Raw genomic sequence first — 56027 nt, forward strand, 5'->3', positions numbered from 1 at the left:
CGATCTGGCGGGCGACGGTCCGTTCGAGATCGAGCACCGGATGGGTCATCTGCAGGAATTGGGCGCCGAGCCATTCGGACGGGCGCCGCACCGCCTGCTCGCCGATGCCTGTCTCCACCAGTACCAGACCGGTGTCGTGCTCGATCAGCACGCAGTGGCAGACCATTTCGCCGCGATGCAGCAGACCGCCGGTGCCGCTGATCAGCCGGCCGCCGAAGGGCCGCATCGTTCCGCCGTCGAGGTGATGGATCTTCATCGGGACAACTCCTGGTCCATGAGGGTGCGAAGGTGGTCGGCGACCGTGCGCAGCGGGGCGATATCGCGGCTGGTCTTGGCGAGTAGCAGCGCGCCCTCGAGCATGGCGAGCGCCACGGTGGACAGTTCTTCGGCGCGCTCGGCATCGATGCCCTTGGCGCGCAGGTAATCCGCGATGGTCAGCCGCCAGGATTCGAAACCGCCCGCGCACGCGGCGCGGATCGGTTCGCTGTCGGCGGCATCGAGCGCGACCGAGGCCAGTGGGCAGGCGCGCGCGAAATCGGAGGCGACGAGGTTGGCGGTCAACTGGTCGACGACGCTATCGATGTCGCCGTGTTCGAGTGCGACCGCGAGCCGCTCGCGCAGCAGCTTGCCCGCCTGGTCGACGGCCTCGGCGGCGAGTTGTTCCTTGCCACCGGGGAAATGGAAGTACAGCGAGCCCTTGGGCGCGCCCCCCGCGGTGACCAGCTGGTTGAGTCCGGTGGCGTGATAGCCCTGGGTGTGGAAGAGATCGACGGCGGCGTCGATGAATCGCTGCCGGGAGTCCGTGCGTGTAGTCACGACGGAGACGTTACGTGAATTATGACGACCGGTCTAGTGAGAGATGGAGAAGCGCTCGATCTGTGGTGTGGGCGGCGCGGGGGCGGGCGGCCCGAGGGGCGCGGCGGGACCGCCGCCATGTAGCAGCAGGTAGCTGAACAGGGCGGTGGCCAGGAGGGCGAGCACAGTGGTCACGATGCGGCCGGCGATGGCGGCCAGGCGCTGCCGCGTCGTCGGTGCCCGCATGAGTGCTCGCTTTCGATCGGTCGGCGAAATCGACTACTGCCGTCCTTGTCGTGCGAACTCGTTGAATCATTAGCAATTGAATGGCAAATCACATCGTTACCGCTGGTTGGCACCGCGGGCAGAAGTAGATGCCGCGCTCGCGCCGCGAGATCCGGTCCGCGGGTGGTGCGCTCTCGCCGAGCAGCTCTACCGCGATGGTGGTGCCGCAGCGCTGGCACGGCATCCGGTGCCGGCCGTAGACCAGCGGGCGCCACGGTGGTTGCTGTGCGGCGGTGGTGAGCACCCGGTGCGCCTCGTTGACCAGGGCGAGCAGATCCGGCACGGCGGCGACCGGCGTGGCCGGGTGCACGCGCCGCAGGAAGCACACCTCGCTGCGATAGATATTGCCGATGCCGGCCAGATTGCGCTGATCGAGCAGCGCGATCCCGATGGGTTCGTCGGGCTGCCGGATCAGCCGGTCGACCGCTTCGGCCGGATCCCACTCCGGGCCGAGCAGATCGGGTCCGAGGTGTTCGATGACGCGCTGCTCCTCGGCGCGGCGCAGCACCTCGACCACGCCGAGCGAGAAGCCGACCGCCTCCACCTCGTCGGTGGCCAGCACCAGCCGGGCGGTGACCCGCGGTTTCGTCCAGCGCTGCCCGCAATGGAACACCCGCCAGCTGCCCTCCATTTTCAGGTGGGTGTGGATGCTGACGGTGTCGGTGCGGACGAACAGGTGCTTGCCGTAGCTGCCGACGCTGTCCACGGTCTGTCCGCGCAGGTCGACGGTGGCATAGCGGGGGACGCGGAAATCGCTGCGGGTCAGCACCTGTCCGGCCAGCGCCGCCCGTAGTCGTTGCGCGGTGCGGTAGACGACGTCACCCTCGGGCATCGCCCGCTCCGTCGGCCCGGGTGCTCACGGGCGTCCTCGTAGGCGCAGGCCGCGCGGAGTGGCGGCGAAACCGGCGTCGGTGAGGAAAGCGGCGAAGGTGTTGCCGTGCACCGATTCGCCGTCGACCCGGTCGATCACCAGCGAATCGACCCTGCGCTCGTGTACCAGCGCGGCCAGCGCCCGCGTCGCCCGCTGCCGGGCGGTGGGATCCTCGGTGAAGGTGAGCAGCGTCTTACCGCCGCGTTCCAGATACAGCACCAGCTCACCGCCGACCAGGACCACGAGCGCGCCCGCCTTGCGGCCTGGCCGGTGCCCGGACTCGCCGTCGCCCTTGGGCCAGGGCAGGGCGGCGCCGTACGGGTTGGCCGGATCGCAGGCGGCCAATGCCAGCGCCGCACCGTCGGGCCCGTTCGCACTGCCGCGGCCGCGGTCGCCGTCGAAGGACCGAAGCCGGTCGACCACATCGGTGGTGGAGAACTGGGCGCCGCCGAGGGAGTCGATGAAATAGCCGCGCCGGCAACGGCCACGGTCCTCGAATTCGGTGAGCACCCGGTACATCAGCGCGAAACCACCCGCCACGCCTTCGCTCTGTACCGAGCCCCTGGTGAGCACGCCGTAGCGTTCCAGGAGCAGATCGGCGGTGGCGTGCGCGCGAATCGTGTTGTCGGTCAGCCGGTCCGGGAGCAGTGACCAGCGTCCGGCGACCGTCGGCGGGCCGGAGCGGGTGGGCATGGCCTGGCGCGGAAGGTAGGCCCGGCCGCGCGGGGTGCGGCGTGGTGAGCGGTGCGCGGTCGGCGTCCGGGTGGAACCGGCCAAGCGGGCCCGCACCGGAGCGAAGGTGTCGCCCGAGACGAGTCCGGCCCAGACCAGCTCCCACAGTGCGTCCGCCACCGCGGCATCGTCGAGCAGGCCGGTGGCATCGGAGAGCTGCCGGAAGAAGTAGGCGCCACCGCCATGTAGCTGTGGCGGCACCCGCATCAGCGCCGATTGCTCGGCTGGGCGGGGCGACCCCGCGCCCTCCGATATCGCCCCGTTGGTGGGCGCCGGTGCTCCTGGCCCGTCGGCATTGTCTGCCGTAGCCGCGGCGCGCCCCGACGCAGGGGCGCCGACCTCCACCGTCCCGCTGCCATCGGAGATGTCATCGGGTGGTGAACCCTGTTGTACCGCAGTGGGATCAGGGCTGATGTCGGGCGCGTCCAGGTCGACAAGTGTGGTCGATGGCGTCGGGGAACCCGGTGACCACGCCGGTAGCTGGGCGCCGAGTGCGGTGAGCAGGCGCAGGTGGGTTTCGGTGAGTTCGATATCGTCGGCCGGGGGCAAGGTCACCGGTGCTTGGTCGGCGAGGTGCAGCGCGATCCAGCCGTCCTTGGCGTTGATGGCGCCGTGCCCGGACCAGCGCACTTCACCGGTGGCCATGAGTTCGTCCAGCATGGCGGGGGAGTAGTCGCGCACCCGGGCCGGCAGTACCAGCGATTCCAGGGCGGAGGCCGGGATCGGCACGCCGGCCAGCTGTTCCACCACCGCGGCCACACCGTCGATTCCGCGCAGCTCGCCGGTGCCGAGATGTTGCCAGGCGGGCAGGAAACGCCCGAAGGTCGCGGTGGACACCGGCTCGACCTCATGGCGGGCGGCGGCCAGGCTGCGTCGGCGCAGGCGGCGCAGCACCTGGGCGTCACACCATTCCGAACCTGTCGCAGCCGGCGTGAATTCGCCCTCCACCACTCGTTTCTCGGCTGCCAGCCGATGCAGGGCGCCAGCGGCGACCGCGGTGCCGAGACCGAACCTGGCTGCCACCGCATCCACCCCGAACGGGCCGTGCGTGCGGGCATAGCGCGCCACCAGATCGCCGAGCGGGTCGGCTACCGGTTCGATGAACGCGGCCGGGGTGCCGATCGGCAGCGGAACGCCCAGCGCATCACGTAATCGGGCCGCATCCTCCACCGGCGCCCACCAGGTGCGGCCGGCGAAGGAAACCTCGAGGGCGCGCCGGGCCTGGACCAGCTCGGCGAACCACGGCGCCGGATCCTCGCGGCATCGTTCGGCCGCCTCGGCGGCGGTGAGCGGTCCGAGCAGCCGCAGCAGATCGGCCAGGCCTTCGGCGTCGCGGGCCAGGCGTTCGGGGGTGAGCCGTTGCAGCTCGCGCTCGGTCTGCTCGATGACCGACGCGTCGAGCAGTTCCCGCAGCTCCACCCGCCCCAGCAGTTCGGCCAGCAGGCTCGAATCCAGCGACAACGCCGCCGCTCGGCGTTCGGCCAGCGGGCTGTCGCCGTCGTACATGAATTGACCGATGTAATCGAACAGCAGCGCGTTCGCGAACGGTGACGGCGTCGCTGTCTCCACCTCGATCAGCCGCACCTGCCGCCGCGCCACCCGGCCGAGCAGTTCGCTCAACGCTGGCAGATCGTAGACGTCGCGCAGGCATTCGCGCACCGTCTCCAGCAGGATCGGAAAATCCGGGAACTTGCGCGCCACATCGAGCAGCTGCGCCGAGCGCTGACGTTGCTGCCACAGCGGGGCACGTTTGCCCGGATCGCGGCGCGGCAGCAGCAGGGCACGGGCCGAGCACTCGCGGAAGCGGGAGGCGAACAGGGCCGAGCCGCCGACCTGCTCGGTGACGATGTCGTCGATCTCATCGGGTTCGAAGACGAACAGTTCGGCGCCGGGCGGATCGTCGGTGGTGTCCGGCAGCCGCACCACGATGCCGTCGTCGGAGGCGTTCGGTGCGGCGTCGACCCCGAAGCGTTCCCGCAGCCGCGCGCCCACCGCGAGCGCCCACGGTGCGTGTACCGGCAGGCCGTAGGGGGAGTGCAGCACCAGCCGCCAGTCACCGAGCTCGTCACGGAAACGTTCAACGATCAGCATGCGGTCGGTGGGCAGCCGTCCGGTCGCTGCGCGCTGATCATCCAGCAACGCAAGCAGATTCGAGGCGGCGTTCTCGTCCAGCCCGGCCGCGCCGACCAACTCGGCCAGCCCGTCGTGCGCCGGGGCGGTGGGTGCCGCCGCACGGGTGCGCGAGCCCGTCGCGCCGCGGGAGCCGGCCCCGGCGGTGCCATCCGGTGACGGCACCCCATCCTGATCGGCGAGCTCGGATCGGGGGCGCCGGCTACTGCCGTCCGGCTGCGCGCGCTCGGCTACCTGACCCGCGCGCCGAATGAATTCACCCAGCGCCGCGCCCAATTCGGCCGGGCGCCCGAGCCCGTCGCCGTGCCAGAACGGCAGCCGGCCCGGCAGGCCGAACGCGGGCGTCACCAGCACCCGGTCGAAGGTGATCTCTTCGATCCGCCAGCTCGTGGCGCCGAGGGCGAAGACATCGCCCACGCGCGATTCGTAGACCATCTCCTCGTCCAGTTCACCCACCCGAGAGGCCTTTTCGCCCACCATGTACACCGCGAACATGCCGCGGTCGGGGATCGCGCCACCGGAGGTGACGGCCAATCGCTGGGCGCCGGGCCTGCCGGTCAGCGTGCCCGCGTCGCGATCCCACACCACGCGGGGACGCAGTTCGGCGAACTCGTCGGACGGATACCGCCCGGACAGCAGATCGAGCACCGACTCATAGGCCGAACGCGGCAGCGTCGCATAGCTTCCGGTGCCGCGCACCACCTCGAACCAGGCGTCGACGTCGACCGGCTCCAGCGCGCACACCGCGACCGTCTGCTGGGCGAGGATGTCGAGTGGATGCGCCGGAATCTGGATGGCCTCGATCTGGCCGGTGGTCATGCGCTGGGCGGCGACGGCGCAGTGGATGACGTCGGTGCGGTGCTTGGGAAACAGCACCCCGCGCGAGATCTCGCCGACCTGATGCCCGGCCCGGCCGATCCGTTGCAGCCCGCTGGCCACCGACGGTGGCGCCTCCACCTGCACCACCAGATCCACCGCACCCATATCGATGCCGAGCTCGAGGCTGCTGGTGGCCACCACGCAGCGCAGCCGCCCGCTTTTCAGATCGTCTTCGATGAGCGCGCGCTGCTCTTTACTGACCGAGCCGTGGTGCGCCCGAGCCAGCAGCGGCGCCGCACCGTGCACCACCTCGGTGGACGCGCCGAGTTGCGCGGGTGGTGCGTGCTCGGTCTCGACCGGATCGCCCGCACGCTCGGCGAAGGTCTCGTTCAGCCGGGCGGTGAGCCGTTCGGCCAGCCTGCGGGAGTTGGCGAACACGATCGACGACCGATGGGCGAGCACCAGGTCCACTATCGCCTCGTCCACATGCGGCCAGATCGAGCCGGGCTGATCCGATTCGCCGGGCTCGGTCATATCCGCGATGGGCACCCGCACCGACAGGTCGAAGGTCTTCGGCGCCGGCGGCGAGACGATGGTCAGCGGCGCGCTGCCCACCAGGAATCGGCCCACCTCTTCGGGCGGGCGCACGGTGGCCGACAGGCCGATGCGCTGCACCGGGCGCTCGGTGAGCAGGTCAAGCCGCGCCAGTGACAAGGCCAGATGGGAGCCGCGTTTGGAACCGGCGATGGCGTGCACCTCGTCCACGATCACCGTCCGCACGGTGCGCAGCGTCTCCCTGGCAGCCGAGGTGAGCATGAGGAACAGCGATTCCGGGGTGGTGATGAGGATGTCCGGTGGCGTGCGCTGCATCGAGCGGCGTTCGCTTGCGCTGGTGTCGCCGGAGCGCACACCCACGCTGATGTGCGGCGGGTCGAGTCCGAGTCGCTTCGCCGTCTGGGTGATGCCGACCAGCGGGGCCCGCAGATTGCGTTCCACGTCGACGGCGAGGGCCTTCAACGGCGACACGTACAGCACCGTGGTGCCAGGCTCCTCGGATTTCTCACCGGAGGCCAGCCGATCGATCGCCCACAGGAACGCCGACAGCGTCTTGCCCGAGCCGGTCGGCGCGATGACCAGGGTGTGTTCACCGGCCGCGATCGCACGCCACGCACCGAGCTGGGCGTCGGTCGGCGCCGGGAAGGCGCCGTCGAACCACTCCTGGGTCGCGGGGGAGAACTCGGCCATGAGATCAGTGTGCACCCGGGCACTGACACGTAGGCCCCGACCAGCACCGACGCCGTATCGTTGCCGCTGTGTCCGGCGTGCTGAAACTCGACCTGATCGGCCACGGTGTGACCGAGGCCATGCGTGCCGCGCGCTTCCCCGGCGACGAGCCGCTCACCGACGCCGGGCGCAACGCCCTCGAACCGTTCCGCCCACCCGCTGGCGCGGTGGTGCTGTTCGCCCCCGAACGCCGGGCCCGTGAGACCGGGCAGGCGCTCGGCCTGCCGGGCACGTCCGATCCGGCGCTGCGCGACCTGGACGCGGGCAGCTGGCGAGGCCGCGAACTCGCCGCGCTCGAGCCCGCCGAGGCACATGCCTGGCTCACCGATCCGGGATTTCGCGGACACGGTGGTGAATCCGTCGACGACCTCATCGGCCGCGTCCGCGGCTGGCTCGACAGGGTCGCCGCCGGTGGCCGATCGACGGTCGCCGTCACCCACCCCGCGGTGATCCGCGCCGCCCTGCTGGTCGCGCTCGACGCCCCCGCCGCTTCGTTCTGGCGCCTGGACGTCCCGCCCGGATCCGCGGTCCGGCTGCACCACCGCGGGGCGTGGACGGTGCGGTTCGGCCGCTGACCGGACCGAATCGACCGAGTGGTCACCGATACGCAGGTGTGCGTCCGAGCCGACTCAGCCGAATTCGATCCCCTGCGCCAACGGCAGATCATCGGAGTAGTTGACGGTGTTGGTGGCGCGGCGCATATAGGCCTTCCACGAATCGGACCCGGATTCGCGTCCGCCGCCGGTCTGCTTCTCGCCACCGAACGCGCCGCCGATCTCCGCGCCCGAGGTGCCGATATTGACATTGGCGATGCCGCAGTCGGAGCCGTCGGCGGCCAGGAATCGTTCGGCCTCACGCTGATCGGTGGTGAACACCGACGACGACAGGCCCTGAGGGACCGCATTGTGCAGCTCGATCGCGGTCTCGAAATCGTGGTAGGTCAGCACGTACAGGATCGGGGCGAAGGTCTCCTCCCGCACCACCGCGGTCTGGGCGGGCATCCGGATGATGGCCGGTTGTACGTAATAGGCGTCGTCGCCGAAGCCGTCCACGCGTTCACCGCCGCAGATCAATTCCCCGCTGTCGTCGAGTGCGCGCTCGATCGCCTTGATCATCGACGCATGCGCCCTGGCGTCGATCAGCGGGCCGACCAGCACACCGGGTTCGAGCGGATTGCCCACGCGCAGTTGCAGATACGCGCTCTCCAGCCGGTCGAGCAGCGGGCCGGCCACATCGGCGTGCACGATCAATCGCCGCAATGTCGTGCAGCGCTGGCCGGCGGTGCCCGCCGCCGCGAAGACGATGCCGCGCGCGGCCAGCTCCAGATCCGCCGACGCCGTCACGATGGCGGCATTGTTGCCGCCGAGCTCGAGCAGGCAGCGACCCAGGCGGGCCGCGACCCGCGGTGCGACCGTGCGGCCCATCCGCACCGATCCGGTCGCGCTCAGCAACGCCACCCGTTCGCCGTCCACGAGCCGCTCGCCGGCCTCGGCGCCGCCGAGGATCAGCTGATGGATCTGCGGATCGGCGCCGACGTCGGCGGCGGCCCGGCGCAGCAGCGTATGGCAGGCCAGCCCGGTCAACGGCGTGGTCTCCGAGGGCTTCCACACCACGGTGTCGCCGCACACCAGCGCGATCGCGGTGTTCCAGGCCCATACCGCGACCGGGAAGTTGAACGCCGATATCACTCCGACCACGCCCAGCGGATGCCAGGTCTCCATCAGCCGGTGCCCGGGACGCTCCGAGGGCATCGTGCGCCCGTAGAGCTGACGCGACAACCCGACCGCGAACTCGCAGACGTCGATCATCTCCTGCACCTCGCCGACCGCCTCGGCGCCGATCTTCCCGGCCTCCAGCGTGACCAACTCGCCCAGCTCGTTCTTGTGCGCGCGCAGCAGTTCGGCGAGCCTGCGCACCACCGCACCACGCACCGGCGCGGGAACCGTGCGCCAGTTCCGAAACGCGGTGGCGGCCCGGTCGATCGCGGCCTCGACGTCGGCGGGGGCGTCCGGGCGCAGGGTCGCCAGCTGCCCGCCGGTGATCGGGGTGCGCGCGACCAGCGTGCCGGCCGGGGGAAGTTCGGCCCCGAGCGCGTCGAGCAGTGCTTCGGCGCGGCCCGGCAGCGTGCGGGTGGCGTGCTCGCCGACGATGTGGGTCATCTGGTCCTCCGCTTCGACGTCGGTGACCGGTACCTGATGCGGGTCCGGTCGCGGAATGAACGATTACAAGTTTTCTGCACGGGCCGCGTTGGCTGCGTTAGCCTTCGCTGATGGCGGAAACACCGGCAAAGCCCGTTCTCGACGACATCGATCGGCTATTGATTCGCGAACTGATGGCCGATGGCCGGGCGACCCTGTCGAATCTGGCCGAGAAGGCCAGCCTGTCGGTGTCGGCGGTGCAGTCGCGGGTGCGCAGGCTGGAAGCGCGCGGCGTGATCCGTGGCTACACCGCGAAGGTCGATCCCGAGGCGCTGGGGCATCTGCTGTCGGCATTCGTCGCGATCACTCCTCTCGACCCGTCTCAACCCGATGACGCGCCCGCATTGTTGCAGCAGATCCCCGGCATCGAGGCCTGCCACTCGGTGGCGGGCGACGAGAGTTATGTGCTGCTGGTGCGGGTGGCCTCGCCCCGGCATCTGGAGCAGCTCTTGCAGGAGATCCGCGCGACCGCAAATGTCCGTACGCGAAGCACCATCATCTTGCAGACATTCTACGACAGGTAGGCTTTGACCGGAGTTTCTCCGTTTTGTTGTAGAGATTTCGCTAAATCTTTCGTACCCTGCGGATGTGACCATCGAACTGGAGCGCACCCGCCCGGATGGTGACGAGGTATCGGTCACCACCGCATCCCGAGTCCATGAGATCTTGTCGGCGAGCATCCTCGCCGATGGCTTCGAGCTGGTTCTTGACCTACGACAATCGCAGGGCCGCCAGCTCGTCGACGAACGTGACGGCACCGTCTACCTGGACATGTTCGGCTTCTTCGCCTCCAACGCGCTCGGCATGAATCATCCGGCGCTCGCCGGTGACGAGGCGTTCGTCGCGGAGCTGGCCGGCGCCGCCCTCAACAAACCGAGCAACTCCGACATCTACACCGTCGCCATGGCCCGCTTCGTGGAAACCTTCGTGCGGGTGCTCGGCGATCCCCGGCTGCCGCACCTGTTCTTCATCGATGGCGGCGGTCTCGCCGTGGAGAACGCGCTCAAGGTGGCTTTCGACTGGAAGAGCAGGCATAACGAAAGCCACGGCCGCTCACCGCGTCTCGGCACCCAGGTGATGCACCTGACCGGCGCTTTCCACGGACGCACCGGCTACACGATGTCGCTGACCAATACCGACCCGAACAAGACCGCCCGCTTCCCGGCCTTCGCCTGGCCGCGCATCGACGCGCCGTACCTGGGCGAGGGACGCGATATCGCCGCGGCGGAACGGCTCGCGCTCGATCAGGCCGCGCGTGCGTTCGCCGAGAACCCGCATGACATCGCGTGTTTCATCGCCGAACCGATCCAGGGCGAGGGCGGCGATCGCCATCTGCGTCCTGAGTTCTTCCTCGCGATGCAGCAGCTGTGTCACGACAACGACGCACTGTTCGTACTCGACGAGGTGCAGACCGGTGTCGGCATGACCGGAACCACCTGGGCGTACCAGCAATTCGGATTGACACCGGATGTGGTGGCCTTCGGGAAGAAGACCCAGGTCTGCGGTGTGATGGCAGGCGGGCGCGTGGACGAGGTGCCCGACAACGTGTTCGCGGTGAGTTCCCGGCTGAACTCGACCTGGGGCGGCAACCTGACCGATATGGTGCGCACCCGCCGCATCCTCGAGGTGATCGAACGCGACGGACTCGTGGAACGCTCCCGGCTGCTCGGCGCGCACCTGCTCGACCGGCTCACCGAGCTGGCGCAGCGGCATCCGACCGTCACCGAACCGCGAGGTCGCGGGCTCATGTGCGCGATCACGCTGCCCGACACCCGCTTCCGCGACGATGTGCTCACCCAGCTGCGCGAACGCGAGCACGTACTCATCATCGGCACCGGCGAACGCGGCATCCGATTCCGTCCGCCGTTGACGGTGACCGTCGAGGAACTAGACGCGGCGGTGACGGCGCTGGACCGGGTGCTCACCGACCTGCACTGAGCGATCGACGGTTTCCCGCCCTGTACGGCGCGGACAGCTGCGCTACCGGGTGGCTATCCCTATGCTTCGCTGCCATGTCCTCCCGTCAGCACCACAATTCAGCGCCGGTGGCCGGCGTTCGCGGTCAGTGTTCGGAGGCTGCGACGCGGGTCTCCGGTGCCAGACCCCATACCTGTCGAATCGACCACGGCGTGCGGCGACGCCGGGCTTCCCTTGTCGCCTCGCTGGCCGTGGTCGCGGCCGTCGCCGGGTGTTCCAGCACGAGCGAAGCCGGTTCGGTCCAGCACACCGAGGGCGCCACCGCCACCACCACCTCGGCGCCGCCTCCGCACCTGACGAACCTGCTCCCCGGTATGCCGCCACCGCTGTCGGACACCGACGTGTACGCGGCCAACCGGGAACTGGACCCGTCGGTGGCCGACCATCGCCCGCTCGTCTACGTGCCCAACAGCGAATCCAATACCGTCACCGTGATCGACCAGGCGACCTTCCAGGTGGTCGACACCTTCCCCTCGGGCGGGCAGGAACCCCAGCATGTGGTCCCGTCCTATGACATGCAGACCCTCTACGCCACCAACGATCTGCCCATCGGCGGCGGCAGCCTGCTGCCCATCGACCCGCGAACCGGCAAGCCCGGCGCTCCGATTCCGGTGCGCGACCCGTACAACATGTACTACACGCCGGACGGCAAATTCGCGCTCGTCGTCGCCGAGGCGGACAAGTCCCTGGACTTCTACGATCCGAAGACGTGGCAGAAGCTGCACGGCGTCCCGGTGCCCGACTGCGCGGGCGTCGACCATATGGACTTCACAGCCGACGGCCGCTTCGCCCTGGCCAGCTGCGAATTCATCGGGCGGATGCTGGTTTTCGACGTCGCCGAACGCAAGCCGATCAGAACCATCGACCTGCCCGGCGGCCGCTCCGGCAAACCGCAGGATGTGAAGCTCTCACCGGACGGCACCGAGTTCTTCGTCGCCGACATGGTCGCCAACGGCATCTACGTCTTCGACGCCCTCACCTTCGAGAACACCGGCTTCGTGCCCACCGGTCATGGCGCGCACGGGCTCTACATCACCCGTGACTCGAAGCAGATGATCATCACCAATCGGCACGAGGGCAGCATCTCGGTGTGGGACTTCGCCCAGGACAAGCTGGTGCACAAGTGGCATCTGCCCGGCGGCGGCAGCCCCGATATGGGCAATATCTCCGCCGACGGCCGCATCTTCTGGGTCTCCGGCCGCCACCACGGCGAGGTCTACGCCATCGACATCATCGACTGGAAGCTACTGGCGCGCATCCCGGTCGGGAAAGGCGCGCACGGGCTGACGGTGTGGCCGCAGCCGGGGCGGTATTCCACCGGGCACACGGGCGTCATGCGTTGAGGCCGAGGTGGTGCGGATCACTCAGCCCGCTCGGCGCGGGCTCAGACCGAGTGCGCCCTCGGTGAACCGCCGCACTGCCGTCAGCCCGGCGTCGAGAGCTTCGTCGTAGCCCGGGCGGGACCAGCCGGTGATCTCGGCGGTGCCGTCGGCGCCGGGGGTGACGCCGATCTCGGCAACGAGTTCTGCGGTCGTCGGCTCGCACACCGCCCAGGAGTAGTGGGTTTCGTCGTCCCACTCGGCGGAGCGGCGGTTCACATAGCCGGGGTCGGTGATGCCGCCTTCGGCCAGCGCCGGGCGGTCGTCGATGCGGTCGTCGGCGCGAAGGGCGCGCAGGTACCAGGAGCCCGCGTTGATCTCGATCGGTTCCATCAGCTCTCTTCGTCTCACGTGCCCGGCAGCGCATCGGCGGTACTCCGCACGACCGTGGTCGGCTTCCGGTGCAAGATTAGCCGCGAGACGATCGGCCATGCCTCGGCAGCTGCCGCGCGACTTGATCGGCTCGGCAGCCGGGCGATAGCACCGAGCGTGGGTAGGCAGCGCGCCCGAGGCGCCTACGTCAGGATGTCTCGGCGCGAACCGATCCGGACGTTCACCGAGCAGCATCCCGGCGGCCCGGTCGACCAGCGGACGTGCATTCAGCCGATCAGCTGCGATCGCGCTGCGCTACGACCGCGCCCAGCGCCGCATGCGCCGCCTGCCGCCCGATCTCGAGGGCCCGCGCCAGCAGATCGGTATCGCGGGCCGCACTGTCGACGGCAGGCGAACCCACGGGCGGGTGGATCTGCAGGACAGCGTCGCCGAGGCCGGCCAAGACCCGGTCCTCCACTGCCTGCTGGTGCGGGCGCTCCAGCCAGGCCCGGTAGGCGCCGGGCGCGCGCACCCGCAGATAGGTGCCGCCGACCACCGAATGCACGCGCGAGGGGGGCGGGCGGCGCTCGTCCACCCGACGGGTACGCAAGACCAGCGCATGGGTCGCGCCGGACCGCAGCGCGGTGCGGATCGGCACGGTTTCGGCGAGTCCGCCGTCCAAGTAGTAGGCGTCACCCAGCGCGACCGGTGGCCCGGCCAGGATCGGCAACCCCGCCGACGCCCGCAGCGCGGTCATCAAGGTGTGCTTGTCCACGATGTGCCGATTCAGGTCCACCGCCAAGCCGGTGCGCACATCGGTGGCCACCGGGTGGAAGGTGGTGGAGTTGGCCAGGATGGCCGGAAAATCCATCGGCTCGATGCCGTCGTAGACCTGATGCACCAGATACCGCAGATCGAAGGCCGGGCGGCCACGCAACAACCGGGCGGGATCGATCGCACGGCGCATGATCACGGGATCGGTCCACGACCGCATCCCCGGCTCGGCCCGTCCGCACAGCAGCCACGCACCATTGATCGCACCGGCCGACGTGCCGTAGACGGCATCGAACACCCCGGCCAACCCCAGCTGCTCCAGCCCGTGCACCATGCCGCTGGAATACACCCCGCGACTGCCGCCGCCCTCGACGACGAGCACCAGCCGATGCCCATCGGCGCGGCTACCGGACTCGACGCGGGCACGAATGACCTCCGCGACGGCGGGGACAGAGCTGGTCACGCGACCACGATACTGGGTTGTCCGGCCGCAGGCGCGGCGTGTTCGCGGCCCCCAATGTCTCGCGTTTCCGTTCGCGCTGCTCGCCTGCGGCGTGCGCACCGCGAACGGAAACGTGAGACGGGCCGCGGACGGGGCTCCTCGGGGTCGCCCTCCGGGGTTGGGCTCATGGGCCGCGTGTCGTGCGGGTTGCTCGCCTTCGGCCTGCGCAGCGGCAGCGGAGACGCGAGACGGGCCGCGAACGGGGGCTGATCAGCTCCTCGTTCGCGGCCCGTAGGTCTTCGGCCTGCCCGGTCCTACTTGATTTCGGCGAGGACGGTGCCCTGGGTGATGGCGGCGCCGGCTTCGACGGCGAGGCCGGTGACCACGCCGGCCTTGTGGGCGTTGACGGGGTTTTCCATCTTCATGGCTTCGAGCACGACGATCAGGTCGCCGGCTTCGACGGTCTGGCCTTCTTCGACGGCGACCTTGACGACGGTGCCCTGCATGGGTGCGGTGACCGAGTCACCGGAGGCCGCACCGGCGCCGGCGCCGCCGCGCTTGCGCGGCTTGGGCTTCTTGCGGATCACACCGGCCCCGTTGCCACCCGCACCGGCGGCGCCGGCGCCGACGGTGAAGTTGCCGGGCAGCGAGACCTCGACGCGGCGGCCGCCGACCTCGACGACCACCTTCTGCCGCGGGCCTTCCTCGTCCTCATCGAGCGGGGCGCCGGCGGTGTAGGGCTCGATGTTGTTGTTCCACTCGGTTTCGATCCACTTGGTGTAGACGTCGAACTTCTCGCCGTCACCGATGAACGCCGGATCCTCGACGATCGCGCGGTGGAACGGGATGACGGTGGCCAGGCCCTCGACGTGGAACTCGGCCAGCGCGCGCCGGGCCCGTTCCAGGGCCTGGGTGCGGTTCTCGCCGGTGACGATCAGCTTGGCCAGCATGGAGTCGAACTGGCCGCCGATCACGCTGCCGGCCACCACGCCGGAGTCCACGCGCACGCCGGGGCCGGTGGGCTCGGAGTAGGCGGTGACCGGGCCGGGGGCGGGCAGGAAGCCGCGGCCGGCGTCCTCACCGTTGATCCGGAACTCGATGGAGTGCCCGCGCGGAGTCGGGTCTTCCTTGATCGACAGTTCTTCGCCGTTGGCGATGCGGAACTGCTGGCGCACCAGGTCGATGCCCGAGGTTTCCTCGGTGACCGGGTGCTCGACCTGCAGGCGGGTGTTCACCTCGAGGAACGACACGGTCTCGCCCTGCACCAGGTACTCCACGGTGCCGGCGCCGTAGTAGTGGGCCTCGCGGCAGATCCGCTTGGCCGATTCGTGGATCTTGGCGCGCACCTCGTCGGACAGGAACGGCGCGGGCGCCTCCTCGACCAGCTTCTGGAACCGGCGCTGCAGCGAGCAGTCGCGGGTACCGGCGACCACCACGTTGCCGTGCTTGTCGGCGATGACCTGCGCCTCGACGTGGCGGGCCTTGTCCAGGTACTGCTCGACGAAGCACTCGCCGCGACCGAACGCGGCCACGGCCTCGCGGGTGGCCGATTCGAACAGCTCGGGAATCTCTTCGATGCTGTGGGCGACCTTCATGCCGCGGCCACCACCACCGAAGGCGGCCTTGATGGCCACCGGGACGCCGTACTTCTTGGCGAACTCGACGACCTCGTCGGCGTTCTTGACCGGGTCCTTGGTGCCCGCGGCCATCGGCGCGTTCGCGCGTTCGGCGATGTGGCGGGCGGTGACCTTGTCACCGAGGTCGCGGATGGACTGCGGCGACGGGCCGATCCAGATCAGCCCGGCGTCGATGACGGCCTGGGCGAAGTCGGCGTTCTCGGAAAGGAATCCGTAACCGGGGTGGATGGCATCGGCGCCGGACTTGGCGGCGGCGTCGAGGATCTTGTCGAACACCAGGTACGACTCTGCCGACGTCTGTCCACCGAGGGCGAAGGCCTCATCGGCGAGCTTGACGTGCGGGGCATCGGCATCGGGTTCGGCATACACCGCAACGCTGCCGATACCGGCATCCTTGGCCGCCCGGATCACGCGCACGGCGATCTCGCCTCGGTTAGCTACGAGTACCTTCGTGATCTGCGCGCTGGCATGGCTGGGCACTGAGCCTCCTGTGCAATCTTCTCTGTGGTCGCCCCTGGGTCGACAACTCAACGTCTGGGGCGAGTGTAGGCAGTCTGCCAACAGACGCCGAACTCGGATAGTCCTACCGAAGAGTAGGTTGTGGATCACATATATGGTCGGCCGGGGTCTGTGTTACCTGCTACGAGCCCGGCGACCGGCACCGGCCGGGGCGCTGCCGGGCTCACTTCCGCGAGCGATCGGCATGCGCACCGAGTTGCCCCATTCGGTCCAGGAGCCGTCGTAATTGCGGACCGAATCGAAGCCGAGCAGGTATTTGAGCACGAACCAGGTGTGGCTGGAACGCTCGCCGACCCTGCTGTAGACGATCAAAGCGCCTTCGGCGGTGAGTTCGCCGTAGAGGGCGTCGAGATCGGCGCGCGGCCGGAAGCGGCCGTCGGAATTCAGCGCCTCGGTCCACGGAATGTTCACCGCGGTCGGGATATGGCCTGCCCGCAGCGCCAGATCGTCCGGCGCCGCGGAGGTCTCACCGGTGTATTCCTCCGGCGAGCGCACATCGACCAGCGGTTTGCCCAGATGGTTGAGCACCTCGGAGCGGAAGGCGCGATCGGTGCCGTCGTCCCGGCGTACGACGGGATAGCTGCTCGGTGCCAGGCGAGGCGGTTCGAAGGTGGTGTCGCGCTCTTCGCCGATCCAGGCCTCGCGGCCGCCGTCGAGCAGCCGGACGTCCTCGTGGCCGAACAGGGTGAGCACCCAGAGCGTGTGCGCTGCCTGCGCATTGCCGCGATCGCCGTAGACGACGACGGTGTCCTCGCGTTCGATGCCCTTGGACCGCATGAGTTCGGTGAACCGCGCGCCGTCGATGTAATCGCGGGTGACCGGGTCGTTCAGGTCGCCACGCCAGTCGATCTTGGTGGCGCCGGGCACATGACCGATGTCATAGAGCAGGATGTCTTCGTTCGACTCGATGATCTTCAGCCCGGGAGCGCCGATGTTTGCCGACAGCCATTCCGTGGTTACTAGTCGTTGTGGGTGTGCGTAGGCACCGAAGGCGGGATTGGGGTCCGGGGCGACGGGCACGTCAGGGATCCTTCACACGAGGTAGGCGGCGGTAGGGCGGTATCGGGGTCGCACAGTGCATGGTATGTGTGACCCGAAGATGAATCTCGTTTCAGATCACAAATCGGCTGATTGGGCGAATAAATCGCACGAGCATCCGATAAAGTCTCCCGGGAGGAGGGGTGAGCTATGTCCGATTCGTGGCCGCGGCGGCGACTGCTCGCGATCCTACGTGGCGCCAGCGAGCCTCTCGACGCCCAGGAACTGGCCAAGATCACCGGACAGCACGTCACCACCGTCCGATTCCACCTCGATGTCCTCACCCGGGAATCACTGGTTCGGCAGTTTCAGCAGCCGCCGCGCGGGCGCGGACGCCCGCGGATCGGGTACCGAGCCGTTCAGCGAACGGTCGGCTATCAGGAACTGGCGCAGGTGCTCGCCGATCAGCTCGGCCCGGATCCGCGCCGTCGCGCCGAAGCCGCGGTGGCGGCCGGTCGCGCGTGGGGCGCCCGCCTGGATGTGGTGGAGCAGCCGGCCGAATCGCTCGGCGAGGCCAAAGATCTGGCCATGTCGTTGATGTCGGAACTCGGATTCGCCCCCGAACGTGATCCGTCTGGCGATACCGACGAGAAGGTCACCATCCGGCTCACGGCCTGCCCGCTGCGCGAATTGGCCCGCACGCATTCCGAGGTGGTCTGCGGGGTGCATCAGGGGTTGCTGCAGGAAGTGCTCGACCGCAACGGCGCCCGCGACCGGGTGGCGGTCAGCCTCGATCCGTTCGTCGAGGCCGAGGTGTGCGAATTGCGGCTGGCCCTGCTGGCCGTGGGGCGCGAGCCCTACGAGGGCGCGCGTCCGGCGCCGTCAGTGGTCGGCGGGATGCCGCCACAGGTCCGCGACACCGACCCCGACATCATCGAGCAACCTGCGCAGCAGTGGTAGCCCGATCCCGATCACACTCGACGGATCACCGTCGATGCGGTCGACGAACCAGCCGCCGAGACCGTCGAGGGTGAACGCTCCCGCCACCTGCAAGGGCTCACCGGTGGCGATATAGGCCTCCAGCGCCTCGGGTTCGGGCTTGGCGAAATGAATCGTGGTGGCGCTGCAATCCACCGCTTCGGCGGTCACGGCGCCGTCCAGCAGCCGCAGCACGCAGTGCCCGGTGATGAGTTCGGCGCTGCGGCCCGCCATCGCGTTCCAGCGGGCCCGGGCCACCTCGGGGGTATGCGGTTTGCCTTGCAGCGTGCCGTCGATCAGCAGCATGGAATCGCAGCCGACCACCACACAGTCGGCGGCGAAATCGGGAACTGCCGCGGCGACCGTCGCGGCCTTGGCCCTGGCCAGTTCGACCACGACCCGTTGCGGCGGGGTATCAGCGGGCAGCGCAGCGGCCACGGCATCCTCGTCCACGTCCGAGACCCGGACGATGGGCTCGATGCCCGCGGACCGCAGCACCGTGCGCCGGGCAGGGGACGCCGACGCGAGAACCAGTTCGGTCACGGTTGTTCCCCTCCCGGCGCCGTCGGCTCAGCGCAGATGCGACAGCTGCGGGAACGCGTACGGGGAGAACGGCGAGGTGCCGCGGTGCATCATGGTGGGCCTGCCCCAGAAATCGTTCGGTCCCTGCGGGCCCGCGGGCGCCGCACTGCCGGCCGCCGCGCTCAGCACGCACACCAGCGCCGCGATCTCCTCATCGGTGGGCGCGCCCTTTTCGATGATCAGGAAGGGCTTGTCGCCCGCGACCGCAGCCAGGGCAGCGTCGACGTCGGTGCCGACTGCCGCGGCGTCATCGAGCGAGTCGACCGCGAGGTCGAGTTCGGCGGCGGTCAACACTTCTTCATCTGCCACGATTGTCACGGTGCCAGATCCTCTCTCTTGCCTTGGCCGGACGAGGGTCGTGTCCGGTCAAGAGACGCAATCATCGTCGGATTCACTCATTGCATCACTGCAACCAGTGTGCGCGGCTCAACGAGGGTATCGCTGATTCACAGCGGAATGTTGCCGTGTTTCTTCGGCGGCAGGGTCACCATCTTGCGTTCCAGCAGTCGCAGCGCGGACACGATCTGGCCGCGGGTATGGGAGGGCGGGATGACCGCGTCGACGTATCCGCGTTCGGCGGCGACGTAGGGGTTGACCAAGGTGTCCTCGTACTCGTTTTGCAGCTCGAGCCGCAGCGCATCGACGTCGGCGCCCTCTTTGGCGGCCTCGGCCAGCTGCTTGCGGTAGACGAATCCGACGGCCCCCGAGGCACCCATCACGGCGATCTGCGCGGTGGGCCAGGCGAGGTTCACATCGGCGCCCATGTGCTTGGAACCCATGACGTCGTAGGCGCCGCCGTAGGCCTTACGCGTGATGATCGTGATTTTGCCCACAGTGGCCTCGCCGTAGGCGTAGAGCAGCTTCGCGCCGCGCCGGATGATGCCGTTGTATTCCTGTCCGGTGCCGGGCAGGAAGCCGGGAACATCGACCAGGGTGATGATCGGGATGTTGAACGCATCGCAGGTGCGCACGAACCGCGCGGCCTTCTCCGAGGCGTCGATATCGAGGCAGCCGGCGAACTGGGTGGGCTGGTTGGCGACGATGCCGACGCTGCGGCCGTCGACGCGGCCGAAGCCGACGATGATGTTCATCGCGCGTTCGGCCTGCACCTCGAGGAATTCGTCGTCGTCGAGCAGGCGACGGATCACCTCGTGCATGTCGTAGGGCTGGTTCGGCGAGTCCGGGATCAGCGTGTCCAGCTCGAGGTCTTCCTCGGTGAGGCAGTCCTCGATGGCGCCGTCGATCGGGTCGGTGGCCGGGAAACGTGGCGCCTCGGCACGGTTGTTGCTCGGCAGGTAGGACAGCAGGTCCTTGACGTAGTCGAGGGCGTCCTGCTCGCCGGAGGCGACGTAGTGCGCGACACCGGACTTGGTCATGTGGGTGTTGGCGCCACCGAGCTCTTCCATGGTGACTTCTTCACCGGTGACGGTCTTGATCACGTCGGGGCCGGTGACGAACATCTGGCTGGTCTGATCGACCATCACCACGAAGTCGGTGAGCGCGGGCGAGTACACGTGCCCACCGGCGGCCGGGCCCATGATCAGCGAGATCTGCGGGATCACGCCGGAGGCCTGGATATTGCGGTGGAAGATCTCGCCGTAGAGGCCGAGGGAGACCACGCCCTCCTGGATGCGCGCGCCCGCGCCCTCGTTGATGCCGATCAGCGGGCGGCCGGTCTTCAGCGCCAGGTCCATGACCTTGACGATCTTCTCGCCGTAGACCTCGCCGAGGCTGCCGCCGAAGACGGTGACGTCCTGGCTGAAGATGCACACGTCGCGGCCGTCGATGGTGCCGTAACCGGTGACCACACCGTCGCCGAGCGGGCGGTTGTTCTCCAAGCCGAAGTTCACGCTGCGGTGGCGCGCCAGGGCGTCCAGCTCGACGAAGGAGCCCTCGTCGAGCAGGGCCAGGATGCGTTCGCGGGCGGTCATCTTGCCCTTGGCGTGCACCTTGTCGACCGCGGCCTCACCCATCGGGTGCTTGGCCTCTTCCAGCCGATTCCGCAGGTCAGCCAGCTTGCCGGCGGTGGTGTGGATATCTGGGGCACCCGCCGGTCCCGGCGTAGGCTGCTGCTGGACACTCGTCATGGGTTCGGAGTGTAACCAGTGCCAGTACCGCCTGTTAACCCAGGAAGGGCTACCGGTCAGTAGAAAAGCCCAGGTGGGCATGGGGTCGGGCCGGAAAATCGGTTTCTTTCCCAAAGGGCTTCGCAATACCCTGTGAGCATTCATTTTTCGAGCTCAGGGGAGGGAGCGAGCATGTTCGGATGGAGTAGATCGGTGGCCGAGCACGCGGCCGCGGCGGCGTTCACCCGGCCGGTCGCCGAGCCGGAACCGAAGTTCACCGGAGCGGAGTCGGCCGCGGAATCCGGATTCACCGCCGAGGCCGCCGAAGGGGAGACCGGAGGCAGCTCCGCGATGCGATCGGCACCGCGTCCGGCCGATTTCGATCTCGCGGGGTAGCGCCGCCGACGGCGAGTAGCCTGCGCATGTGCACAGGCCACCGTTGGATGCAGAGCAGTTGCGGCGCGATATCGCCGAGGACGACCAGTTGTCGTTCTATCGCGAGATCGAGGTCGTGGAGACGACCGGATCCACCAACGCCGATCTGATCGCCAGGGCGGCCGATCCGGCCGCCGACCGGATCGCGCTGCTGGCCGAGGCGCAGGAGCAGGGGCGCGGCAGGCACGCCAGGGTGTGGGTGAGCCCGCCGCGCGCGCAGATCGCGCTGTCGATTCTGGTGCGGTTGCCGGGGATCGATCCCACCGCACTCGGCTGGCTACCCCTGTTGACAGGAGTGGCGGTGGTGGACGCGCTGCGCACCACTGCCTCGGTGCCCGCGACGCTCAAATGGCCGAACGATGTCTTGATCGAGGGCCGGAAGGTGGCGGGCATCCTCGCCGAGGTCGCCGCGAGCGGCGCCGAGCTCGCGGTGGTGGTCGGCATCGGGCTCAACGTGAGCCTCGCCGAGGACGAGCTGCCGGTCCCGCATGCCACCTCGCTGACGCTGGCCGGTGCGGACGGCGTCGACCGCACCGCGGTGGCCCGTTCGATCCTCACCGAATTCGCCCGCCGGATCACCGCTTGGCGCGAAGAGGACTGGGCCGTCGCCCATCTGGCGCACGCCTACCGGGAGCGGTGCGCGACGCTCGGTGCCAGGGTGCGCGCCGACCTGCCCGGCGGCAAGACACTCACCGGCGTGGCCACCGACGTCGACGACGCCGGCCGGCTGCTGATCGGTGATCGGGCGGTCTCGGCAGGCGACGTCACCCACCTGCGCCCCGAATAGCGCTGAACTCGTTGCGGTCGAGCGCGTTCCGTCGACACCACGCCGCGCGCCGGTGGTTTCGCCGTGGTGGGCGGTAGGGTTCGGCACATGGGTTATCCGGAGGACGTCCTGGCGCCCGACGAAGAGCTGATACTGCATCGCCATCCGCACTGGAAGATGCTGTTCTGGCCGGTCGTCACCTTGATCGTCGCCACCGCCGTCGCGGGCTTCGCCGGCGGGGTGGCCTACCGCAACACCGAGGCGCCGGGCCGGTCGATCCTGTTGCTGGTGATCTTCCTGATCTGGCTGCTCATCGTGATCTGGCGTTGCGTCATTCCGCTGATCAGCTGGAAGTCGACGCATTTCATCATCACTCAGCGGCGGGTCCTGGTGCGCCAGGGCGTGATCACCCACACCGGCATCGATATCCCGATGAGCCGCATCTCCAGTGTGCAGTTCCGGCACGGCCTGTTCGACCGGCTGCTCGGCACCGGCACCCTGATCATCGGATCCTCGTCGGAGGAACCGCTCGAATACGACGACATCCCGGCGGTGCAGCAGGTGCACGCGCTGCTCTACCACCAGGTGTTCGAGGTCGAGCGCGGCCATCGTGACGATTCGCACGGCTACCGGTGAGCGGCGCGCCGGTCGTGGCGTCGGTCCGTAATCTTGCTCTATGACCGCTGTACTGCTGGCCGAGGACGATGAGGCCATCGCCGCGCCGCTCTCGCGCGCCTTGGGCCGGGAAGGCTACTCGGTCACCGTCGAACGCTTCGGTCCCGCGGTGCTGCGCCGCGCGCTCGAAGGCAACCACGATCTGCTGATCCTCGATCTCGGGCTGCCCGGAATGGACGGGCTGGAGGTGTGCCGTCAGGTGCGGGCGCGTGGCGCCGATCTGGCGGTACTGATGTTGACCGCGCGCACCGACGAGGTCGATTTCGTGGTCGGGTTGGACGCGGGCGCCGACGACTACGTGGGTAAACCGTTCCGGCTGGCCGAACTGCTGGCTCGGGTGCGAGCGCTGTTGCGGCGCAGCGGAATCGGCGACGACACCGTCGAGGTGGGTGGCATCCGGCTCGAGCCCGCCGCGCGGCGGGTGCTGGTCAATGGCGTCGAGGTCGGTCTGGCCAACAAGGAGTACGAGCTGCTCAAGGTGCTCATCGACCGAGCGGGTCAGGTGGTCTCGCGCGAGACCATCCTGCGCGAGGTGTGGGGCGATGCCGAACTGCGCGGCTCCAAGACCCTCGATATGCACATGTCGTGGTTGCGCCGCAAGATCGGGGACGAGGGTCCGATGGCGGAGCGACGCATCGTCACCGTGCGCGGTGTCGGATTCCGGCTGAACACCGACTGACGTGCGGCGCCGGATTCTGCGGTCCATGCTGACCGTGCTCATGCTCACCACGGTGGCGCTCGGTGTGCCGCTGACCTACACCGCGTGGCTGTGGGTCGAGGACATCACCCGCAACGATCTGCAGAATCGGCTCGAACGGATCGCGGTGGAGGTGATCGCCCAGGAACGCGAGGACGGGCGGGTGCACGACGGCCTCGATCTGCGCACGGTGCGTCCGCTGGTGCCCGACGACGGCAAGCTCACCATCATCTATCCGGCACCGCACGACAACGCCTCGCAGGTGGATATCGGCCCGGAGCGGGTGCAGGATCCGCTGCTGGAATCGCTGTCGATGGGTGCGTCGGGGTCGCTGCGGCTCGAGGTGCCTTCGGCGCCGATGCATGCCAGGCAGCGCCAGGCCGTCGCCGTGGTGGGGCTGGCCGTGCTGGCCTCGCTCAGCGCCGCGGTCGCGGTGGCGGTGGTGACCGCGCGCAGGGTCGCCGATCCGCTGCGCGATGTGGCGGCGCGGGCGGCCAGGCTGGCCATGGGTGATTTCCGGCCCGATCCGCGCAGGCACGGCATCGCCGAGCTGGACCGGGTCTCCGATGTGCTCGATTCGGCGACCGTCGAGATCGCCGGCCGGCTGCAACGCGAGCACGCGCTGGTGGCCGACGTCTCCCATCAGTTGCGCAGCAGGCTCACCGCGGTGCGGCTGCGCCTGGACGAGCTGTCGGCGCACCGCGATCCGGATGTGGTGCACGAGGCCGAGGAGGCGATGGCGCAGGTCGACCGGCTCACCGAGGCGATTGATGATCTGGTGCGCGCCTCCCGTGACGAGGACGCCACCGACCGCGATCCGGTGCCGGTGATGGACGAGCTGCGCGGCATCGTCACCGAATGGACCCATCCGTTCACCGAGGCCGGGCGCACCCTGCAACTGATCGGCGACGACCAATTGCGCGCGCCGATCACCGGTTCCCGGTTGCGGGAGGCGGTCGCGGTGCTGATCGACAATGCCCTCATGCACGGCGGCGGCACCTGCACGGTGTCGGTGCGCACGGTGCGTCCCGGTGGCGATCGGGAGCCGCTGGTGTGTGTGGAGATCGCCGACGAGGGCGACGGCGTCAGCGATGAGCTGGCCCCGCACATCTTCGATCGGGGTTTCTCCGGCGCCGGTTCGACCGGGGTGGGGCTGGCGCTGGCGCGGGCGTTGATCGAGGCCGATGGCGGGCGGCTGGAATTGCAGCGGCGCAGGCCCGCGTTGTTCGCGGTGTTCCTCGGGGCGCCGACGGCGACGCGTCAGGCCAACGGGGTGGTGGGGGAGCCGCGCTAGCTTCGCGGCGATCGCTCAGCCCTGATGGCCGAGGCGGCGCTCTTCCTCGACGAGCTCTTCGAACTCTTCCATGATCTGTTCCATCTCATCGGGGAACACCCAGCGGCGCATGGCCCAGAAGCGGAACGCCATCTGCAGCAGATTGCCGATGATGAACGCGCTGATGAAATCGGCGACATTCTCCACAAGGAAGCTGACGTCGGGTTGGCGCAGGTGGAAGACGTAACTGGAAATCCATAGCGGCACGAAGCTCAGCACCACGCCGACGCCGCTGACGGCGAAGAACAGCGCGGCTTCGTGGTGGCGTTCGCGGCCGCCGCGGTTCTTGAACGACCATTCCCGGTTGAGGATGTAGGAACAGATCACCGCGATCACACCGGAGATGATCTTCGCGGTGACCGGCTTCGGCTCCAGAACTGTCCACTTCAGTAGGTAGAAGATCCCGCTGTCGATGACGAAGGTGGTCGCGCCGACGATGGCGAACTTGATCAGCTCGCGGTGGCGATACGCGATCTCCTGCGCAGGCTTGGGAAGGACGCTGACCACGTCGTCGACGAATGACACAAGGCCCGAGTGTACCGGTAGCGGTCATTCGCACCGGACATGACAGTATTGACCGACGTGAGCGCACGTTCCTTCGATCCTTCGGCAATGCCGACCGTCACCATGATCGGCGGTGGCCAGCTCGCGCGCATGACGCATCAGGCCGCCATCGCATTGGGCCAGCGCCTTCGGGTGCTCGCCGAGCAGCCCGGCGATCCGGCCGCGCAGGTCAGCCCCGACGTCGTCCTCGGAAGTCACACCGACCTGGCCGCGCTGCGCGCCGCCGCGGTGGGTTCGCACGCGCTGACCTTCGATCACGAGCATGTGCCGACCGAACACCTCGAGACGCTGGTCGCCGAGGGCGTGAACGTGCAGCCGCCGCCGTCGGCGCTGCTCTACGCCCAGGACAAGCTGGCCATGCGGACGAAGCTGTCGAGCATGGGGCTGCCGGTGCCCGCGTTCGTGGAGGTGTCCGAGCCCGCCCACGCGGTGAAGTTCGGCGCCGAACAGGGCTGGCCCATCGTCATCAAGGCGGTGCGCGGCGGCTACGACGGGCGCGGAGTGTGGATGCCCGAGGACGCCGCCGAGGCCGAGCTGATCGTCACCGAGCAGTTGGCGAACGGGGTGCGGCTGCTGGCCGAGGCCAGGGTGGACCTGAAGCGGGAGCTGTCCGCGATGGTGGCGCGCTCGCCGTTCGGGCAGGCCGCGACCTGGCCGGTGGTGGAGACCGTGCAGCGCAAGGGGCAGTGCGCGGTCGTCATCGCGCCGGCGCCGGAGTTGCCGGAGCAGGTGGGTGCCGAAGCCGAGACCATGGCGCTCGCGCTGGCCAACGAACTGGGTGTGGTCGGTGCGATGGCGGTGGAGCTGTTCGAGACCCACGACGGAACCCTGCTGATCAACGAGCTGGCCATGCGCCCGCACAATTCCGGGCACTGGGGCATGGACGGCGCCCGCACCGGCCAATTCGAACAGCATCTGCGCGCGGTACTCGACTACCCGCTCGGCGACACCAGCCCGCTGGCGCCGGTCACCGTGATGGCGAATATTCTCGGCGCGCCCGAGGCGCCTGCCATGTCGATGGACGAGCGGCTGCACCATCTGTTCGCCCGGATGCCGGATGCCAAGGTGCACCTGTACGGCAAGGGTGAGCGCCCGGATCGCAAGATCGGGCATGTGAACGTGCTGGGCGATGATGTCGCGACGGTGCGTGAGAAGGCGGAGCGGGCGGCGCATTGGATGTCGCACGCCGTATGGACCGACGGATGGGATCCGCATGAGTGAGCAGCAGGGCCCGGCAGTCGGCCTGATCATGGGCAGCGACTCCGACTGGCCGACCATGGAGGCCGCCGCCGAGGCGCTGGCCGAGTTCGGGATCCGCTTCGAGGTCGGCGTGGTCTCCGCGCATCGCACCCCGCAGCGCATGCTCGACTACGCCCGTGACGCCGCCGGGCGCGGCATCAAGGTCATCATCGCCGGTGCGGGCGGGGCCGCCCATCTGCCGGGCATGGTCGCCTCGGCGACCCCGCTGCCGGTGATCGGTGTCCCGGTCCCGTTGAAGTACCTCGACGGGATGGACTCGCTGCTGTCCATCGTGCAGATGCCAGCGGGCGTCCCGGTCGCCACCGTCTCCATCGGTGGCGCCCGCAACGCAGGCCTGCTCGCCGCCCGCATCCTCGCCACCCAGGATCCGGCCCTGCTGGAGCGGATGCGCCAGTTCCAGGCCGGGCTGGAGCAGATGGTGCTGGACAAGGACGAGGCGCTGCGCCGCAAGCTGCTCGGCTGAGTACCGCGCCGGCGCTCGATACGGTGAAACGATGACGACCGACGACACAGCGCGGGTCACAGCGGGTGACGACACCGTCCGGTTCCGCTTGGCCGTGGTGGATGTGGCCTTGCGGCTGTTCGCCGAGCAGGGGTACGAGGCGACGTCGGTGGATGCGATCGCGGAGGCCGCGGGGATTTCGCGGCGCACGTTCTTCCGGCAGTTCCGTTCGAAAGAGGACGTGATCTTCGCCGATCACGAAGCCCAGCTGGCGGCGGCGGGGGAATACCTGAGCGCCAGCGAGGAGGACCCGTGGGACGCGGTGTGCTCGGCGGTGGTGCAGGTGTTCGAACGATTCACCCAGTGGCGCGGTATCGCCGCGCGCCGGTACCGGGTGGTGCGGCGGGTGCCCGCACTGCGCGAACGCGAGATCGTGACGGTGTTCCGGTACGAGCGGTTGTTCACCGATTTCCTGCGCGAACGGTTGCCGGAGGCCTCTGATCTGGCCAGGGTGCAGTTCACCGCGGCGGTCACCGCGACGCACAACTATCTGCTGCGGCGCATGGTGCGCGGGGAATCCGATGCCGGTGCGGCCGATCTGCGGATCGAACTGGCCGCGATTCCGCGCGGCGGGCAGCGGCCGCGGTCGGATGAGATGGTGCTCGCGGTGTTCCCGCGCGACCTGCCGCCGCGCCGGGTCGCCGACCTGCTCGAACACCGTCTCGGTAATCTGTGACCAGCCACACAGCTGGATTCTGACACTCAGTGCCATACGGTCTCTGCCGGTAGTGCCCGTTCGGCGCGTATACTCGGCGTCGACGTGGCACTGAGTGCCGGACCAATCTGTGTGTCCGGAAAGGACCGCAGCTTTTCACACACGATCAGGAGCGTGCCCGATGGCGGGAAACCCCGATTTCGACCTGTTCAAGCTCGAGGACTTCCACGATGAGCTGCGTGCTGCCATCCGCGGCCTGGCCGAGAAGGAGATCGCGCCCTACGCCAAGGACGTCGACGGCAACGCCCGCTTCCCGGAAGAGGCGCTGACCGCCCTCAACGCCGCGGGCTTCAACGCCGTGCACGTGCCCGAGGCCTACGGCGGCCAGGGCGCCGACTCGGTCGCCACCTGCATCGTCATCGAAGAGGTCGCCCGCGTCTGTGGTTCCTCGTCACTGATCCCCGCGGTCAACAAGCTCGGCACCATGGGCCTGATCCTGAACGGCTCCGAGGAGCTGAAGCAGAAGGTGCTCGGCGACCTGGTGAACGGCAAGATGGCCTCGTACTGTCTGTCCGAGCGTGAGGCCGGATCCGACGCCGCGTCCATGCGCACCCGCGCCAAGCAGGACGGTGACGACTGGGTGATCAACGGCTCCAAGTGCTGGATCACCAACGGCGGCAAGTCCGAGTGGTACACCGTGATGGCCGTGACCGATCCCGAGAAGGGCGCCAACGGCATCTCCGCGTTCATGGTGCACAAGGATGACGAGGGCTTCGTCGTCGGCCCGCTCGAGCACAAGCTCGGCATCAAGGGTTCGCCCACCGCCGAGCTGTACTTCGAGAACTGCCGGGTGCCGGGCGACCGCATCATCGGCGAGCCGGGCACCGGTTTCAAGACCGCACTGCAGACCCTCGACCACACCCGCCCCACCATCGGCGCGCAGGCCGTCGGCCTGGCCCAGGGCGCGCTCGACGCGGCCATCGCCTACACCAAGGACCGCAAGCAGTTCGGCAAGGCCATCGCCGACTTCCAGAACACCCAGTTCATGCTGGCCGATATGGCGATGAAGGTGGAAGCGGCCCGCCTGATGGTCTACACCTCGGCCGCGCGCGCCGAGCGTGGTGAGCAGAACCTCGGCTTCATCTCCGCCGCGGCCAAGTGCTTCGCCTCCGATGTGGCCATGGAAGTCACCACCAACGCCGTCCAGCTCTTCGGCGGCGCCGGCTACACCACCGACTTCCCGGTGGAGCGGATGATGCGTGACGCCAAGATCACCCAGATCTACGAGGGCACCAACCAGATCCAGCGTCTGGTGATGAGCCGCGCCCTGCTCAAGGGCTGAGTACTCGCCGGCCGAGCGGCCGGAAGAGCTCGACGTGGCAGCCCCGGGCGATCGGACCATATCGGTTCGATCGCCCGGGGCTTTCGTTCCGTATAGCCGTATATGCGCCCCATCGGTCGCTGCCCACCCGTCGCCCGGCTCGCATCGCGCGCCCCGGATACGATGAGCGCGGCGCTCTCGGCCGTTGTGAACGCCGGTCTCGCCGATGGAACCGATAGCGAGGACCGTTCATGAACGAGCCGGCAGCACAGCCGTCGCGCAGGCGTCGATACCTACTCCGCGCGGCTGTCGGATTCGCGGCGACGGTGGTGCTGCTGATCGCCGCCGCGTTCGGCGCCACCGCCCTCATGTCGCTGCCCTCCCCGCCGACATTGGCGCAGCTGATGTTCGCACCGCCGTCGACCCAGGGTGAGCTGTTCGCCTCGCGCACCGTGCCCGCGTCGCCGCAGCCGCGGCCGCTGCCGAAAGCCGAAGCGCCGCTACCGGATACGGTTCCATGGAAGGGTGCGCGGATCTCGGTGGCCGAGTTCCTCGACACCACGAAGACCAATTCGTTCGTGGTGCTGCGCGACGGGGTGATGATCCACGAGTGGTACCGCGACGGCGTCGGTCCGACCACGAAGCAGTCGTCCTGGTCGGTGGCCAAATCGGTGGTGTCGCTGCTGATCGGCCGGGCCATCGGCGCCGGGCAGATGAGCGAGGACGACCGGCTGGTCGATCTGCTGCCCGAACTCGCCACCGGCGCCGACTACGACAAGGTCACCATCGGTGATCTGCTCGATATGAGTTCGGGCATCGATGTTTCGGAGAACTACAACAAGTGGGCACCGTTCACCGGCACCGCCCGCATGTATCTGACCACCGATCTTGCCGAGTTCGTCGACGGGCATCGCACGCTGATCTTCCCGCCCGGCAGCAAGGGCGATTACCGCAGCGTCGACACCCAGCTGCTCGGTATGGCGCTGGCGCGCGTTACCGGTACTTCGCTGAGTGAGCTGCTGGCGCGCGATATCTGGGCGCCGATCGGCGCGGTGGACGACGCCCTGTGGAATCTCGATCGCGAGGGCGGCCAGGAGAAGGCGTTCTGCTGTCTCAATGCCACCGCCCGCGATTTCGCCAAGATCGGGCAGCTGGTCGCCGACGGCGGCCGCGTCGGCGATAACCAGCTCGTGCCGCCGGCCTGGATCGAGCGCATCGGTACGCCGTCACCGCACCGGGTCTCCGATGAGGGCTACTCGGCGCAGTGGTGGCATCCGGACGGCGGCGACGGCGCGGATCTGTCGGCGGTCGGCGTCTACGGCCAATACATCTGGGTCGATCCGCCCAGCCGCACCGTCATCGTCAAGCTCAGTGATTACGGCACCTCGCAGGACGAGACGGAGACCTTCGAGGTCTTCCGCACCATCGCCCGCGCGGGCTGACTCGCGGCCGCTCAGGCGACCAGGTCGGCGTACTCCGGGTGCGCGCCGATGTACTGATCGACATACCAGCAGGTGGGAACCACCGAATAGCCGTTGTCCTTGGAATCGGCGAGCGCGTATTCGACCACCTGGGCGGCCACGCCGCGGCCACGGAATTCCGGGAACGTCATGGTGTGGTGGAAGTCGCGGACCTTGGCGTCCTCGCGTTCGGAGTAATCGGCGTAGCCGGCGAGGGTGTCGTCGATGTAGATCTCGAAACGGGTATCAGCGACATTGTGTTCGAGCCTGGTGGTCATATCGGGGTGGAACTCCTTCTCCGGCGCGGTTGTTCCGGATGCGCTCGATTCGATCACAGGATGGCGCCCGGATTGAGGATGCCGTGCGGGTCGAGCGCGTCTTTGATGCGGGCGGTCAACGCCATCACGTCGGGGCCGAGCTGATCGGGCAGCCAGGCCTTCTTGAGCCTGCCGACGCCGTGTTCGCCGGTGATGGTGCCGCCGAGGGCGATGGCCAGGTCCATGATCTCGCCGAAGGCCCGGTGGGCGCGTTCGGTCATATCCGGATCGGTGGGGTCGTGCACGATCAGTGGGTGGGTGTTGCCGTCGCCCGCGTGCGCGATCACCGAGACGATCACATCGTTGCGTTCGGCGATCTCGGCGATGCCGTCGACCAGCTCGCCCAGGCGCGGCAGTGGCACGCCGACGTCTTCGAGCAGCAGCGGCCCGAGTCGTTCCACCGCGGGGATGGCGAATCGCCTGGCCGCGGTGAAGGCCTCACCTTCCGCGGGGTCCTCGGTGTGGAAGACCTCGGTGGCGCCGGCCTTCTCGCAGGCGGCGACCATGATCTCGGCCTCGTGCGCGGCGAACGCGCCTGGCGCGTCGGATCGGGCGACCAGCAGCGCGGCGGCCTCGCGATCCAGGCCCATGCGCATCTCGTCCTCCACCGCGTTGATCGCGACGGTGTCCATGAATTCGAGCATGGCCGGGCGCAGCGCACCGGTGATGGACAGGATCGCCTCGGTGGCCGCGGTGAGTGTGCCGAACGAGGCGACCACCGTGCTCTGCGGCGGCTGCGCGGGCAGCAGCCGCAGGGTGAGTTCGGTGATGACGCCGAGGGTGCCTTCGCTGCCGACGAACAGTTTCGTCAGCGACAGGCCCGCCGAATCCTTCAACCGCGGCCCGCCCAGCCGCACCGGGGTGCCGTCGGCCAGCACGACCTCCATGCCGAGCACGTAATCGGTGGTGACTCCGTACTTGACACAGCACAGCCCGCCCGCGTTGGTCGCGGCGTTGCCGCCGATCGAGCACATCTCGAACGACGACGGGTCCGGCGGATACCACAGCCCGTGCTCGGCGACGGCCCGCTTGACCTCGGCATTGAGCAGGCCCGGCTGCACCACCGCGGTACGGGTGATCGGGTCGACGGTGATCTCGCGCATGCGTTCGGTGCTCAGCACGATCCCGCCGTCCACCGCGGTCGCCCCGCCGGACAGCCCCGAACCCGCGCCACGGGGCACCACCGGGACCCTCCGCGCGTGCGCCCAGCGCAGCGTCGCCGCGACGTCGGCGGTGCTGCTCGCCCGGACCACCGCCAGCGGGGTGCCCGCATCGGGGTCGCGGGCCCAGTCGTGCCGGTAGCCGTCGAGCAGATCGGGGTCGGTGACCACCGCGCCGTCGGGCAGTGAGTCGATCAGATCGTGCAGGTCCACAGCGACAACGCTAGCGTCCGGGACGATCCTTGCCGCGCCCAGCCGCGCGTGGCAGGCACCGCCGGTTCCGCAGCCGGGCGCGCAAGCCGCCGAATGTGATGTCGCGCGCCGGAGTGGCCCTGCGGCAGGGCATGGGGCGACAATCAGCTGTCGGGGTTTGTGCACTGGTCGGGCGGAGGGATGGCGTTGATGCAAGTCGAACCGCAGAGTTGCCGGGAGCTGGTGGCCGCGATGTTCTCCGCCGAGTTCGTCGACGGCGGGGTCGATCCGGCGGCGTTGCGCCGCGTACACGCGGGTGAGCACGCCGAATGGGCGCTGGCCCTTGATCGGTCCGGGATGTTCGGCACCGATACCGTCGCCACGGTCACCGCGCAGTGGCGTGAGGATCCACGGGTGCTGTTGGACGCCCTGCTCACCGAGGCCGACGACGTCACCCGCCGCCGCTGCCTCACCGCATGGGCCGCACTCGGCGATGGCGGCGCGGACACCCGCGCCCGCATGGCCTGACCGGCGCGTTTCCCCGCCGATCATCTCGGCCTACCAGCTGATAACTTCGGCGCCACCTGCCGCTGGCACCCTGGCCGCCGTGCATGATCTGGCCGTCGCCGCCGACACCCTGGCCGCGCGTTTCACTCGCCTGTGCCAGGCCGTGGTCGCGCGGCTGCCGTTCGGGCTGCACCGGATCGTCGCGCCGACGTTCCTCGGCTTCGCGCTGATCAACAGCTTCACCTTCGGCGTGGACCTGGTGCTGCTCACCGCACTGCACAGCGGTCTCGGGCTGCCGCTGTGGATATCGGTGACCGTCGGCTATGTGTGCGCGTTCGGGCTGGCCTTCCTGCTCAACCGCACCTTCAACTTCCATTCGCACGCCCCGATCGGCAGGCAGGCCGTGGTGTACGCGGTGGTGGTGCTGATCAACTATCTGGCCTTCATCCTCGGTGTCAGCACCGGGCTGACGGCGCTTGGCCTCGAGTATCACCTGTCCAGGCTGGCCGCGGGTGCCTGTGAAGCCGTCTACATGTACAGCGCGATGCGGTGGGTGGTTTTTCGCCGGCGCGCGGAACCCGTGCCCGACACGAGGTGACGGCGGGTCGGCGGCGACGATGTGCGCCCGGCGGGGGGGTCGCCACGACGCGGCTCGGCCATCGGGTCAGTGGAGCAGTCGCACCGCGTCCCCGTCGACGACGACCACATCGTCATCGGTGAGCGCCCAGTGCTCGACTCCGGCGGCCCGATAGGCGGCGGCCAGGCGGTTGCCGTCGCCGTCGGGGTCGGTGGCGGAATCGATATGCGGGACGATCGGCCGGTCGATCAAACCCAGTCCGTCCCAGCGCGGCTCGACACCGCAGGCGGGCAGCACCTCGGCCGGGTCGTCGGCGGTTTCCAGACCGTGCAGATCGGGCGCGAGCACGCAGGCGCCCGCGCTGTATCCCGCGTACACCAGCGTGTCGGCGGCGAGCAACTCCGGGATGACGAGATCGGCCCCGCTGCGCGCGAACTGTGCCCGCAGCACGAAGGTATTGCCGCCGCGCACCCACACCATCGGGAATTCGGCCAGCCGCTGCGCCAAAGCCTTTGCGCGGCCGGCGTATTCCCGCAGATCCACTTCCTCCGGGCGATAGCCGAGCGTGCGCAACGGCACCAGATCGCTGGTCACCGCCGCGGCGCGGGCCCGTGGCCAGGCATCGCAGGCGTTGGCGATCACCGCGACCCGCCCCGGCGGCCCGGCGAGCGCGGCCAGCCGGTCGGCGTGCGCGCCGAAACGGTAGGACGCCAGGAACAGCCGCATCGGCTCAGATGGTGAAGGCGAGGGTGCGCACCAGCCGCCTGCCCAGTTCGTCGTCGCCGGAGAAGCCGATCTCGCCCATCCGCGAATCGGCGGTGACCCGGCCGCCGCCCAGCCGGACCATCAGGCCGGAATCCAGGGTGATGGTCGTGGTCGGCGGGCCGTCGAAGGCGTCGACATAGCGGGCCCGGCCCTCGACCGCGATATGCAGGGTGCGGGCCAGCGGTCCGGTCAATTCGAAAGCGATCCGCGAACCTTCGGGGGCCTTGCCCACCTTGGCGATCACCCGCGGCACGGTCTGGGCGAACTCCTGGAACGCCAGCTCGCCGCGCCGCCCGCCCTCGTCCACCCGGACGCCGAGCGCGTCGGCGATATCCAATTCGTGCATCCAGCAGTCGAACAGCCGCACCCGCATGAACCGGCCGTAGCTCACCGGCCCGATCGGCGACTGGGTCTGCGCCTGCCACTGCGCCTCGTCCATCGCCGCCAGCGCCTTGCGCCTGCGTTCGGTGACGTCGTGGAACCGTTGCAGCAGTGCGGATCCGGTGAGCGGGCGCAGCCGCTGGATCCAGATCTCGTTGAACACCGCGGTCTCGTTGCGTACATGCGGCAGCGAATGCACATCGACCTCGGGCTGCGAGCGATCGCGCGCGGGCGGCTTCTCCCCGAGCAGGAACGACTCCGTGCCGACCACGTGGGCCACCACATCGAAGACGGTCCACCCCGGCAGTGGGCTCGGGCTGCGCCACACGCGCTCTTCCAGCCCGTCGACGAGGGTGGCGATGGCCTCCCACTGCTCCGGCAGCAGTGCGGTGAGCTCGGCCTGATTCGGCGTATCCGTCATCGTGGTGCGGGTCCTTCCCCCGTGCTGGTCTGGTCGGTATCGAGTTCGGTTGCGGCCGTGATGGTTCCGGCCGCGGAGTCGAGTGCTTCCAGGCCGGAGCGGATCGCGGCGGCGGTGGTGGCGGGCTCGTGCGGGCGGCGCAGCAGGAAACCGGCGGCGAAGCGGAGTTTGTCGCCGTGTCTGCGCGGTACCACGTGCAGGTGCACATGTGGCACGGTCTGGAAGGCGGCGGTGCCGTCGTTGAGAATGAGGTTGGCGCCGTCGGCGGCCAGTCCGCCGCGCCGGATCGCCAGCGCGAGTCGATGCCCGGCGCGGAACAGTTCGGCACCGGTATCGGGATCGAGGTCCTCGAGTTCGGTGGCATGGCGTTTCGGGACCACGAGGGTGTGGCCGCGAGCGATCGGGCGGATGTCGAGGAACGCGCACAGAGTGTCGTCCTCGTACACCTTGGTCGCCGGAGCAACACCTGCCACGATGCGGCAGAAGACGCAGTCGTTCACACGGCGACCATACGGCGTATGAGTGGCCTGGGACACCCTGCGTCCACTGAATGGCGTGATGCCTGTCACTGCGGCAGCCCTCCGCAGCTACCCGACCTCACGACCTACCTCGAGGTGGGTAACCCACCCGGACGTACGGTCTTGTGCCGTTTGCCCTGCTCAGTCACGATCTGAGTCCGAAAGGGCAACCTAACCCGGGGGTCCGCGTGTGACCGGACTCTCAGCTAAGCTCACCGCGGTCCGGGTACAGTTGCCAGGATTTGGTGGAACTTACTCTTCGGTAACTTCGTTCGCCGCCGCTCGGTGGCGCTGAGTCGTTCGGTAGAGCTAAGCCAGCACGAGAAGGAAGTCTGACAGGTGGAGACAACGCAAAACGTGGGCGAGGAGTCCCCGCGCGGAGCGCGTGTCGGAGTCGTTCGCGAAACCGGCGCGGGCGAACGACGTGTCGCATTGGTACCCAAGATCATTCCTGCCCTGGTGAAACAGGGCGTGCAGGTGGTCGTGGAATCCGGTGCCGGACTCGGCGCGCTCATTCCCGACGAGGCCTACATCGACGCGGGCGCGACCATCGGTGATCCGTGGTCGGCCGAGGTCGTGGTCAAGGTCGCCCCGCCGAACGACGCCGAGGTGGCCAAGCTGACGGCCGGGCAGACGCTGATCGGGTTCCTCGCTCCGCGCAACGCCGACAACCAGATCGCCGCCCTGAAATCGGCCGGCGTGCAGGCCTTCGCGGTCGAGGCGATCCCGCGCATCTCGCGCGCGCAGGTGATGGACGCGCTGTCCTCGCAGGCCAACGTGGCCGGCTACAAGGCAGTGCTGCTCGCGGCCTCGGAATCGACCCGCTTCTTCCCGATGCTCACCACCGCCGCGGGCACCGTGAAGCCCGCGACCGTGCTGGTGCTCGGTGTGGGTGTGGCCGGTCTGCAGGCGCTGGCCACGGCCAAGCGCCTCGGTGGCCGCACCACCGGTTACGACGTGCGCCCCGAGGTCGCCGATCAGGTGCGCTCGGTCGGCTCGCAGTGGCTGGATCTCGGCATCGACGCCGCCGGTGAGGGCGGCTACGCCCGCGAGCTCACCGAGGAGGAGAAGGCCAAGCAGCAGCAGGCCCTCGAAGACGCCATCAAGGGCTTCGACGTCGTCATCACCACCGCGCTGGTGCCGGGACGCCCGGCGCCGCGCCTGGTCACCGCCGCGGCCGTGGAGGGCATGAAGCCCGGCAGCGTCATCGTCGACCTGGCCGGTGAGACCGGTGGTAACTGCGAGCTGACCGAACCCGGCCAGACCGTGGTCAAGCACGGGGTCACCATCTGCTCGCCGCTGAACCTGCCCGCGACCATGCCCGAGCACGCCAGCGAGCTGTACTCGAAGAACATCGCGGCGCTGCTGGAACTGATGCTGGTCGACGGCAAGCTCGCCCCTGATTTCGACGATCAGGTGCTCGCCGATTCCTGCGTCACCCGCGAGGTGGAGAACTGATGTACACCGAACTGCTTGCCAATATCGCGATCCTGGTGCTGTCCGGCTTCGTCGGATTCGCGGTCATTTCCAAGGTCCCCAACACCCTGCATACCCCGCTGATGTCGGGCACCAACGCCATTCACGGCATCGTGGTGCTCGGCGCGCTGGTGACGCTCGGCAAGGTCGAGGACCCTTCGGTGCTGATGCAGGTGATCCTGTTCGTCGCCGTGGTGTTCGGAACCCTGAACGTCATCGGTGGTTTCGTGGTCACCGACCGCATGCTCGGCATGTTCAAGGGCAAGAAGCCGGCCGCGCAGAAGGCGAGCGAGTAAACCGATGGACAACCTGGTCAACATTCTCTACATCGTCGCGTTCGCGCTGTTCATCTACGGTCTGATGGGCCTGACCGGCCCGAAGACGGCGGTGCGCGGTAACTGGATCGCCGCGGCCGGTATGGCCATCGCGGTGATCGCGACGCTGATCGCGGTGCGTGACACCGGCAACTGGATCCTGATCATCGCCGGCCTCGTGGTCGGTGTGGTGCTCGGCGTTCCGCCGGCCAAGTTCACCAAGATGACCGAGATGCCGCAGCTGGTGGCGGCGTTCAACGGTGTCGGCGGTGGCACGGTCGCGCTGATCGCGTGGGCGGAGTTCCTCGACACCACCGGGTTCTCGAACTTCAAGCACGGCGAGGAACCGACCGTGCACATCGTGATCGGCTCGCTGTTCGCGGCCGTCATCGGTTCGATCTCGTTCTGGGGTTCGCTGATCGCGTTCGGCAAGCTGCAGGAGATCCTGCCCGGCCGCCCGATCGGTCTCGGCAAGCTGCAGCAGCCGCTGAACCTGCTGCTGCTGGTCGGCGCGATCGCGGCAGCGGTCTACATCGGTGTGCAGGCCGCCGACGGTGGCGCCTCGCAGCTGTGGATGATCGCGGTGCTGGTGCTGGCGGGCATCCTCGGCCTGATGGTCGTGCTGCCCATCGGCGGCGCCGATATGCCCGTGGTGATCTCGCTGCTGAACGCCCTCACCGGTCTGTCCGCCGCGGCGGCAGGTCTGGCGCTGAACAACACCGCCATGATCGTGGCAGGCATGATCGTCGGCGCGTCCGGCACCATCCTCACCAACCTCATGGCCAAGGCGATGAACCGGTCCATCCCGGCCATCGTGGCCGGTGGGTTCGGCGGTGGCGGCGGCGCCGCGGCCGGTGCCGGCGGCGGTGAGGCCAAGCAGGCCAAGGCCACCTCGGCCGCCGACGCCGCGATCCAGATGGCCTACGCCAACCAGGTCATCGTGGTGCCCGGCTACGGTATGGCCGTCGCGCAGGCCCAGCACGCGGTCAAGGAGATGGCCGCGCTGCTCGAGGCCAAGGGCGTCGAGGTCAAGTACGCCATCCATCCGGTCGCCGGTCGTATGCCCGGCCACATGAACGTGCTGCTGGCCGAGGCCGAGGTGTCCTACGACGCCATGAAGGAAATGGACGACATCAACGGTGAGTTCAACCGCACCGATGTCGCCCTGGTGATCGGCGCCAACGACGTCACCAACCCGGCCGCCCGCGAGGACTCCTCCAGTCCGATCTACGGCATGCCGGTGCTCAACGTCGACCAGGCCAAGTCGGTCATCGTGCTCAAGCGCTCGATGAACTCCGGCTTCGCCGGCATCGACAACCCGCTGTTCTACGCCGACCACACCTCGATGCTGTTCGGCGACGCCAAGAAGTCCGTCGGTGAGGTCACCGAGGAACTGAAGGCGCTGTAATCCAGGCGGTTTCGCGCGAACACGGCCCGTCGTCCGGCATGGACGGCGGGCCGTCGCGTTGCCGGTGTACCGATAATCGCTGGACGTTCCCCGTTCCGGCGCGAAGCATGGTGGCGATGTTCGAACACAGTGAAGCTCTGCGGCTGGTCGGAACACCGGAGGCGTCCGCGGATGCCACCGGCGGGCTCGACTGGTCGGTCCGGCTCGATTCCTACTATTCCGCGCGCGATGTGCTCGATGTGCTCGCCTTGACGCCGTTCGCGCGCGGCGCGCTGCCCTGCTACCGGAAGGTGCATCTGGAGCGAGTGCGTCCGCAGGCTCTGCTGCGTCCGGCCGGGTCGACGGTGTCGCGGATGGTCAACGAGGGCGGCAGCGTCTCGGTGCTTGTGCACGGCGACGGCTGGACCTTGCGTTCGGATCGCTGGGAGGACCGCAGCGGCGTCGTCGAAGTGGTCGCGGTCGACGATGAGCTCGCCGAGCGCATCATGACCGAGGCGACCCACGAGGCAGTGGACGAAACCATCGCCGACGACGTGGTCAAGATGGGTTTCTGGCATCTGGACGAACACCAGGGCCCGCGTCGCCGGGTACTCGACATCTCGACTCCGGCCTGGGCCGATATCCGCGGCAACTACTCGGCGCCGGTCGCGGCCACGCTGGATCGGTTGATGGCCTTGGCGGCGGCCGATATTCGCGGACGGCTGTTGCTGCTGCACGGCGCGCCCGGCACCGGCAAGACCACCGCGCTGCGGGCCCTCGCGCGGGCTTGGGGACCGTGGTGTCAGGCCGATTGTGTGCTCGATCCCGAGGTCTTGTTCTCCCAGCCGGGTTACCTGATGTCTGCGGCGATGGGCGCCGATGGCGGCGAACAGGGGGCAGGGCGCTGGCGGCTGCTGGTGCTGGAGGACTGCGACGAGCTGATCCGTGCCGAGGCCAAAGAGTCCGCGGGCCAGGGCCTTTCCCGGCTGTTGAATCTGACCGACGGCATGCTCGGCCAGGGGCGGGATGTGCTGATCGCGATCACCACCAACGAGGATCTGTCCCGCCTGCATCCAGCGGTCACCCGGCCGGGACGGTGCCTGGCCCAGCTCGAAGTGGGACGGCTCAGCTATGCCGAATCGCGGGCCTGGCTCGGCGAACACGCTGAGCGAGTGGAGGTTCCGGCCAGGGGCGCGACGCTCGCGGAGCTGATCGCGCTACGGGACGGGGCCGAGCAGATCGTGACCGCCTCGCCGCAGGCCGAATCGGGAATGTACCTGTAGGTCGATGGTTTTCGGATGGGGCTCGCAGTAGCCGTCCGGCAGGACCCGGCTTTAATGGCCGATCGGAAGCCGAATTCTGTTCGGAGTGCGGCGGTTACGGTTCGGCCGTGATCGACGCGGTGTGGCGGGAGCGAAACCAGCCGTGCGGCGGTGTGCTGGCGTGTCGGGCACCGTGGCACCGCGGCGTCGGGAGTGGCGCTGTTACCCTCGTCGGTATGCCGAGTATCGGAGCGAAGCTGTTGCGGACGCGATGGTTCGTGCGGGCGCCCATCTGGGTGTTCCGGGCGCGCCTCGGATTCCTGTTCGGCGGCCGGTTGCTGCTGCTGGAACATATCGGCCGCAAGTCCCGGCAGGTGCGCTACGTGGTGCTGGAGACGGTGGACCGCCCCGATACCGACACCGTCGTCATCGCCTCCGGCTTCGGCAAGTCCTCGCAGTGGTATCGCAATCTGCTGGCCGACCCGCACTGCCGGGTGAGCGTCGGATGGCGCTATCGCGCGGCCGCGGTGGCCCGCATGCTCGACATCGAGGAAACCGCCGCCGTGCTGGCCGGTTATCGCGTCCGGCATCCGAAGGCGTACCAGGAACTCAGCGGCGTCATCGAGGAGGCGACCGGGCAGGGCATCGACACCGTCCCGATGGTCGAGCTGTCGATGCGGGGCTGATCGCGAACTCCGCTGCTGGCCCGGGAGGTGGCTGGTTGCAGGGGCGATTCGACCGGCGTGGACCGGCGCGCGGGGCGTCCGAACCGGAGCGGGCGTCGGTGAGCACGTTGTCGGCGAACGGGTGTGGGTCGACTGGGGCGGTGCAACGCGCATCGGGGACGTGTGGGATCACTCCATGAAGGGCTTTGCCGACGCGGCCGGGGGAGCCGCGGTTGTCTCCGCCGGGGGCGCGACGATGCCCGCGAACACGCAGCACAGCACGACTATCGCCACGGGCACCACGAAGGTGGCGGTGAGTGGGATCAAAGCTGTGAGCCAGCCGATCACGGCAGGGCCCGCGAGCAGGCCCACGTAGCCGATGCTGAACACCCGCGACATATCCGTGGCGGCATTACCGGAACCGAGATTGCCCGCGGCGGTGAAGATCTGCGGGATACCGCCGGCCAAGCCGAGGCCGCACAACGCCCAGCCGAGCAGGGTGAGCGGAACCCACGGCGATACCAGGATGAGCAGCAACCCGAGTGCGGCGAGCAGCGAACCGTAGCGCACCACCGCGACGCGGCCGAACGCGCCGCTGACCCTATCGGCGGTGAAACGGCCGAGCGTCATGGTGACCGAGAACGCGCCGAAAGCCAAAGCGGCCGTGGACTCGTCGGTCTCGAGATGCTCGCGCATCTGCAAGGTGCTCCAGTCGTTGGCGACGCCCTCGGTGAGCAGTAGACCGAACGCCAGCGCGGCCAGCGCCCATACCTTGCGGGAACTGCCGCTGATATCGGTCTCGCCGCCTTCGTGCTCCGGCGGGGCATGCGGCAGCAGCCGGGGCAGGCAGGCCGCCACGATGACGACCCCGGCGCCCGCCGCCAGCGACATCGTCAGCCACGGTGACCAGCCCAACCTCAGCGTGAGCGCGCCGACCAGCGCGCCGAGTAGACCGCCGCCGGAGAACAGCGCGTGGAAGGCCGACATGATCGGGCGCCGATACTCCCGTTCCACATGCACCGCTTGGGTATTCATCGAGACGTCGAGGGCGCCGTTGCCGAATCCGAAGGCCGCCAGCGCGATCGCCAGCGACACCGGCCCTATCGCCAGCCCGGGCCCGATCACGCAGACCGATGCCGTCACCCCGGCCACGCCGACCAGCGCCCGGCTGCCGAACCGGTCTGCGAGCGGCCCGGCCAGCCGCATTCCCACGATGCCGGCACCGGCCATCAACAGGATGAACATGCCGAGCGTCGAATGCGCTATGCCGGTGCGCTCGGTGATCGACGGAATATGCACCACCCACATGGCGAGCAGAAACCCGTTGAGCCCGAAGACGGTGAACACCGCCGCCCGGGCGGTCCGCACCATCGGGTCGATCCTCGGCGTACCCACCGCGTCGACGGTACCGCGGCTCATCGGACCGGACGAGCCGAATCGGCGCCGGTTCCGCGGACCGGCCGCTCGGCGATGCGCATCGCCCAGGCCCGGAACTCGGTGAGATCGCCGAGCTCATCGCGTACCTGCTGCGGCACGAAACGGGTGGTGGCGGCCTCCAGCAGGTCGCAGAGTCCGAGGTGCACCCACTCCCAGACCTTGACGTTGTACGAGTGCACAACCGGCCCCACGCGCGCCCGGATGCTCGCGACCTCGGCGGCGGGGATCCCGGCGCGTTCCAGCCGGGCGATGGTGGCGCGCTGGTCCGCCTCGGAGAACTCGGTGTCCAGATACGGCTCCAGCAGATCGGCCCACACGTCGACCCGATGGGTGATCGGAATGGTGTTCCGCGCGCAGAACTCGTTCAACTCGTCGCGCTGATTCGCGGATACGAACAGTGTGATTCCGGTGCGGGTGCGGATCTCGGGTGGGAAGGCTGCCGGATCGGCGTCGCGGATCGCGGCGGCGGGCACCGCACGACCATCCGGCAGATCGGCGGCCGAGAGGTGTTCGCTGCCGAAGCACACCTGATCGCCGGTGAATACGACCTCGATCCCCATCATGAGCGCCCCCTTCTCGATGCGTTCCATACTCGCATCCACCACCGACACGAATGCGTATCCGCGGCGATCGGCAAGCCGCGCGTCGGGTCCTGTTTTCGCCCGCTCGCCGCAGGCCTGCCGTCGTACAGTGATTGGCATGGACGCGCTGGCCGGCTTGCTCGAAGGTCCACGGGCACGCGGTGCCTTTCTGATGCGCTCGGTGCTGCGACCGCCGTGGTCGCTGCGCATCGAGGACGAGGCGCCGTTGACGGTGCTCGCGATGATCCGGGGCAGCGCGTGGATCATGACCGATGACGCCCCCGAAGGCCGCCGGGCCGGCGCCGGTGACGTCGTGGTGTTCAGCGGCGGGCGCCCGTACAACGTGGCCGACGACCCGTCCACCGAACCGCAGATCATCATCAAACCCGGTCAGGTGACGATGACACCCGAGGGTGACATCCTCTGTGAAACCCTGAGTCTGGGCGTGCGCGAATGGGGCACCGACCCGAACGGCGAGACCATGATGGTCACCGGGACCTATGAGTCGGCCGGTGCGGTGAGTCAGGGTCTGCTGCGCGCGCTGCCGCCCGTCATCGTGCTGCCGCGCGGGGAATGCGATACCCGGCTGCTCGAACTGCTCGTCGACGAGATGTCCAAGGATCAGCCGGCCCAGGGCGCCGTGCTGGACCGCCTGCTCGACCTGCTGCTCATCGCCGCCCTGCGCGCCTGGTTCGCGCGTAATGACGCCCCCGCCTGGTATCACGCCTACGACGATCCGCTGGTCGGCAAGGCGCTGCGGCTGTTGCAGCACAATCCGGCGCACGGCTGGACGGTGGCGAGCCTGGCCGCCGCGGTCGGGGTGTCCAGGGCCGCGCTGGCGCGCCGGTTCACCGAACTGGTGGGGGAGCCGCCGATGGCATTCCTCACCGAATGGCGGCTGGCGCTGGCCGCCGACCTGCTCCAGGACTCCGACGCCACGATCGAGTCCATCGCGCGGCAGGTGGGTTACGGCAGCGCGTTCGCGCTCAGCTCGGCGTTCAAGCGCCAGTTCGGTGTGAGCCCGCGCGACCACCGCAGGGGCGCGGCACCGGCGCCGGTATCGTCGGCCGGGTGACGCAGCAGCAGTATCCGGTGCTCTGGCCGGTGCCCACCCGGTGGGCCGACAACGACCACTACGGGCACGTCAACAACGTGACCTACTACTCGTACTTCGACACCGCGGTCAACGCCTGGCTGATGCACGCCACCGGCACCGATATCCGCGAGCTGCCCGCGCTCGGCGTGGTAGCGCAGACCTCGTGCCAGTACCTCGGCTCGATCAGCTTCCCCGACCAGCTCCAGGTGGGCCTGCGGATCTCGCGGCTCGGCAACTCCAGCATCACCTACGATCTGGCGATCTTCCGCGAGGCCGACGGTGCGCTGGAGTTGGCCGCCACCGGCACCTTCGTGCACGTCTACGTGGACTCCGAGACCCGCAAGCCGGTGGAGATCCCCGAGGTCATCCGCACCGCCGCGGCCCAGCTCGTCACGGACTGAGCCCCCGGACGACGCGCCCGCCGGATCAGGCCATGGAGCTCTGCAACGCCGCCTGGAACCGGCGCATACCGTCGATCCACCGGTCGTAATCGCTGCCCTTGTACCGGTACATCTTCAGCACCTCCGGGTGCGGGAGGATGAGGAAGCTCTCGGACTCGATCCCGGCGATCACCGACTCGGCGACCTGCTCCGGGGTGAGCACCGCGCCTGCCGTGGTCACCGCCTTGATCGCCAGCTCCGCGGCGTCGGCGTTCTCCGGCGGCATCATCCCGCCGTGCAGCAGCTGGGTATCCACCCCCATCGGGCACAGGCAGCTGACGCGAATGCCCTTGTCGCCGTAGGTCACCGACAACCATTCGGCGAAGCCGACGGCGGCGTGCTTGGACACCGAGTACGGCGCCGACCCGATCTGGGTGAGCAGTCCGGCCGCCGACGCGGTCGTCACGAAGTATCCGCTGCCGCGTTCCAGCCAGCCGGGCACGAGTTGGCGTGCCGCGCGGACATGAGCGAGCACATTGACCTCGAGCGCGGCCGTCCACTGCGCGTCGGTGCTGTCGAGGCCGGGCCCGCCGCCGATGCCCGCGTTGGCGAAGAACAGGTCCACCGGACCGAATTCGGCCTCGGCTCGTGCGATGAGGGTGGCGATCACCGCGTCATCGGCGACGTCACCGCCCACCGCGATCGCCGCCGTGCCCAGCGAATCCGCGACCTGCTGCGCCGCCTCGGCGTCCAGATCCGCGACCACCACCTGCGCGCCGTCCGCCACCAGCCGCCGCGCCAGCGCCGCTCCGATTCCCGCACCGGCTCCGGTGACGATGGCGACCTTGCCCGAAATATCCATGCCCGCACGATAGCTCCCGCTTGCCCGCCGGTGTCGGGCCATCGGACAACGGGCGGTATCTCCGAGATCGTCGACGTCCGGTCAGCTCGATTCGGCGATCCGCTGCAGCAGCGGTGAGATCCGCGGCCCGACCAATTCGCGCATCACCAGAGCCATATTGGTGCGTTCCACGCCCGGGATCTTCAGGATGCGGCCGGTGATGCGGTAGAGATCATCGGCATCGCGGGCCACCACGCGCACGGTGAGGTCGGTGGCGCCGGTCATTCCGCATACCTCGGTGACCTCGGGGACTTCCGCGAGCTCGTCCACCACCGGATCGAGTTTGTGCTGGTCGACCACCACCGCGACGAACGCCGCCAGCGGATAGCCGAGCGCGCGTGCCTCCACTCGGCGCTCGAAACTGGCGAGCACTCCGTTGGCCTCCCAGCGCGCCAGCCGGGCCTGCACGGTATTGCGCGACAACCCCAGCCGAGCGGCCAGCTCCACGCCGGTCGCTCTCGGGTTGTCCACCAGCTCCAGCAGCAATCGCGCGTCGGTAGCGTCGACGGCGGGATCGGCGAGCTCTCGACCGGTCATATATCGCATGATGACACGCGCCGGGTGGCTCGGATGGATGTTCGGTGCGCACGAGCGCACCCGAGCGGTCACCGATGGCGGGCACGGGCGCAGTGCTCCGCCCGTGCCTGCCGATTCGGGGGATATGCCTAGGTGCAGGTGATCGACGAGCCGCACATGAGGCGATCGATCAGCGACAGCACCGCGCTGCCCGAGGACGCCCCGCCCGGTGCGGGTTCACCCGGCGCGACCACGGGGGTGACCATCGGAGTGACGGGCAGCGGTGCGGCGGCAGCCGGACCCGCGGTGAGAACAGTGCCGAGAGCCAGTGCCGCGACGCCTGCGCCGAGCAGCTTGGGGAACGACATGAGGAATCCTTTGTTCGGTGCGATGAGATCGGCTCGGTCGCGGATCGGACCGAGCCGTACGGCATCGCCAGAGCCGGCATCTCGACGGCGATGCTGGGCGCGAGGATGGCCGAATATGCCCTTCTGCTAACAGGTTTGGTCCGGCCGCGCGGCCCACGGAGACTATCGGGACGCCTCCGCGGCCGTTACAGCCGCATTTCTGATTTCGGTCGCCATGCGCGGGCCGGTCTCGTCGGGCGGCACGTGCGAACCAGCCTGATGAATCGGCGGACGGTCTGCGGATCATCGAGCCCGCCCGGCCGTCCGCTGGGCGGACTTTTCTGCGCTCTAGCAGGGGCGATGGTCGACACGTCGAGTAGTTGATCTGTCACAACGTGCAATATGACCGGCCGGTTACCACCGAAATCGCGCATTCTGCTCAGTTTCGTGTCGGTCACTTGCGCACATCGTCTGATCGTGGATGCTGTGTGATACAGGACACAATCCTGGCTCCGACTTCCCAGGAGGCGGTGAAGGAGATGCTCGGCAAACCCAGCTATCCGGTACAACTGATCCAGCCCGACGGCAGGCGCGTCCTCGACCGGGAACACGCCGCGGTGGTCGCCGACATCGGGCCCGACAGGCTGCGCGACCTCTACGAAGACCTGGTGGTGACCCGCCGTATCGACACCGAGGCGACGGCCTTGCAACGGCAGGGCCAGCTCGGGCTGTGGGCGCCGTTGCTCGGCCAGGAGGCCGCGCAGGTGGGTTCGGCGCGCGCCCTTCGCCCCGACGATTACGTGTTCTGTAGCTACCGGGAGGCCGCGGTCGCCTACTGTCGCGGCGTCGACCCGGCCCGATTGACCCGGATGTGGCGCGGCGTCGCGCATTCCTGCTGGGATCCCGACGCCATCAATATGACCAACCCGGCCATCGTGGTCGGCGCGCAGGGCTTGCACGCCACTGGTTACGCCTACGCCGCGCACCTGGAAGGCGCCGATATCGCCAGCATCGCCTACTTCGGTGATGGCGCCACCAGTCAGGGTGATATCGCCGAGGCGCTGGGTTTCGCCGCGAGTTGGAGCGCGCCGGTGGTGTTCTTCTGCCAGAACAATCACTGGGCGATCAGCGAACCGGTCCGGTTGCAGAGCGCGACGCCCATCGCCCAGCGCGCCCTCGGCTACGGCATCCCCTCGGTGCAGGTCGACGGCAACGATGTGCTGGCGGTGCTCGCCGTCACCCGGCAGGCACTGGCCCGCGCCCATGCCGGAGGTGGCCCGTCGTTCATCGAGGCGATCACCTACCGGATGGGCCCGCACACCACCGCCGACGATCCGACCCGGTACCGTTCCGACGCCGAAACCGAGGAGTGGAAAAAGCGCGACCCGATCGACCGGGTGCGCCGGCTGCTCGAACGGGAAAACCTGCTGGACGCCCAGTTCGAGCAGCGAGTGCGCGCCAGGGCCGACGAGATCGCCGCCGTGGTACGCAGCGCGACCATCGACTTACCCGATCCCGAGCCGATGCAGCTGTTCGACCACGTCTACGCCACCGAGCATCCGCTGATCGCCGAACAACGGCGCGCCTACGCGCGGTACCTGGCCGACGCCGACGTGCACACCACGCACACGGAAGGAGTCCCGTCATGATCACCACCTTCGCCGCCGCACTCAATGCCGGTCTGCGCCGGGCGCTGGAGGACGACCCGAAGGTGCTGCTCATGGGCGAGGACATCGGCCGCCTCGGCGGGGTGTTCCGGGTGACCGACACCCTGCAGAAGGATTTCGGCAACAACCGCGTCATCGATGCGCCGCTGGCCGAATCCGGCATCATCGGCACCGCGTTCGGCATGGCGCTGCGCGGGTTCCGTCCGGTGTGCGAGATCCAATTCGACGGGTTCGTCTATCCCGCCTTCGACCAGATCGTGTCCCAGGTGGCCAAGATCCACTACCGCACCGAGGGAAAGGTGAAGGCGCCGATCACCATTCGCATTCCATTCGGTGGCGGCATCGGTTCGGTCGAGCACCATTCCGAATCGCCGGAGGCCTATTTCGCGCACACCGCGGGGCTGCGAGTGATGACGCCGAGCACCCCGGCCGACGCTTACGCGATGATCCGCCAGGCGATCGCGCTCGACGATCCGGTGATCTTCTTCGAACCCAAGCGCCGCTACTGGGATAAGGCCGACGTCGATTTCGATGCCCCCGCAGAGCTGCCGCCGGACCGGGCCCGGATCTGTCGCGAGGGCGCCGACGCCACCGTCGTCGCCTACGGTGGCACCGTCGCGACCGCGCTCGGCGCCGCGGCAATCGCCGCCGAGGAAGGCCATTCGCTCGAGGTGATCGATCTGCGCAGCCTCTCGCCGATCGACTTCGACACCGTCGAAGAGTCGGTGGCCAAGACCGGCAGGCTGGTCGTGGTGCACGAGGCGCCGGTCTTCGCCGGGCTCGGTGCGGAAATCGCCGCCCGGATCACCGAACGCTGCTTCTATCACCTGGAGGCGCCGGTGCTGCGGGTCGGCGGCTTCGACATCCCCTATCCTCCGGCCAAACTCGAAAAGCACCACCTGCCCGACCCCGACCGCATTCTCGCCGCCGTGGATCGTTCGCTGGCCGCCTGACGTGATTGCGCCTCGACGGCCCGCCGCAGCACGCGGACCTCGTCGGGGCGGCACAATCGCAGACAACCGACGACCAGCTCGATCGAGACCGAGGTGCCTTTCGTGAACGAACCGCGTGCCGACGACCCGAATCAGGTGCTGGAATTCCGGCTGCCCGATCTGGGCGAGGGCCTCGCCGACGCCGAACTGCAATCCTGGTCGGTGGCCGTCGGCGACGACGTGGACCTGAATCAGACCATCGCCGAGGTGGAGACGGCCAAGGCGGTGGTGGCGCTGCCGTCGCCGTTCGCGGGCACGGTGGTGGAACTGCTGGCCGAGCCGGGCGAGACCGTGCCGGTCGGTGCACCGTTGATCCGGGTGCGCACCACCGCGCCCGCCACGCCGGAGGCGCCCGCCGTTGCGCCGGACGCCGCGCAGGGGCGGGCGGCGGAGCCGGAACGGACATCGGTGCTCGTCGGGTACGGCCCGGAGGGGGAGACGGCTTCCCGGCGACGTCGGCCGGCCGAGCCCGCCAATGGTGCGCAACGGCAGCCGGACGCCGCGGACTCGACCGCGCCGAACGGGAAACAAGGGGCTGCCGCACGCGCGGCAGCGACTCCCGCGGCCAGGAAACTGGCCAAGGAGCTCGGCATCGACCTCTGGTACGTCGCGGGATCCGGTCCGCAGGGCGCGGTCACCGTCGAGGACGTCCGCTCGGCGGTTCCGGTGTCCGCGCCACGGGTCCGCGCCGCAACCCCCGCCGCGGCGCCGGTCACGGCGGCGGCTGCAGCGGGCGCCGAATCCGGTGTCGTGCGCCCGCCCGCCCGCGAAGAACGCACCCCGATCAGCGGGGTCCGCAAACGCACCGCCGCCGCCATGGTCGCCAGCGCCCGCACCATCCCGCAGGCCGGCGCCTCGATCACGGTGGATTGCACGGCGTCCATGGAACTGCTCGATCACCTGCGCAGCACTGCGCCGTTCGCCGGCTTGACGCTGACCCCGCTCGCGCTGGTGGCGAAATCGGTACTGGCCGCGCTGGCAGAATTCCCCGGCCTGAACGCCTATTGGGATGAGTCGAATCAGGAGATCGTCACCAAGCACTACGTCAATCTGGGGATCGCGGTGGCCACCGACCGCGGACTGCTCGTGCCCACTATCAAGGACGCGCACGCACTGAGCCTGCGCGATCTGTGCCGCGAGATCGGCTGGCTGGTCGACGTCGCCCGGGCGGGCAATGCCGCGCCCACCGACCTGCGCGGCGGCACCTTCACCATCTCCAACGTCGGCGTCTTCGGTGTCGACGCCGGGATGCCGCTGGTCAACCCGGGTGAAGCGGCGATCCTGTGCCTCGGCGCGATCACCGAGCGGCCCTGGGTGGTGCGCGGTGAGCTCGCCATCCGCTGGGTCACCACGCTGACCCTCAGTTTCGACCACCGCATGATCGACGGCGAACAAGCCGCGAAGTTCTTGGCCACCACGGCCGGCTTGCTGGAGGATCCGCTCACTTTGCTCAGCCGTTTGTAGCGTGCTCAGGCGCTTCTTCCGTTGTCGCCGGCGGTGCGGGCCTGCGGCGCAAGGTCTGCCGCACGACGAGCCCCGCGATCACCGCCCAGAACGCCGAGCCGATACCGAGGAAACCGATTCCGGACGCGGCGACCAGGAAGGTGACCACGCCCGCCTCCCGGTCCTGCTCCGCGGTCAGCGCGGCCGCCAGCGCCGCGGCGAGGGTCGGCAGCAAGGCCAGGCCCGCAACGGTTTCCAGCGTCCCCGCCGGCGCCGCGGCGATCACGGTGACCAGTGCGGCCGAGCCGAGTCCGAGCACCAGATAGCTCGCGCCCGCCGTGCAGCCGGCGATCCAGCGGCGTCGCGGATCCGGATGGGCGGACGGAGCCGCGGACAGTGCCGCGCTGATGGCGGCGAGGTTGATCGCGTGGCTACCAGCGGGCGCACCGGCAATGGTGCCGAGCCCGGTCGCCGTCATCGCGGCGCGCCAGGGCACGCGGTAGTCGAAGGAACGCAGCACCGCGGTGCCGGGAATGTTCTGCGACGCCATCGTGACGACATAGAGCGGCACCGCGATGCTGATCATGGCCTGCCAACTCCACTGCGGCACAACCAGTTCCACCGTCGGGGCGATCGCGGCGCATGACCAGCCACACCAGGATCACCGGCAGCACCACCGCCGGACTGGTCTGCACCGCCCGCACCGGTGCCAGACACAGCGATAAGAGCACGCCGGCCAGCATGGCCTGGGCGATCTCCACCGGTATCGCGGCGACCAGGTCGGCGAGCCGCCGGCTGAGTCCGGTGCACACGATCAGCACGCCGGTCGCGATGAACGCGCCGACGGCCGCGCCCCAGCCCCCTGCCACCACTCCGGTGCCGGCGAGCAGGGCCGCGCCCGGCGTGGACCAGGCCAAGGTGATCGGCATCCGGTACCGGTAGCTCAGCACCAGCATGCCGACGGCCTGGGTGAGACACAGCGCGAACAGTCCCGACGCCGCCTGCGCGGGGGTGGCGCCGACCGCCGTCAGCCCGCTGAGGACCACGGCGAACGAACTGGTGAAGCCGACCAGTGCGGTGATCACGCCGGCACCGATCGGCTGGGTGATGTCGCGTGCGCCGGGGGAGTCCGTGGCCGGATCGGTGCTCGGCGGCGCGGCGGTGCTGGGAGATTTCTGCGACATTGTGGCGATACTGCGCCGGTCCAGGCCCCTTGTCCCGAGCCAGTCGAGCGGAACTGGCCTGAATTGCCGCCCGCGTCCGCGGCCGGGTCGGCTTTTCCGGGTCACGGTACGAAAGCACGGACCTGGCCGTACGCTGGAGGCGACGGGCTCGACGAGGCGGATCTGAACGAGGAGCTGGGGTGCGGCCGGTACTCATTTCGGCGGACGAACTGCGGGACGCGTTGTCGGACAATCGAGTACGGGTGCTCGATGTCCGCTGGGCGCTGGGCGATCCGGACGGCCCGCAACACTATCTGGAGGGGCATATCCCCGGGGCGGTCTTCGTCGACCTGGAGACCGAGCTCGCCGCACCGCCCTCCCCTGCCCGCGGCAGGCATCCGCTGCCGGATATCGGTCAGCTGGAGAAATGCGCGCGTAGCTGGGGCGTATGCAACGGCGACACCGTCGTCGTCTACGACGCGACCGGCGGTATGGCGGCCGCGCGCGCCTGGTGGTTGCTGCGCTGGGCCGGCTTGGCCGATGTGCGGATCCTCGACGGCGGCCTGCCCGCCTGGATCGCGACCGGCGCCGAGCAGGCCACCGGCGCCGAACCCGATCCCGCCGATGGCGACGTCGAATTGAGCCCCGGCCATCTGCCGGTCATCGATGCCGACGCCGCCGCGCGCTGGCCGGGGGCACTGCTCGACGCGCGTGCGGGCGAGCGCTTTCGCGGCGAACAGGAGCCGATCGACCCGCGCGCCGGCCATATCCCCGGCGCGATCAGCGCTCCGACCGCCGACAACCTCACCGCCGACGGCCACTTCCGCACCCCGGAGGAGCTGCGCAAACGCTTCGCCGACTGGGCGGGCCCGGTGGCGGTCTACTGCGGCTCCGGCGTCACCGCCGCCCACCAGATCGCGGCGCTCGCGGTCGCGGGCATCGACGCCGCCCTGTACCCGGGCTCGTGGTCGCAGTGGTCCAACGACCCGAAACGGGCGGTCGCCACCGGCGCCTGATAGTGATCCGCGCAGATCAGCCGGCCACCACGAGAATTGATCGGCGCGCGGCCCGCGCCGGCAGCCCGGCGATGCCGTACCACCAAGGGCATAGCCGAGCGCGATCTGCTTCGTGCGCAGACCTGCGAACTCGGTGGTGGGATAGCCGCAGACCCCGACGCGACGAGCCATTACGGGCAGCTGATCGCGATGGATTGCAGTGCCGTCCGGTCGTCGACGGTGATGGGCAGGTCGTAGTGGATGGCCACCGTCAGATACTTGGCCGCGTAGAAGCAGTGCCCCGGTCGCGAGGGTGGTAGCCATTCGCCGGGAGTGCTGTCGCCCTTGGCCTGATTCGCCGCGCGGGTGGTGGCCTGCAAGTTGTGGTCGATGTCGTTGGCGAACCGGACGCGGCGGTCCAACGGCCAGGCGGCGGCGCCGAAATCCCAGGCGGCGGCCAGTGGATAGACATGGTCGATGGGAACATTCTCGGCGTCGGATTTGCTGAAAACCACCTCGGTGCCGGTGTAGGGATCGGCCAGGATGCCGGAGACGACCACGCATTCACGGGTGCCGGGCCGGAAACTCACCTCGGTGAGCTGACGGGCCAGGACGTTGTTGCGGGTATCGCAACCGTCGTGCCCGCCGGTGCCTTCGTAGTCATCGGACCAAGCGGGGCCGAAGACGCAGGCCTCGTCCGGTCCGCAGCCGCGGTCGTATCCACCCGGATGCGGACGGCCCTCGACGACCCGGACCACCGCGAGCAGCCGTTCGACCTCGGCTCGTGGCGGACTGCCCGGTGCGGGCCCCACCGCCGGTGCACACCCGCTGAGCAGGAACAACGCGGCGAGGAGCGGGCCGATGACAGGCGGCGCGGCCTGCCGGATCGGTCCGTTGTCGCGGTCGGTCCAGCGCCGATGTGCGATGGACCGGCCGCGCCGGGTCGGTGCGTGTGCTGTGTTGACGATCGTGCGCCGCGCGGCCACTGCCCCCGCATGGGCGCTCTCCGCCCGTTGTGTGGCCGCTGATGCGATCGCCGTCGAATCCCGCCCTGTGCCCACCCGCATGCACAAGGTGTACCGGTACCCACCGACAGGTTCCGGTGTTTCGGGCGAACCCCGGATCTACAGCCAGGCGCGGGCCAGCAGCTCGTCGGCGGTGTCCTGGGCGCCGTGCGGTGGGAACCGGGTGGCGGCGATGGTGGCGCTGTGGGTGCCGTCGTGGCCGATCAACCAGGAGCCGCCGCGATCTTCGCATTCGGCGATCTTGGCGAAGGTGGTGAGCAGGAAGGTGATCGCATCGTGCGGGTCGGCGGTGTGCGCCAGCCGCTGCGATTCACCCGGCCGGGACAGATCCAGCCAGACGCCGGACTCGCCGTCCAGCCGCATCCCGACGATGCAGTGCGTGTTGACGAAGGTGAATTTGCGCCGTTCCCACGGTGTGGTCGGCGTGAAGCTCTGCTCGAGAACCTGGAGCAGAATCGTCATGGAGCTGCCCTCCGCTGTAGTACCGCCGTTGTGTGTGAGTGACCGCGTTGTCATGCTGCCGGCGTTTGGCCGACACCTGCCTGCCTGTCGAACGACTCCGCTACCGCGCCTGCCGAGCATCTGAAACTCCGCGGTGACCAGCGGTTATGCCAAGTATCGTCCGCGCGGGCGGATAAATCCAGAGCTGCGCGGCGCGACCGTGCGCCGCGGTGTCGGTGCCGGGTGCTTTGATGAGGCCATGCTGCACGGTCTGTGGTCGCCGGGATCCGGGCTGCTGCTGTGGCACCCTCCCGGCCACGGCGCGGGCCCCGATGCCGACGCCGCGAAGCCCGTGCCGGGTTTGCTGGGCGATGTCGTCCGCACCGCCAAATTCCGGCATCGCGCGCAGGTGTTGCTCGCCGGTGACGGTGGCTTCCGCAGTGAACGGGTGCCCGCGCACGCCTTGGCTCCCGATGCTGCCGCGGCCGCGCTGCGGCAACGTCTGCCCGCCGCGGCAGTGGCAGGTGACCTTCGGTTTCTCGCTCATGTCGCACTCGGTATCGAGCGTTGGGTGCGGGCCGGACGGGTGGTACCGGAGCTGCGCCGCGACGACGGGCAATGGTGGGCGCGCTGGCGGCTGGTGGGCGGCGCGGGCCAGCGGGCCTGGCTGGCCGAACTCGCCTCCGCGATGCCCGCGGCGCTGCGGGTGGCCGGTGAACCGGCCGCCGTCCTCGACGATATGGTCACCGAACTCACCGATCCCATTGTCCGCGAACTGATCCCGGCTCGGGACTGCCCGCATCCGCTGGTCCAGGGGCTCACCGCCGACGCCCCGGTGGAGGCAGGCAGTCACCAGGCCGCGCAGATGCTGGAACGCTGGCGCACCAGTCTCGCCGCCGACGAACCGGAACTGGTGCTGCGGCTGCTCGAACCCGACGCCGACGACACCGACGAGGTGGCGCTGTGGCGCCTGGAGGTTTGCCTGCGCGTCGACGGCCGGGCGCCCACTTCCGTTCCACTGCACGGTGATCCGCAGCTGGTGCGGGCCGCGGTGGAGCGGCTCGGCGAAGCGCAGCGCGCCTATCCGCGGCTGCGCGACCTGCCCGGCGATCCGCGCACCATGGATCTGCTGCTGCCCACCGAGGTGGTGGTCGATCTGGTCGCGCACGGTGTGCACGCGTTGCAGGAGGCGGGCATCCGGCTGCTGCTGCCGCGCGCCTGGACGGTGACAGCGCCGACGATGCGCTTGCGGGTGAACAGCGCCGTGCCCGCCGCCGAGAGCACCGTCGGCCTGCCCGGGCTGGTGTCCTACCGCTGGGAGCTCGCCCTCGGCGACACCGTGCTCAGCCGCGACGAGATGCAGCGGCTGATCCACGCGAAATCCGATCTGGTGCAGTTGCGTGGGGAGTGGGTGCAGGCCGATCACAAGGTGCTCGCCGCGGCCGCGAAGTACGTCGCGCTGCATGCCGAGGACGCCGAGGTCACGCTGGCCGACATGATCGGCGAGATCGCCGCGACCCGCGTCGATCAGGTGCCGGTCACCGAGGTCAGCGCCACCGGGTGGGCGGCCGAACTGTTCGACCCGTCCGGTTCCGAGGAACCGGTGCCCGCGCCGATCGGATTGAAGGCACAGCTGCGGCCGTATCAGGAGCGCGGCCTGTCCTGGCTGGCCACCATGAGCCGGATGGGTCTCGGCGCGATCCTCGCCGACGACATGGGGCTGGGCAAGACGATCCAGGTGCTCGCCTTGCTGCTGCACGAACGCGCGGGCGATCGGCCGGTCGGCCCGACTCTGTTGGTGTGCCCGATGTCGGTGGTCGGCAACTGGCAGCGCGAGGCCGAACGATTCGCGCCCGACCTGCGCGTGCTCGTCCATCACGGCGCCGGGCGCGCCAAGGGCGAGCAGCTGTGGGCCGCCATCGCCGACGCCGACCTGGTGCTCACCACCTACGCCCTGATGGCCCGCGACGTCGCGGATCTGGCCGCCCGCGACTGGGAACGCGTGGTGCTCGACGAGGCCCAGCACATCAAGAACTCGAGCACCAGGCAGGCCAGGGCCGCGCGGGCACTTCCGGCCCGGCACCGGCTGGCACTGACCGGAACGCCGGTGGAGAACCGGCTGGAGGAACTGCGCTCGATCCTGGATTTCACCATGCCGAAACTGCTCGGCAGCGCCCAGACCTTCCGCGCCAGGTTCGCCGTGCCGATCGAACGCGAACGCGACGAGAACGCCATCACCCGGCTGCGCGCCATTACCGCACCGTTCGTGCTGCGCCGGGTGAAGACCGATCCGAGCGTGATCTCCGATCTGCCCGACAAACTCGAGATGACGGTGCGCGCCAACCTGACCGTCGAACAGGCCGCGCTCTACCAGGCCGTCGTCGACGACATGCTGAACAAGCTCCGCGATGCCAAGGGCATGGCCCGTAAGGGCGCGGTCCTCGGTGCGCTGACCCGCCTCAAACAGGTCTGCAACCATCCGGCGCATTACCTCGGCGACGGATCGTCGGTGCTGCGCCGGGGTGGCCATCGCTCCGGCAAGCTCGCCCTGGTGGAAGACGTGCTCGACGCGGTGCTCGCCGATGGGGAAAAAGCGTTGCTGTTCACCCAGTTCCGCGAATTCGGCGAGCTGATCGAGCCGTATCTGGCCGAGCGGTTCGGTACCAGAATCCCGT

At 68.9% G+C, this 56027-nt stretch carries 55 protein-coding genes and 1 pseudogene (2 of these 56 only partly in view); 29 read left to right on the forward strand and 27 right to left on the reverse strand.

The window, feature by feature from the left end; translation table 11 throughout:
• From AC4HOU_RS27365 to AC4HOU_RS27385, 5 genes are all read right to left on the reverse strand, one after another.
• A protein-coding gene (locus AC4HOU_RS27365) for an MBL fold metallo-hydrolase (protein ID WP_490725553.1) crosses the window boundary here: on the reverse strand, positions 1-256 show its start. It extends 575 nt beyond the left edge of the window; only the first 256 of its 831 coding nucleotides appear in the window; its start codon is at positions 254-256; its stop codon lies off the left edge, out of view.
• Entirely contained in the window at positions 253-816 is a 564-nt protein-coding gene (locus AC4HOU_RS27370; protein ID WP_490725554.1) for a TetR/AcrR family transcriptional regulator, read from the reverse strand. Before AC4HOU_RS27370 ends, AC4HOU_RS27365 begins: the two co-directional genes overlap by 4 nt.
• A 33-nt stretch (positions 817-849) precedes the next feature.
• Positions 850-1041, reverse strand: coding sequence for a hypothetical protein (locus AC4HOU_RS27375; RefSeq protein ID WP_163813853.1), 192 nt, complete (start codon positions 1039-1041; stop codon positions 850-852).
• Between the two features lie 88 nt (positions 1042-1129).
• Complete coding sequence (locus tag AC4HOU_RS27380; protein WP_195020689.1) at positions 1130-1912, reverse strand: Fpg/Nei family DNA glycosylase; 783 nt, start codon at positions 1910-1912, stop codon at positions 1130-1132.
• A 24-nt stretch (positions 1913-1936) separates the two neighbouring features.
• On the reverse strand, positions 1937-6877 hold the full coding sequence (locus AC4HOU_RS27385) for an ATP-dependent helicase (RefSeq protein WP_490725555.1): 4941 nt from the start codon (positions 6875-6877) through the stop codon (positions 1937-1939).
• 68 nt (positions 6878-6945) lie between these two features.
• Between AC4HOU_RS27385 and AC4HOU_RS27390 the strand changes: the two genes are divergently transcribed.
• Complete coding sequence (locus AC4HOU_RS27390; RefSeq protein ID WP_280213428.1) at positions 6946-7491, forward strand: histidine phosphatase family protein; 546 nt, start codon at positions 6946-6948, stop codon at positions 7489-7491.
• Between the two features lie 54 nt (positions 7492-7545).
• Here the strand turns inward: AC4HOU_RS27390 and amaB are convergent, their stop codons facing one another.
• Positions 7546-9075 (reverse strand): L-piperidine-6-carboxylate dehydrogenase, encoded by a 1530-nt coding sequence (amaB, locus tag AC4HOU_RS27395; protein WP_490725556.1) that lies wholly within the window; start codon positions 9073-9075, stop codon positions 7546-7548.
• A gap of 110 nt (positions 9076-9185) precedes the next feature.
• Between amaB and AC4HOU_RS27400 the strand changes: the two genes are divergently transcribed.
• The 3 genes from AC4HOU_RS27400 to AC4HOU_RS27410 all read left to right on the forward strand — a co-directional run bounded on the left by AC4HOU_RS27400 (position 9186) and on the right by AC4HOU_RS27410 (position 12434).
• On the forward strand, positions 9186-9638 hold the full coding sequence (locus tag AC4HOU_RS27400; RefSeq protein ID WP_036533594.1) for an Lrp/AsnC family transcriptional regulator: 453 nt from the start codon (positions 9186-9188) through the stop codon (positions 9636-9638).
• A 64-nt stretch (positions 9639-9702) separates the two neighbouring features.
• Entirely contained in the window at positions 9703-11052 is a 1350-nt protein-coding gene (gene lat / locus AC4HOU_RS27405) for an L-lysine 6-transaminase (RefSeq protein WP_490725557.1), read from the forward strand.
• Positions 11053-11243: 191 nt separating this feature from the next.
• Positions 11244-12434 (forward strand): YncE family protein, encoded by a 1191-nt coding sequence (locus tag AC4HOU_RS27410; RefSeq protein ID WP_490725558.1) that lies wholly within the window; start codon positions 11244-11246, stop codon positions 12432-12434.
• Between the two features lie 21 nt (positions 12435-12455).
• Here the strand turns inward: AC4HOU_RS27410 and AC4HOU_RS27415 are convergent, their stop codons facing one another.
• The 4 genes from AC4HOU_RS27415 to AC4HOU_RS27430 all read right to left on the reverse strand — a co-directional run bounded on the left by AC4HOU_RS27415 (position 12456) and on the right by AC4HOU_RS27430 (position 17174).
• The gene (locus tag AC4HOU_RS27415) at positions 12456-12803 is read right to left on the reverse strand and encodes a hypothetical protein (protein WP_194992094.1); all 348 of its coding nucleotides are present in this window, start codon (positions 12801-12803) and stop codon (positions 12456-12458) included.
• A gap of 274 nt (positions 12804-13077) precedes the next feature.
• Positions 13078-14019 (reverse strand): patatin-like phospholipase family protein, encoded by a 942-nt coding sequence (locus tag AC4HOU_RS27420; protein ID WP_490725559.1) that lies wholly within the window; start codon positions 14017-14019, stop codon positions 13078-13080.
• A gap of 293 nt (positions 14020-14312) precedes the next feature.
• On the reverse strand, positions 14313-16115 hold the full coding sequence (locus AC4HOU_RS27425; RefSeq protein WP_490725560.1) for an acetyl/propionyl/methylcrotonyl-CoA carboxylase subunit alpha: 1803 nt from the start codon (positions 16113-16115) through the stop codon (positions 14313-14315).
• Positions 16116-16268: 153 nt separating this feature from the next.
• Entirely contained in the window at positions 16269-17174 is a 906-nt protein-coding gene (locus AC4HOU_RS27430) for a sulfurtransferase (protein WP_490725561.1), read from the reverse strand.
• Between the two features lie 168 nt (positions 17175-17342).
• Between AC4HOU_RS27430 and AC4HOU_RS27435 the strand changes: the two genes are divergently transcribed.
• Complete coding sequence (locus tag AC4HOU_RS27435; protein WP_163813862.1) at positions 17343-18092, forward strand: helix-turn-helix transcriptional regulator; 750 nt, start codon at positions 17343-17345, stop codon at positions 18090-18092.
• On the opposite strand, the gene AC4HOU_RS27440 is transcribed toward AC4HOU_RS27435, so the two are convergent.
• The 3 genes from AC4HOU_RS27440 to AC4HOU_RS27450 all read right to left on the reverse strand — a co-directional run bounded on the left by AC4HOU_RS27440 (position 18015) and on the right by AC4HOU_RS27450 (position 20779).
• Positions 18015-18653, reverse strand: coding sequence for a nucleoside triphosphate pyrophosphatase (locus tag AC4HOU_RS27440; protein WP_490725562.1), 639 nt, complete (start codon positions 18651-18653; stop codon positions 18015-18017). The genes AC4HOU_RS27435 and AC4HOU_RS27440 overlap by 78 nt on opposite strands.
• A gap of 27 nt (positions 18654-18680) precedes the next feature.
• The gene (locus tag AC4HOU_RS27445) at positions 18681-19001 is read right to left on the reverse strand and encodes an acyl-CoA carboxylase subunit epsilon (RefSeq protein WP_490725563.1); all 321 of its coding nucleotides are present in this window, start codon (positions 18999-19001) and stop codon (positions 18681-18683) included.
• A gap of 137 nt (positions 19002-19138) precedes the next feature.
• Positions 19139-20779 (reverse strand): acyl-CoA carboxylase subunit beta, encoded by a 1641-nt coding sequence (locus tag AC4HOU_RS27450; protein ID WP_163813865.1) that lies wholly within the window; start codon positions 20777-20779, stop codon positions 19139-19141.
• A gap of 171 nt (positions 20780-20950) precedes the next feature.
• Between AC4HOU_RS27450 and AC4HOU_RS27455 the strand changes: the two genes are divergently transcribed.
• The 5 genes from AC4HOU_RS27455 (at position 20951) to AC4HOU_RS27475 (ending at position 24625) form a co-directional block, all read left to right on the forward strand.
• Complete coding sequence (locus AC4HOU_RS27455) at positions 20951-21154, forward strand: hypothetical protein (protein WP_490725564.1); 204 nt, start codon at positions 20951-20953, stop codon at positions 21152-21154.
• Positions 21155-21182: 28 nt separating this feature from the next.
• A complete protein-coding gene (locus AC4HOU_RS27460) occupies positions 21183-21980 on the forward strand; it encodes a biotin--[acetyl-CoA-carboxylase] ligase (protein ID WP_280213432.1) in 798 nt (265 codons plus the stop codon).
• 87 nt (positions 21981-22067) lie between these two features.
• Entirely contained in the window at positions 22068-22595 is a 528-nt protein-coding gene (locus tag AC4HOU_RS27465; RefSeq protein ID WP_163813867.1) for a PH domain-containing protein, read from the forward strand.
• A 40-nt stretch (positions 22596-22635) separates the two neighbouring features.
• Positions 22636-23313, forward strand: a complete 678-nt coding sequence (locus AC4HOU_RS27470) for a response regulator transcription factor (RefSeq protein ID WP_036533618.1) — start codon at positions 22636-22638, stop codon at positions 23311-23313.
• Between the two features lies 1 nt (position 23314).
• Positions 23315-24625: a sensor histidine kinase gene (locus AC4HOU_RS27475; protein WP_163813868.1), complete on the forward strand. Its 1311-nt coding sequence runs from the start codon at positions 23315-23317 to the stop codon at positions 24623-24625.
• Positions 24626-24640: 15 nt separating this feature from the next.
• On the opposite strand, the gene AC4HOU_RS27480 is transcribed toward AC4HOU_RS27475, so the two are convergent.
• On the reverse strand, positions 24641-25189 hold the full coding sequence (locus tag AC4HOU_RS27480) for a GtrA family protein (protein WP_036533622.1): 549 nt from the start codon (positions 25187-25189) through the stop codon (positions 24641-24643).
• Between the two features lie 39 nt (positions 25190-25228).
• Here AC4HOU_RS27480 and AC4HOU_RS27485 point away from each other — a divergent pair, with 39 nt between their 5' ends.
• The 5 genes from AC4HOU_RS27485 to AC4HOU_RS27505 all read left to right on the forward strand — a co-directional run bounded on the left by AC4HOU_RS27485 (position 25229) and on the right by AC4HOU_RS27505 (position 30408).
• Positions 25229-26449: a 5-(carboxyamino)imidazole ribonucleotide synthase gene (locus tag AC4HOU_RS27485; RefSeq protein WP_267465885.1), complete on the forward strand. Its 1221-nt coding sequence runs from the start codon at positions 25229-25231 to the stop codon at positions 26447-26449.
• A complete protein-coding gene (gene purE, locus AC4HOU_RS27490; RefSeq protein ID WP_175585896.1) occupies positions 26442-26951 on the forward strand; it encodes a 5-(carboxyamino)imidazole ribonucleotide mutase in 510 nt (169 codons plus the stop codon). The genes AC4HOU_RS27485 and purE overlap by 8 nt, the downstream gene beginning before the upstream one ends.
• Positions 26952-26982: 31 nt before the next feature.
• Complete coding sequence (locus AC4HOU_RS27495; protein WP_490725565.1) at positions 26983-27666, forward strand: TetR family transcriptional regulator; 684 nt, start codon at positions 26983-26985, stop codon at positions 27664-27666.
• Between the two features lie 160 nt (positions 27667-27826).
• A complete protein-coding gene (locus tag AC4HOU_RS27500; protein ID WP_163813871.1) occupies positions 27827-28987 on the forward strand; it encodes an acyl-CoA dehydrogenase in 1161 nt (386 codons plus the stop codon).
• Between the two features lie 230 nt (positions 28988-29217).
• Positions 29218-30408 (forward strand): serine hydrolase domain-containing protein, encoded by a 1191-nt coding sequence (locus AC4HOU_RS27505; protein ID WP_490725566.1) that lies wholly within the window; start codon positions 29218-29220, stop codon positions 30406-30408.
• A gap of 11 nt (positions 30409-30419) precedes the next feature.
• Here the strand turns inward: AC4HOU_RS27505 and AC4HOU_RS27510 are convergent, their stop codons facing one another.
• Both AC4HOU_RS27510 and AC4HOU_RS27515 read right to left on the reverse strand, forming a co-directional pair.
• Positions 30420-30758 carry a GNAT family N-acetyltransferase gene (locus AC4HOU_RS27510; protein WP_324191483.1) on the reverse strand — a complete coding sequence of 113 codons (339 nt, stop codon included), beginning with the start codon at positions 30756-30758 and terminating at the stop codon, positions 30420-30422.
• On the reverse strand, positions 30758-32116 hold the full coding sequence (locus AC4HOU_RS27515) for an FAD-binding oxidoreductase (RefSeq protein WP_490725567.1): 1359 nt from the start codon (positions 32114-32116) through the stop codon (positions 30758-30760). The genes AC4HOU_RS27510 and AC4HOU_RS27515 overlap by 1 nt, the downstream gene beginning before the upstream one ends.
• Before the next feature lie 189 nt (positions 32117-32305).
• Here AC4HOU_RS27515 and AC4HOU_RS27520 point away from each other — a divergent pair, with 189 nt between their 5' ends.
• Together AC4HOU_RS27520 and AC4HOU_RS27525 are read left to right on the forward strand one after the other, a co-directional pair.
• Positions 32306-32623, forward strand: coding sequence for a hypothetical protein (locus AC4HOU_RS27520; protein ID WP_306043179.1), 318 nt, complete (start codon positions 32306-32308; stop codon positions 32621-32623).
• A 79-nt stretch (positions 32624-32702) separates the two neighbouring features.
• Positions 32703-33200, forward strand: a complete 498-nt coding sequence (locus AC4HOU_RS27525) for a GtrA family protein (RefSeq protein ID WP_490725568.1) — start codon at positions 32703-32705, stop codon at positions 33198-33200.
• 66 nt (positions 33201-33266) lie between these two features.
• On the opposite strand, the gene AC4HOU_RS27530 is transcribed toward AC4HOU_RS27525, so the two are convergent.
• The 3 genes from AC4HOU_RS27530 to AC4HOU_RS27540 are packed head-to-tail and all read right to left on the reverse strand — an operon-like array spanning position 33267 to position 35246.
• The gene (locus tag AC4HOU_RS27530; RefSeq protein ID WP_490725569.1) at positions 33267-33905 is read right to left on the reverse strand and encodes a Type 1 glutamine amidotransferase-like domain-containing protein; all 639 of its coding nucleotides are present in this window, start codon (positions 33903-33905) and stop codon (positions 33267-33269) included.
• A gap of 4 nt (positions 33906-33909) precedes the next feature.
• Positions 33910-34746, reverse strand: coding sequence for a maleylpyruvate isomerase family mycothiol-dependent enzyme (locus tag AC4HOU_RS27535; RefSeq protein WP_163813880.1), 837 nt, complete (start codon positions 34744-34746; stop codon positions 33910-33912).
• Positions 34743-35246 carry an HIT family protein gene (locus AC4HOU_RS27540; protein WP_163813881.1) on the reverse strand — a complete coding sequence of 168 codons (504 nt, stop codon included), beginning with the start codon at positions 35244-35246 and terminating at the stop codon, positions 34743-34745. The genes AC4HOU_RS27535 and AC4HOU_RS27540 overlap by 4 nt, the downstream gene beginning before the upstream one ends.
• Before the next feature lie 357 nt (positions 35247-35603).
• Between AC4HOU_RS27540 and AC4HOU_RS27545 the strand changes: the two genes are divergently transcribed.
• The 5 genes from AC4HOU_RS27545 (at position 35604) to AC4HOU_RS27565 (ending at position 40389) form a co-directional block, all read left to right on the forward strand.
• Complete coding sequence (locus tag AC4HOU_RS27545; RefSeq protein WP_175585898.1) at positions 35604-36722, forward strand: Re/Si-specific NAD(P)(+) transhydrogenase subunit alpha; 1119 nt, start codon at positions 35604-35606, stop codon at positions 36720-36722.
• On the forward strand, positions 36722-37036 hold the full coding sequence (locus tag AC4HOU_RS27550) for an NAD(P) transhydrogenase subunit alpha part 2 (RefSeq protein WP_014349354.1): 315 nt from the start codon (positions 36722-36724) through the stop codon (positions 37034-37036). Before AC4HOU_RS27545 ends, AC4HOU_RS27550 begins: the two co-directional genes overlap by 1 nt.
• A gap of 4 nt (positions 37037-37040) precedes the next feature.
• On the forward strand, positions 37041-38462 hold the full coding sequence (locus AC4HOU_RS27555; protein ID WP_163813882.1) for an NAD(P)(+) transhydrogenase (Re/Si-specific) subunit beta: 1422 nt from the start codon (positions 37041-37043) through the stop codon (positions 38460-38462).
• A 116-nt stretch (positions 38463-38578) separates the two neighbouring features.
• A complete protein-coding gene (locus AC4HOU_RS27560) occupies positions 38579-39724 on the forward strand; it encodes a DUF5925 domain-containing protein (RefSeq protein WP_228806450.1) in 1146 nt (381 codons plus the stop codon).
• A gap of 215 nt (positions 39725-39939) precedes the next feature.
• Positions 39940-40389, forward strand: coding sequence for a nitroreductase family deazaflavin-dependent oxidoreductase (locus AC4HOU_RS27565; protein WP_194990638.1), 450 nt, complete (start codon positions 39940-39942; stop codon positions 40387-40389).
• Between the two features lie 168 nt (positions 40390-40557).
• Here the strand turns inward: AC4HOU_RS27565 and AC4HOU_RS27570 are convergent, their stop codons facing one another.
• Complete coding sequence (locus AC4HOU_RS27570) at positions 40558-41787, reverse strand: MFS transporter (protein WP_490725570.1); 1230 nt, start codon at positions 41785-41787, stop codon at positions 40558-40560.
• Positions 41784-42395 (reverse strand): hypothetical protein, encoded by a 612-nt coding sequence (locus AC4HOU_RS27575; protein WP_490725571.1) that lies wholly within the window; start codon positions 42393-42395, stop codon positions 41784-41786. The genes AC4HOU_RS27570 and AC4HOU_RS27575 overlap by 4 nt, the downstream gene beginning before the upstream one ends.
• 109 nt (positions 42396-42504) lie before the next feature.
• Between AC4HOU_RS27575 and AC4HOU_RS27580 the strand changes: the two genes are divergently transcribed.
• Together AC4HOU_RS27580 and AC4HOU_RS27585 are read left to right on the forward strand one after the other, a co-directional pair.
• Positions 42505-43461 carry an AraC family transcriptional regulator gene (locus AC4HOU_RS27580; RefSeq protein WP_490725572.1) on the forward strand — a complete coding sequence of 319 codons (957 nt, stop codon included), beginning with the start codon at positions 42505-42507 and terminating at the stop codon, positions 43459-43461.
• The gene (locus AC4HOU_RS27585; protein ID WP_163813889.1) at positions 43458-43883 is read left to right on the forward strand and encodes an acyl-CoA thioesterase; all 426 of its coding nucleotides are present in this window, start codon (positions 43458-43460) and stop codon (positions 43881-43883) included. Before AC4HOU_RS27580 ends, AC4HOU_RS27585 begins: the two co-directional genes overlap by 4 nt.
• Positions 43884-43908: 25 nt before the next feature.
• Here the strand turns inward: AC4HOU_RS27585 and AC4HOU_RS27590 are convergent, their stop codons facing one another.
• The 3 genes from AC4HOU_RS27590 to AC4HOU_RS27600 all read right to left on the reverse strand — a co-directional run bounded on the left by AC4HOU_RS27590 (position 43909) and on the right by AC4HOU_RS27600 (position 45647).
• Positions 43909-44724: an SDR family oxidoreductase gene (locus tag AC4HOU_RS27590; protein ID WP_194990640.1), complete on the reverse strand. Its 816-nt coding sequence runs from the start codon at positions 44722-44724 to the stop codon at positions 43909-43911.
• 81 nt (positions 44725-44805) lie between these two features.
• Positions 44806-45300 carry an Lrp/AsnC family transcriptional regulator gene (locus AC4HOU_RS27595; RefSeq protein ID WP_163813892.1) on the reverse strand — a complete coding sequence of 165 codons (495 nt, stop codon included), beginning with the start codon at positions 45298-45300 and terminating at the stop codon, positions 44806-44808.
• A 128-nt stretch (positions 45301-45428) separates the two neighbouring features.
• Positions 45429-45647 (reverse strand): hypothetical protein, encoded by a 219-nt coding sequence (locus tag AC4HOU_RS27600; RefSeq protein WP_163813894.1) that lies wholly within the window; start codon positions 45645-45647, stop codon positions 45429-45431.
• Between the two features lie 518 nt (positions 45648-46165).
• Here AC4HOU_RS27600 and pdhA point away from each other — a divergent pair.
• The 3 genes from pdhA (at position 46166) to AC4HOU_RS27615 (ending at position 49749) form a co-directional block, all read left to right on the forward strand.
• Positions 46166-47275, forward strand: a complete 1110-nt coding sequence (gene pdhA / locus AC4HOU_RS27605) for a pyruvate dehydrogenase (acetyl-transferring) E1 component subunit alpha (protein WP_163813947.1) — start codon at positions 46166-46168, stop codon at positions 47273-47275.
• Entirely contained in the window at positions 47272-48246 is a 975-nt protein-coding gene (locus AC4HOU_RS27610) for an alpha-ketoacid dehydrogenase subunit beta (protein ID WP_195007411.1), read from the forward strand. The genes pdhA and AC4HOU_RS27610 overlap by 4 nt, the downstream gene beginning before the upstream one ends.
• Positions 48247-48348: 102 nt before the next feature.
• Complete coding sequence (locus AC4HOU_RS27615; RefSeq protein WP_490725573.1) at positions 48349-49749, forward strand: dihydrolipoamide acetyltransferase family protein; 1401 nt, start codon at positions 48349-48351, stop codon at positions 49747-49749.
• On the opposite strand, the pseudogene AC4HOU_RS27620 reads toward AC4HOU_RS27615, so the two are convergent.
• Positions 49736-50912: pseudogene (locus tag AC4HOU_RS27620) on the reverse strand (benzoate/H(+) symporter BenE family transporter). The gene AC4HOU_RS27615 and the pseudogene AC4HOU_RS27620 overlap by 14 nt on opposite strands.
• Positions 50913-51091: 179 nt before the next feature.
• Here AC4HOU_RS27620 and AC4HOU_RS27625 point away from each other — a divergent pair.
• Positions 51092-51907: a sulfurtransferase gene (locus AC4HOU_RS27625; protein WP_163813898.1), complete on the forward strand. Its 816-nt coding sequence runs from the start codon at positions 51092-51094 to the stop codon at positions 51905-51907.
• Positions 51908-52077: 170 nt separating this feature from the next.
• Here AC4HOU_RS27625 and AC4HOU_RS27630 read toward each other — a convergent pair whose 3' ends face one another.
• On the reverse strand, positions 52078-52749 hold the full coding sequence (locus tag AC4HOU_RS27630) for an HNH endonuclease family protein (protein WP_462734545.1): 672 nt from the start codon (positions 52747-52749) through the stop codon (positions 52078-52080).
• Between the two features lie 261 nt (positions 52750-53010).
• Positions 53011-53373: a hypothetical protein gene (locus AC4HOU_RS27635; protein WP_163813900.1), complete on the reverse strand. Its 363-nt coding sequence runs from the start codon at positions 53371-53373 to the stop codon at positions 53011-53013.
• A 238-nt stretch (positions 53374-53611) separates the two neighbouring features.
• On the opposite strand from AC4HOU_RS27635, the gene AC4HOU_RS27640 reads away from it, so the two are divergent.
• Positions 53612-56027, forward strand: partial view of a DEAD/DEAH box helicase gene (locus AC4HOU_RS27640; protein WP_490725574.1) — the 5' portion only. 398 nt of this gene lie beyond the right edge of the window; the window shows 2416 of its 2814 coding nt (coding positions 1-2416); it begins with the start codon at positions 53612-53614; its stop codon lies off the right edge, out of view.

Source organism: Nocardia sp. JCM 38205 (genome assembly GCF_058222935.1).

Coding starts and splice junctions, on each gene's coding strand:
- AC4HOU_RS27570 (WP_490725570.1), bottom strand. CDS start 41,787: ATGAGCCGCGGTACCGTCGACGCGGTGGGTACGCCGAGGATCGACCCG.
- AC4HOU_RS27375 (WP_163813853.1), bottom strand. CDS start 1,041: ATGCGGGCACCGACGACGCGGCAGCGCCTGGCCGCCATCGCCGGCCGC.
- purE (WP_175585896.1), top strand. CDS start 26,442: ATGAGTGAGCAGCAGGGCCCGGCAGTCGGCCTGATCATGGGCAGCGAC.
- AC4HOU_RS27500 (WP_163813871.1), top strand. CDS start 27,827: ATGGCGGGAAACCCCGATTTCGACCTGTTCAAGCTCGAGGACTTCCAC.
- AC4HOU_RS27400 (WP_036533594.1), top strand. CDS start 9,186: ATGGCGGAAACACCGGCAAAGCCCGTTCTCGACGACATCGATCGGCTA.
- pdhA (WP_163813947.1), top strand. CDS start 46,166: ATGCTCGGCAAACCCAGCTATCCGGTACAACTGATCCAGCCCGACGGC.
- AC4HOU_RS27505 (WP_490725566.1), top strand. CDS start 29,218: ATGAACGAGCCGGCAGCACAGCCGTCGCGCAGGCGTCGATACCTACTC.
- AC4HOU_RS27610 (WP_195007411.1), top strand. CDS start 47,272: ATGATCACCACCTTCGCCGCCGCACTCAATGCCGGTCTGCGCCGGGCG.
- AC4HOU_RS27580 (WP_490725572.1), top strand. CDS start 42,505: ATGGACGCGCTGGCCGGCTTGCTCGAAGGTCCACGGGCACGCGGTGCC.
- AC4HOU_RS27470 (WP_036533618.1), top strand. CDS start 22,636: ATGACCGCTGTACTGCTGGCCGAGGACGATGAGGCCATCGCCGCGCCG.
- AC4HOU_RS27560 (WP_228806450.1), top strand. CDS start 38,579: ATGTTCGAACACAGTGAAGCTCTGCGGCTGGTCGGAACACCGGAGGCG.
- AC4HOU_RS27435 (WP_163813862.1), top strand. CDS start 17,343: ATGTCCGATTCGTGGCCGCGGCGGCGACTGCTCGCGATCCTACGTGGC.
- AC4HOU_RS27535 (WP_163813880.1), bottom strand. CDS start 34,746: ATGACGGATACGCCGAATCAGGCCGAGCTCACCGCACTGCTGCCGGAG.
- AC4HOU_RS27520 (WP_306043179.1), top strand. CDS start 32,306: ATGCAAGTCGAACCGCAGAGTTGCCGGGAGCTGGTGGCCGCGATGTTC.
- AC4HOU_RS27465 (WP_163813867.1), top strand. CDS start 22,068: ATGGGTTATCCGGAGGACGTCCTGGCGCCCGACGAAGAGCTGATACTG.
- AC4HOU_RS27455 (WP_490725564.1), top strand. CDS start 20,951: ATGTTCGGATGGAGTAGATCGGTGGCCGAGCACGCGGCCGCGGCGGCG.
- AC4HOU_RS27600 (WP_163813894.1), bottom strand. CDS start 45,647: ATGTCGTTCCCCAAGCTGCTCGGCGCAGGCGTCGCGGCACTGGCTCTC.
- AC4HOU_RS27590 (WP_194990640.1), bottom strand. CDS start 44,724: ATGGATATTTCGGGCAAGGTCGCCATCGTCACCGGAGCCGGTGCGGGA.
- AC4HOU_RS27575 (WP_490725571.1), bottom strand. CDS start 42,395: ATGGAACGCATCGAGAAGGGGGCGCTCATGATGGGGATCGAGGTCGTA.
- AC4HOU_RS27385 (WP_490725555.1), bottom strand. CDS start 6,877: ATGGCCGAGTTCTCCCCCGCGACCCAGGAGTGGTTCGACGGCGCCTTC.
- AC4HOU_RS27450 (WP_163813865.1), bottom strand. CDS start 20,779: ATGACGAGTGTCCAGCAGCAGCCTACGCCGGGACCGGCGGGTGCCCCA.
- AC4HOU_RS27380 (WP_195020689.1), bottom strand. CDS start 1,912: ATGCCCGAGGGTGACGTCGTCTACCGCACCGCGCAACGACTACGGGCG.
- amaB (WP_490725556.1), bottom strand. CDS start 9,075: ATGACCCACATCGTCGGCGAGCACGCCACCCGCACGCTGCCGGGCCGC.
- AC4HOU_RS27595 (WP_163813892.1), bottom strand. CDS start 45,300: ATGACCGGTCGAGAGCTCGCCGATCCCGCCGTCGACGCTACCGACGCG.
- AC4HOU_RS27635 (WP_163813900.1), bottom strand. CDS start 53,373: ATGACGATTCTGCTCCAGGTTCTCGAGCAGAGCTTCACGCCGACCACA.
- AC4HOU_RS27565 (WP_194990638.1), top strand. CDS start 39,940: ATGCCGAGTATCGGAGCGAAGCTGTTGCGGACGCGATGGTTCGTGCGG.
- AC4HOU_RS27495 (WP_490725565.1), top strand. CDS start 26,983: ATGACGACCGACGACACAGCGCGGGTCACAGCGGGTGACGACACCGTC.
- AC4HOU_RS27415 (WP_194992094.1), bottom strand. CDS start 12,803: ATGGAACCGATCGAGATCAACGCGGGCTCCTGGTACCTGCGCGCCCTT.
- AC4HOU_RS27485 (WP_267465885.1), top strand. CDS start 25,229: ATGACAGTATTGACCGACGTGAGCGCACGTTCCTTCGATCCTTCGGCA.
- AC4HOU_RS27530 (WP_490725569.1), bottom strand. CDS start 33,905: ATGCGGCTGTTCCTGGCGTCCTACCGTTTCGGCGCGCACGCCGACCGG.
- AC4HOU_RS27550 (WP_014349354.1), top strand. CDS start 36,722: ATGTACACCGAACTGCTTGCCAATATCGCGATCCTGGTGCTGTCCGGC.
- AC4HOU_RS27555 (WP_163813882.1), top strand. CDS start 37,041: ATGGACAACCTGGTCAACATTCTCTACATCGTCGCGTTCGCGCTGTTC.